General features: G+C 71.3%; 57 protein-coding genes (1 of these 57 running past the window's edge). 36 read left to right on the top strand and 21 right to left on the bottom strand.

The features are described from left to right. Nucleotides 1–2075: the 3' portion of a HAMP domain-containing protein gene (locus tag AB0B57_RS13655; protein ID WP_357068747.1), read on the top strand. The gene continues 2293 nt to the left of window position 1, outside the view; the window shows 2075 of its 4368 coding nt (coding positions 2294–4368); its start codon lies beyond the left edge, outside the window; its stop codon occupies nt 2073–2075. Continuing rightward, a complete protein-coding gene (locus tag AB0B57_RS13650) occupies nt 2072–2626 on the top strand; it encodes a response regulator (protein WP_357068745.1) in 555 nt (184 codons plus the stop codon). Before AB0B57_RS13655 ends, AB0B57_RS13650 begins: the two co-directional genes overlap by 4 nt. 3 nt (nt 2627–2629) lie before the next feature. On the opposite strand, the gene AB0B57_RS13645 is transcribed toward AB0B57_RS13650, so the two are convergent. Beyond that, nucleotides 2630–3127: a helix-turn-helix domain-containing protein gene (locus AB0B57_RS13645; protein WP_357068743.1), complete on the bottom strand. Its 498-nt coding sequence runs from the start codon at nt 3125–3127 to the stop codon at nt 2630–2632. Between the two features lie 93 nt (nt 3128–3220). Between AB0B57_RS13645 and AB0B57_RS13640 the strand changes: the two genes are divergently transcribed. Together AB0B57_RS13640 and AB0B57_RS13635 are read left to right on the top strand one after the other, a co-directional pair. Continuing rightward, nucleotides 3221–4117 (top strand): ABC transporter ATP-binding protein, encoded by an 897-nt coding sequence (locus tag AB0B57_RS13640; protein WP_357068741.1) that lies wholly within the window; start codon nt 3221–3223, stop codon nt 4115–4117. After that, on the top strand, nt 4114–5727 hold the full coding sequence (locus tag AB0B57_RS13635; protein WP_357068739.1) for an ABC transporter permease: 1614 nt from the start codon (nt 4114–4116) through the stop codon (nt 5725–5727). Before AB0B57_RS13640 ends, AB0B57_RS13635 begins: the two co-directional genes overlap by 4 nt. A gap of 127 nt (nt 5728–5854) precedes the next feature. Here AB0B57_RS13635 and AB0B57_RS13630 read toward each other — a convergent pair whose 3' ends face one another. After that, nucleotides 5855–6190: an STAS domain-containing protein gene (locus tag AB0B57_RS13630; protein WP_007454492.1), complete on the bottom strand. Its 336-nt coding sequence runs from the start codon at nt 6188–6190 to the stop codon at nt 5855–5857. Between the two features lie 178 nt (nt 6191–6368). Between AB0B57_RS13630 and hemL the strand changes: the two genes are divergently transcribed. The 6 genes from hemL to ccsB are packed head-to-tail and all read left to right on the top strand — an operon-like array spanning nt 6369 to nt 12381. Beyond that, complete coding sequence (gene hemL, locus AB0B57_RS13625) at nt 6369–7721, top strand: glutamate-1-semialdehyde 2,1-aminomutase (protein WP_357068737.1); 1353 nt, start codon at nt 6369–6371, stop codon at nt 7719–7721. Beyond that, entirely contained in the window at nt 7718–8365 is a 648-nt protein-coding gene (locus AB0B57_RS13620) for a histidine phosphatase family protein (protein WP_357068734.1), read from the top strand. Before hemL ends, AB0B57_RS13620 begins: the two co-directional genes overlap by 4 nt. Further along, the gene (locus tag AB0B57_RS13615; RefSeq protein WP_357068732.1) at nt 8365–8931 is read left to right on the top strand and encodes a TlpA disulfide reductase family protein; all 567 of its coding nucleotides are present in this window, start codon (nt 8365–8367) and stop codon (nt 8929–8931) included. The genes AB0B57_RS13620 and AB0B57_RS13615 overlap by 1 nt, the downstream gene beginning before the upstream one ends. Further along, nucleotides 8931–9749, top strand: a complete 819-nt coding sequence (locus AB0B57_RS13610) for a cytochrome c biogenesis protein CcdA (protein WP_357068730.1) — start codon at nt 8931–8933, stop codon at nt 9747–9749. Before AB0B57_RS13615 ends, AB0B57_RS13610 begins: the two co-directional genes overlap by 1 nt. Then, the gene (locus AB0B57_RS13605; RefSeq protein WP_357068728.1) at nt 9749–11404 is read left to right on the top strand and encodes a cytochrome c biogenesis protein ResB; all 1656 of its coding nucleotides are present in this window, start codon (nt 9749–9751) and stop codon (nt 11402–11404) included. Before AB0B57_RS13610 ends, AB0B57_RS13605 begins: the two co-directional genes overlap by 1 nt. After that, on the top strand, nt 11404–12381 hold the full coding sequence (ccsB, locus tag AB0B57_RS13600; protein WP_357068726.1) for a c-type cytochrome biogenesis protein CcsB: 978 nt from the start codon (nt 11404–11406) through the stop codon (nt 12379–12381). The genes AB0B57_RS13605 and ccsB overlap by 1 nt, the downstream gene beginning before the upstream one ends. 43 nt (nt 12382–12424) lie before the next feature. On the opposite strand, the gene AB0B57_RS13595 is transcribed toward ccsB, so the two are convergent. After that, nucleotides 12425–12631 (bottom strand): hypothetical protein, encoded by a 207-nt coding sequence (locus AB0B57_RS13595; protein ID WP_357068724.1) that lies wholly within the window; start codon nt 12629–12631, stop codon nt 12425–12427. A 214-nt stretch (nt 12632–12845) separates the two neighbouring features. Beyond that, entirely contained in the window at nt 12846–13322 is a 477-nt protein-coding gene (locus tag AB0B57_RS13590; protein ID WP_357068722.1) for a MarR family winged helix-turn-helix transcriptional regulator, read from the bottom strand. 83 nt (nt 13323–13405) lie between these two features. Between AB0B57_RS13590 and AB0B57_RS13585 the strand changes: the two genes are divergently transcribed. Beyond that, nucleotides 13406–13960, top strand: a complete 555-nt coding sequence (locus tag AB0B57_RS13585) for a carboxymuconolactone decarboxylase family protein (RefSeq protein ID WP_357068720.1) — start codon at nt 13406–13408, stop codon at nt 13958–13960. A 23-nt stretch (nt 13961–13983) separates the two neighbouring features. On the opposite strand, the gene AB0B57_RS13580 is transcribed toward AB0B57_RS13585, so the two are convergent. Further along, complete coding sequence (locus AB0B57_RS13580; protein WP_357068717.1) at nt 13984–14859, bottom strand: alpha/beta hydrolase; 876 nt, start codon at nt 14857–14859, stop codon at nt 13984–13986. A 557-nt stretch (nt 14860–15416) separates the two neighbouring features. On the opposite strand from AB0B57_RS13580, the gene AB0B57_RS13575 reads away from it, so the two are divergent. The 3 genes from AB0B57_RS13575 (at nt 15417) to AB0B57_RS13565 (ending at nt 18589) form a co-directional block, all read left to right on the top strand. Further along, complete coding sequence (locus tag AB0B57_RS13575) at nt 15417–16877, top strand: menaquinone biosynthesis decarboxylase (RefSeq protein WP_357068715.1); 1461 nt, start codon at nt 15417–15419, stop codon at nt 16875–16877. Further along, on the top strand, nt 16877–17869 hold the full coding sequence (gene mqnP / locus AB0B57_RS13570; RefSeq protein WP_357068713.1) for a menaquinone biosynthesis prenyltransferase MqnP: 993 nt from the start codon (nt 16877–16879) through the stop codon (nt 17867–17869). The genes AB0B57_RS13575 and mqnP overlap by 1 nt, the downstream gene beginning before the upstream one ends. Nucleotides 17870–17959: 90 nt before the next feature. Continuing rightward, complete coding sequence (locus AB0B57_RS13565) at nt 17960–18589, top strand: UbiX family flavin prenyltransferase (RefSeq protein WP_357068711.1); 630 nt, start codon at nt 17960–17962, stop codon at nt 18587–18589. Between the two features lie 96 nt (nt 18590–18685). Here AB0B57_RS13565 and AB0B57_RS13560 read toward each other — a convergent pair whose 3' ends face one another. Beyond that, on the bottom strand, nt 18686–18952 hold the full coding sequence (locus AB0B57_RS13560; RefSeq protein ID WP_007454516.1) for a BldC family transcriptional regulator: 267 nt from the start codon (nt 18950–18952) through the stop codon (nt 18686–18688). A 269-nt stretch (nt 18953–19221) separates the two neighbouring features. Between AB0B57_RS13560 and AB0B57_RS13555 the strand changes: the two genes are divergently transcribed. Both AB0B57_RS13555 and AB0B57_RS13550 read left to right on the top strand, forming a co-directional pair. Beyond that, nucleotides 19222–19680, top strand: coding sequence for an Lrp/AsnC family transcriptional regulator (locus AB0B57_RS13555; RefSeq protein ID WP_357068708.1), 459 nt, complete (start codon nt 19222–19224; stop codon nt 19678–19680). Nucleotides 19681–19769: 89 nt separating this feature from the next. Further along, entirely contained in the window at nt 19770–20861 is a 1092-nt protein-coding gene (locus tag AB0B57_RS13550) for a PLP-dependent cysteine synthase family protein (protein ID WP_357068706.1), read from the top strand. A gap of 7 nt (nt 20862–20868) precedes the next feature. Here the strand turns inward: AB0B57_RS13550 and AB0B57_RS13545 are convergent, their stop codons facing one another. The 3 genes from AB0B57_RS13545 to AB0B57_RS13535 all read right to left on the bottom strand — a co-directional run bounded on the left by AB0B57_RS13545 (nt 20869) and on the right by AB0B57_RS13535 (nt 24308). Beyond that, on the bottom strand, nt 20869–21489 hold the full coding sequence (locus AB0B57_RS13545) for a putative glycolipid-binding domain-containing protein (RefSeq protein ID WP_210821509.1): 621 nt from the start codon (nt 21487–21489) through the stop codon (nt 20869–20871). Nucleotides 21490–21591: 102 nt separating this feature from the next. Further along, nucleotides 21592–23448 (bottom strand): DEAD/DEAH box helicase, encoded by a 1857-nt coding sequence (locus AB0B57_RS13540; RefSeq protein WP_357068959.1) that lies wholly within the window; start codon nt 23446–23448, stop codon nt 21592–21594. A 365-nt stretch (nt 23449–23813) separates the two neighbouring features. Beyond that, nucleotides 23814–24308, bottom strand: coding sequence for a hypothetical protein (locus AB0B57_RS13535; RefSeq protein ID WP_357068704.1), 495 nt, complete (start codon nt 24306–24308; stop codon nt 23814–23816). Nucleotides 24309–24840: 532 nt separating this feature from the next. On the opposite strand from AB0B57_RS13535, the gene AB0B57_RS13530 reads away from it, so the two are divergent. Next, complete coding sequence (locus AB0B57_RS13530; protein ID WP_357068702.1) at nt 24841–25146, top strand: hypothetical protein; 306 nt, start codon at nt 24841–24843, stop codon at nt 25144–25146. A 668-nt stretch (nt 25147–25814) separates the two neighbouring features. On the opposite strand, the gene AB0B57_RS13525 is transcribed toward AB0B57_RS13530, so the two are convergent. Then, nucleotides 25815–27359, bottom strand: coding sequence for a C40 family peptidase (locus AB0B57_RS13525; protein ID WP_357068700.1), 1545 nt, complete (start codon nt 27357–27359; stop codon nt 25815–25817). 239 nt (nt 27360–27598) lie between these two features. Here AB0B57_RS13525 and mqnE point away from each other — a divergent pair, with 239 nt between their 5' ends. From mqnE to AB0B57_RS13510, 3 genes are all read left to right on the top strand, one after another. Further along, nucleotides 27599–28768, top strand: coding sequence for an aminofutalosine synthase MqnE (mqnE, locus tag AB0B57_RS13520; protein WP_124815231.1), 1170 nt, complete (start codon nt 27599–27601; stop codon nt 28766–28768). Nucleotides 28769–28791: 23 nt separating this feature from the next. Beyond that, nucleotides 28792–29247 (top strand): hypothetical protein, encoded by a 456-nt coding sequence (locus tag AB0B57_RS13515; RefSeq protein ID WP_357068697.1) that lies wholly within the window; start codon nt 28792–28794, stop codon nt 29245–29247. Nucleotides 29248–29320: 73 nt separating this feature from the next. Further along, nucleotides 29321–29620 (top strand): DUF4229 domain-containing protein, encoded by a 300-nt coding sequence (locus AB0B57_RS13510; protein ID WP_357068695.1) that lies wholly within the window; start codon nt 29321–29323, stop codon nt 29618–29620. Between the two features lie 149 nt (nt 29621–29769). Here AB0B57_RS13510 and AB0B57_RS13505 read toward each other — a convergent pair whose 3' ends face one another. Then, nucleotides 29770–31107 (bottom strand): C39 family peptidase, encoded by a 1338-nt coding sequence (locus tag AB0B57_RS13505; RefSeq protein ID WP_357068693.1) that lies wholly within the window; start codon nt 31105–31107, stop codon nt 29770–29772. Nucleotides 31108–31319: 212 nt separating this feature from the next. On the opposite strand from AB0B57_RS13505, the gene AB0B57_RS13500 reads away from it, so the two are divergent. The 4 genes from AB0B57_RS13500 to AB0B57_RS13485 all read left to right on the top strand — a co-directional run bounded on the left by AB0B57_RS13500 (nt 31320) and on the right by AB0B57_RS13485 (nt 36416). Beyond that, complete coding sequence (locus AB0B57_RS13500) at nt 31320–33197, top strand: M14 family zinc carboxypeptidase (RefSeq protein ID WP_357068691.1); 1878 nt, start codon at nt 31320–31322, stop codon at nt 33195–33197. Nucleotides 33198–33551: 354 nt separating this feature from the next. Continuing rightward, complete coding sequence (locus tag AB0B57_RS13495) at nt 33552–34481, top strand: ABC transporter substrate-binding protein (protein WP_357068689.1); 930 nt, start codon at nt 33552–33554, stop codon at nt 34479–34481. A 55-nt stretch (nt 34482–34536) separates the two neighbouring features. After that, nucleotides 34537–35565, top strand: coding sequence for an iron ABC transporter permease (locus tag AB0B57_RS13490; protein WP_357068957.1), 1029 nt, complete (start codon nt 34537–34539; stop codon nt 35563–35565). Continuing rightward, nucleotides 35562–36416, top strand: coding sequence for an ABC transporter ATP-binding protein (locus AB0B57_RS13485; RefSeq protein ID WP_357068687.1), 855 nt, complete (start codon nt 35562–35564; stop codon nt 36414–36416). Before AB0B57_RS13490 ends, AB0B57_RS13485 begins: the two co-directional genes overlap by 4 nt. Nucleotides 36417–36432: 16 nt before the next feature. Here AB0B57_RS13485 and AB0B57_RS13480 read toward each other — a convergent pair whose 3' ends face one another. The 5 genes from AB0B57_RS13480 to AB0B57_RS13460 all read right to left on the bottom strand — a co-directional run bounded on the left by AB0B57_RS13480 (nt 36433) and on the right by AB0B57_RS13460 (nt 39956). Beyond that, the gene (locus AB0B57_RS13480) at nt 36433–37197 is read right to left on the bottom strand and encodes a VOC family protein (protein ID WP_357068685.1); all 765 of its coding nucleotides are present in this window, start codon (nt 37195–37197) and stop codon (nt 36433–36435) included. Nucleotides 37198–37293: 96 nt separating this feature from the next. Continuing rightward, the gene (locus AB0B57_RS13475) at nt 37294–38031 is read right to left on the bottom strand and encodes an ABC transporter permease (protein ID WP_357068683.1); all 738 of its coding nucleotides are present in this window, start codon (nt 38029–38031) and stop codon (nt 37294–37296) included. A gap of 10 nt (nt 38032–38041) precedes the next feature. Then, nucleotides 38042–39013, bottom strand: a complete 972-nt coding sequence (locus AB0B57_RS13470) for an ABC transporter ATP-binding protein (protein WP_357068681.1) — start codon at nt 39011–39013, stop codon at nt 38042–38044. Continuing rightward, nucleotides 39010–39321, bottom strand: coding sequence for a transcriptional regulator (locus tag AB0B57_RS13465; RefSeq protein ID WP_357068679.1), 312 nt, complete (start codon nt 39319–39321; stop codon nt 39010–39012). The genes AB0B57_RS13470 and AB0B57_RS13465 overlap by 4 nt, the downstream gene beginning before the upstream one ends. Beyond that, the gene (locus AB0B57_RS13460; protein WP_357068677.1) at nt 39318–39956 is read right to left on the bottom strand and encodes a transporter; all 639 of its coding nucleotides are present in this window, start codon (nt 39954–39956) and stop codon (nt 39318–39320) included. The genes AB0B57_RS13465 and AB0B57_RS13460 overlap by 4 nt, the downstream gene beginning before the upstream one ends. 281 nt (nt 39957–40237) lie before the next feature. Here AB0B57_RS13460 and AB0B57_RS13455 point away from each other — a divergent pair, with 281 nt between their 5' ends. After that, the gene (locus AB0B57_RS13455; RefSeq protein ID WP_357068675.1) at nt 40238–40849 is read left to right on the top strand and encodes a hypothetical protein; all 612 of its coding nucleotides are present in this window, start codon (nt 40238–40240) and stop codon (nt 40847–40849) included. Here AB0B57_RS13455 and AB0B57_RS13450 read toward each other — a convergent pair. After that, a complete protein-coding gene (locus tag AB0B57_RS13450; RefSeq protein ID WP_357068673.1) occupies nt 40838–43051 on the bottom strand; it encodes an AAA family ATPase in 2214 nt (737 codons plus the stop codon). The two genes, AB0B57_RS13455 and AB0B57_RS13450, sit on opposite strands and share 12 nt — an antisense overlap. Nucleotides 43052–43596: 545 nt before the next feature. Beyond that, nucleotides 43597–44847 (bottom strand): DUF222 domain-containing protein, encoded by a 1251-nt coding sequence (locus AB0B57_RS13445; RefSeq protein ID WP_357068671.1) that lies wholly within the window; start codon nt 44845–44847, stop codon nt 43597–43599. A 190-nt stretch (nt 44848–45037) separates the two neighbouring features. On the opposite strand from AB0B57_RS13445, the gene AB0B57_RS13440 reads away from it, so the two are divergent. Continuing rightward, nucleotides 45038–45889, top strand: a complete 852-nt coding sequence (locus tag AB0B57_RS13440) for a menaquinone biosynthesis protein (RefSeq protein ID WP_357068669.1) — start codon at nt 45038–45040, stop codon at nt 45887–45889. A gap of 77 nt (nt 45890–45966) precedes the next feature. On the opposite strand, the gene AB0B57_RS13435 is transcribed toward AB0B57_RS13440, so the two are convergent. Next, complete coding sequence (locus AB0B57_RS13435) at nt 45967–46926, bottom strand: hypothetical protein (RefSeq protein WP_357068667.1); 960 nt, start codon at nt 46924–46926, stop codon at nt 45967–45969. Then, nucleotides 46926–47906 carry a hypothetical protein gene (locus AB0B57_RS13430; protein WP_357068664.1) on the bottom strand — a complete coding sequence of 327 codons (981 nt, stop codon included), beginning with the start codon at nt 47904–47906 and terminating at the stop codon, nt 46926–46928. The genes AB0B57_RS13435 and AB0B57_RS13430 overlap by 1 nt, the downstream gene beginning before the upstream one ends. A gap of 371 nt (nt 47907–48277) precedes the next feature. On the opposite strand from AB0B57_RS13430, the gene paaA reads away from it, so the two are divergent. From paaA to AB0B57_RS13395, 7 genes are all read left to right on the top strand, one after another. Next, nucleotides 48278–49378: a 1,2-phenylacetyl-CoA epoxidase subunit PaaA gene (gene paaA / locus AB0B57_RS13425; RefSeq protein ID WP_357068662.1), complete on the top strand. Its 1101-nt coding sequence runs from the start codon at nt 48278–48280 to the stop codon at nt 49376–49378. Then, nucleotides 49375–49662, top strand: coding sequence for a 1,2-phenylacetyl-CoA epoxidase subunit PaaB (gene paaB, locus AB0B57_RS13420; protein WP_355027413.1), 288 nt, complete (start codon nt 49375–49377; stop codon nt 49660–49662). Before paaA ends, paaB begins: the two co-directional genes overlap by 4 nt. Further along, complete coding sequence (locus tag AB0B57_RS13415) at nt 49659–49823, top strand: hypothetical protein (RefSeq protein ID WP_357068659.1); 165 nt, start codon at nt 49659–49661, stop codon at nt 49821–49823. The genes paaB and AB0B57_RS13415 overlap by 4 nt, the downstream gene beginning before the upstream one ends. Continuing rightward, a complete protein-coding gene (gene paaC / locus AB0B57_RS13410; protein WP_357068657.1) occupies nt 49820–50545 on the top strand; it encodes a 1,2-phenylacetyl-CoA epoxidase subunit PaaC in 726 nt (241 codons plus the stop codon). Before AB0B57_RS13415 ends, paaC begins: the two co-directional genes overlap by 4 nt. A gap of 89 nt (nt 50546–50634) precedes the next feature. After that, the gene (paaD, locus tag AB0B57_RS13405) at nt 50635–51108 is read left to right on the top strand and encodes a 1,2-phenylacetyl-CoA epoxidase subunit PaaD (RefSeq protein ID WP_357068955.1); all 474 of its coding nucleotides are present in this window, start codon (nt 50635–50637) and stop codon (nt 51106–51108) included. Beyond that, nucleotides 51105–52241 carry a 1,2-phenylacetyl-CoA epoxidase subunit PaaE gene (paaE, locus tag AB0B57_RS13400; protein ID WP_357068655.1) on the top strand — a complete coding sequence of 379 codons (1137 nt, stop codon included), beginning with the start codon at nt 51105–51107 and terminating at the stop codon, nt 52239–52241. Before paaD ends, paaE begins: the two co-directional genes overlap by 4 nt. After that, entirely contained in the window at nt 52238–52639 is a 402-nt protein-coding gene (locus AB0B57_RS13395) for a hypothetical protein (protein WP_357068653.1), read from the top strand. Before paaE ends, AB0B57_RS13395 begins: the two co-directional genes overlap by 4 nt. Before the next feature lie 34 nt (nt 52640–52673). Here the strand turns inward: AB0B57_RS13395 and AB0B57_RS13390 are convergent, their stop codons facing one another. Continuing rightward, the gene (locus AB0B57_RS13390) at nt 52674–53045 is read right to left on the bottom strand and encodes a hypothetical protein (RefSeq protein WP_357068651.1); all 372 of its coding nucleotides are present in this window, start codon (nt 53043–53045) and stop codon (nt 52674–52676) included. Between the two features lie 142 nt (nt 53046–53187). Between AB0B57_RS13390 and AB0B57_RS13385 the strand changes: the two genes are divergently transcribed. From AB0B57_RS13385 to mqnC, 3 genes are all read left to right on the top strand, one after another. Next, entirely contained in the window at nt 53188–54036 is an 849-nt protein-coding gene (locus tag AB0B57_RS13385) for a helix-turn-helix transcriptional regulator (protein ID WP_357068649.1), read from the top strand. A gap of 7 nt (nt 54037–54043) precedes the next feature. Continuing rightward, nucleotides 54044–54250, top strand: coding sequence for a DUF397 domain-containing protein (locus AB0B57_RS13380; RefSeq protein ID WP_357068647.1), 207 nt, complete (start codon nt 54044–54046; stop codon nt 54248–54250). 209 nt (nt 54251–54459) lie between these two features. Beyond that, nucleotides 54460–55650: a cyclic dehypoxanthinyl futalosine synthase gene (gene mqnC, locus AB0B57_RS13375; protein WP_357068645.1), complete on the top strand. Its 1191-nt coding sequence runs from the start codon at nt 54460–54462 to the stop codon at nt 55648–55650. Nucleotides 55651–55748 lie beyond the last annotated feature (98 nt).

The following is a 55748-nucleotide window of genomic DNA, read 5'->3' as shown; positions in this document are numbered from 1 at the left end:
AGGTGTCCACCTCGGTGACCCGGGGCGACCTGACCCAGCGGATCGCCGTCAAGGCGCAGGGCGAGGTCGCCGAGCTGAAGGACAACATCAACCAGATGATCGTCACCCTCCGGGAGACGACCAAGAAGAACGCCGAGCAGGGCTGGCTGGACTCGAACCTGGCCCGCATCGGCGGCCTGTTGCAGGGCCAGCGCGACCTCGGCGAGGTCTGCCGCATGATCATGACCGAGGTGACCCCGCTCGTCGACGCCCAGCTCGGTGCCTTCTTCCTGGCCGACGACACCGACGGCAGTATGCGGCTGCGGCTGACCTCCTCCTACGGGTACGTGGCGCGGGGCAACGACGTCACCTTCGGGCCGGGTGAGGGGCTGGTCGGGCAGACCGCGCTCTCCCGCCGCACGATCCGGGTCAGCGCCTCCCCGGACAGCCGGCTCACGCTGCGGTCCGGTCTGGCCGAGACACCTCCGTCGGACCTGGTGGTGCTCCCCGTGCTCTTCGAGGGCGAACTGCTCGGGGTGATCGAGTTCGCGAGTGTGTCGGCCTTCTCCGAGCTGCACCTCGCGTTCCTGGAGCGGCTGGTGCTCACCATCGGCATCGCGGTCAACACCATCCAGGCCAACCGGCGTACGGAGGAGTTGCTGGCCCAGTCGCAGCGGCTGGCGCACGAGATGCAGGAGCAGTCGGCGGAGTTGCAGCGCACCAACGCCGAGTTGGAGGAGAAGGCCACCCTGCTCTCCGAGCAGAAGGGCAACATCGAGACGAAGAACCGGGAGATCGAGCTGGCCCGGTTGGGCCTGGAGGAGAAGGCGCAGCAGCTGACCAGGGCCTCGGCCTACAAGTCGGAGTTCCTGGCCAACATGAGCCACGAGCTGCGTACGCCGCTGAACTCGTTGCTGCTGCTGGCCCGCCTGTTGGCGGAGAACTCGGAGCAGAACCTCAGCCCGAAGCAGATCGAGTTCGCCCGGACCATCCACGGTTCCGGCTCCGACCTGCTGCGGCTGATCGACGACATCCTCGACCTGTCCAAGATCGAGGCGGGCCGGATGGACGTCGAGCCGACCGAGATCCGCTTCGCCGAGCTGCGCGGCTACGTCGAGCAGGCGTTCGCACCGCAGGCCGAGGAGAAGAACCTGGACTTCCAGGTACGGGTGAGCAAGGATCTGCCGCCGGCGTTGGTGACCGACGCGCAGCGGTTGCAGCAGATCCTGCGCAACCTGCTCTCCAACGCGGTGAAGTTCACCGACAACGGCGCGGTGACGCTGCGGATCGCCCCGGCGGCGGAGAACGCGGTCTTCGACGTGCCGGCGTTGACGAATGCCCAGCAGGTGATCGCGTTCACCGTGATCGACACCGGGATCGGCATCTCCGACGACAAGTTGTCGATCATCTTCGAGGCGTTCCAGCAGGCGGACGGCACGACCAGTCGCCGCTACGGCGGCACCGGACTGGGCCTGTCGATCAGCCGCGACCTGGCCCGACTGATCGGCGGCACGATCACCGTGTCGTCCGCTCCCGGACAGGGTTCGACCTTCACGCTGTTCGTGCCGCAGGTGCTGGCCCCGGATGCCGTGGTGGCGCCCCAACTCCCGTCGCCGCAGCGCGCCGGCCTGCCGTCGTCGCTGCTGATGCCGCCGCTGGAGTTGCTGCCGGAGCGGCCGGAGGCACCGGCCACCCGTCAACTGGATGGCGCCACGGTGCTGATCGTGGACGACGACGTCCGCAACGTCTTCGCCTTGACCAGCGCGTTGGAGCTGCACGGGATGACCGTGCTGTACTCGGACAACGGGGCGGACGGTGTCCGCCTGCTGGCCGAGCATCCGGAGGTGGACATCGTGCTGATGGATGCCATGATGCCGGACCAGGACGGTTACGAGACCACCCGCCAGATCCGCCGCAACCACCGGTTCGCCGATCTTCCGGTGGTCTTCCTGACCGCGAAGGCCATGCCGGGCGACCGCGAGTCGGCGCTCGCGGCCGGCGGCAGCGACTACATCACCAAGCCAGTCGACCTGGACGACTTGATCGAGTTGATGTCGTCCTGGATCAACGGCAGCCGGACCGAGGAGACTTCGTGACCCAGATCGCCAAGGCGCTGCTCGTGGACGACCGGCGGCAGAATCTGACGGCCCTGGAGGCGATCCTCCAGGGCCTGCCGGTCCAGTCCGTGGCGGTGGAGAGCGGTGAGGCGGCGCTCAAGCAGCTCCTCGTGGACGACTTCGCGGTGATCCTGCTGGACGCGCAGATGCCGGACATGGACGGCTTCGAGACGGCGAGCCACATCAAGCGCCGGGAGCGGACCCGGCACGTGCCCATCATCTTCCTCACCGCCGCCGACCGGGACGCCCAGCTCGCCCTGCGGGGCTACCAGGTGGGCGCGGTGGACTACCTGACCAAGCCGTTCGACCCGTGGGTGTTGCGGGCCAAGGTGTCGGTCTTCGTCGAGCTGTGGGTGAAGACCCGGCAGTTGGCCACCCAGTCGGACCTGGTGCGCGAGCGCGACACGCAGTGGCGGCGGCTCACCGACGCGGTCGACGAGGCGACCACGCTGCTCCGTTCCGACAACGTGGAGGCCCACGACCGGGCGGTCCGCATGCTGGAGCAGGCTCGCTGGGGCAACACGGCCTGACCCTCAGGCCTCGCCGGGTCGGGTGTGGCCGGTGGCGGCCCGCCGGGCCCGCCAGCGCTCACCCAACGATTCGATCTCCTCCTGGACGAAGATGAAGAAGTCGCGCATCTCGGCCACTCGTTCGCCGGCCGGTGTCTCCGGACCGTTCAGGGCGAGCAGGCCGCCCTCGGCCACGTCGATGAAGGTCTTGTAGATCCCGGTCTTGGTGATGGTGCCCTCGTACCAGGGGTTGTCCGGCATTCGGTAGCGGTCCCGGCGGGACCGGGGGACCGGCTCGCGGATCAGCATGCCGAACTGGGTGAGGTAGCGGACCGCGCCGCTGACCGCCGCCGCACTCACCCCGAGTCGGTCGCCGATCTCGGCGGCGGTCAGTGGGTCGTCCGCGCTCATCACGGTGAACAACACCCGGGCGGCCATTCGCGGGAAACCGACCTCGGCGAAGGTCAGGGCCATCCGCTCGACGAAGAGGTGCACCGGGTCGTGGGTGTCGCCGGCTGCCATGGTGGTTCCCCTCCCGCGTCCTGATGTGACAGTCGATGCTGCCGAGTTCGCACAGTCTTCACAACTTTGTGAAACGAGTGTAGCTTCCGAGATATGGAAACTCCCATTTCGGTGTCCGGTCTGGTCAAGACCTTCGGCCGAACCCGGGCGCTCGACGGTCTGGACCTGACCGTCCGCACCGGCGAGGTGCACGGCTTCCTCGGCCCGAACGGCGCCGGCAAGTCGACGGCCATCCGGGCACTGCTCGGCCTGCTGCGGACGGACGCGGGGGTCGTCCGCCTGCTCGACGGTGACCCGTGGCGCGACGCGGTGGCCCTGCACCGCCGACTGGCGTACGTGCCGGGCGATGTGACGCTCTGGCCCAACCTCTCCGGCGGCGAGGTCATCGACCTGCTCGGCCGGATGCGCGGCGGGCTGGACCCGGCCCGCCGGGCCGAGCTGCTGGACGCCTTCGAGCTGGACCCGCGCAAGAAGGGGCGGGCCTACTCCAAGGGCAACCGACAGAAGGTCGGCCTGGTGGCGGCCCTCGCCTCGGACGCCGAACTGCTCATCCTGGACGAGCCGACCTCCGGGCTCGATCCGCTGATGGAGGAGGTGTTCCAACACTGGGTCCGCCGGGCGAAGGCCGACGGTCGCACCGTGCTGCTCTCCAGCCACATCCTGGCCGAGGTGGAGGCGCTCTGCGACCGGGTGACGATCATCCGCAACGGGCGGGACGTGGAGACCGGCACCCTGACCGAGCTGCGCCACCTGCGCCGCACCTCGATCGAGGCCGAGCTGACCGGCCCGGCGGACGGGTTGGGCCAGCTCGCCGGCGTCCACGGACTGCGGGTGGACGGGCACCGGGTGCGCTTCGACGTGGAGAGCGCCGCACTGGACTCCGCGCTGCGCCGGCTCACCGAGATCGGCGTACGGAGCCTGGTCAGCCAGCCACCGACACTGGAGGAGCTGTTCCTGCGGCACTACCAGACCGAGCAGGTGCGGTCATGACGGCGTTCACCGGGACCCGGCACCTGGTCCGCCTCATCCTGCGCCGGGACCGGGTGTTGCTGCCGATCTGGGTTCTGCTGCTGGCGGTGCTGCCGGCCAGCTACGCCAGCGCGTACGAGGGGCTGTACCCGACCGCCGCCGAGCGGGCCGAGTACCTCACCGGCACGGCGAGCAACCCGTCGATCGTCGCCCTGCTCGGCCCGGTGTACGGCGACAGCATCGGTGCGCTCACCGTCCAACGCGCCGGTCTGCTGGCGTTGATCGCCGCGCTGGTCAGCGTGCTCACCGTCGTGCGGCACACCCGCACCGAGGAGGAGGCCGGTCGGCGGGAGTTGCTCGGCGCCACCGTGCTGGGCCGGTACGCCGGACTGACCGCCGCGCTGTTGGTGACGTACGCCGCGAACGTGTTGCTCGGCCTGCTCATCGCCGGCGGCCTGGTCGCGGCCGGCCTGCCCGGCGGGGGTTCGGTGCTCTTCGGTGCTGGTGTGGCGCTCACCGGCGTCGTCTTCGCCACGGTCGGTGGGCTGGCCGCGCAGCTCACCGAGAGCGCGGGTGGGGCCCGTGGGATCGGCCTGGGCGCGCTCGGGCTGGCCTTCGTGCTGCGGTTGGCCGGCGACGCCGGTGGTTCCGGCGGCACCGGCGGGAGTGCCGAGTGGCTGAGCTGGCTCTCGCCGCTGGGCTGGGCGGCGCGGAGCCGCGCCTTTGCCGACGAGCGACTGTGGGTGCTGCTGCTGCCGGTGCTGTTCAGTGCGGCGGTCGTGCTCGTCGCGTACCCGGTCTCGGTCCGCCGTGACCTCGGCGCCGGGGTGTTTCCGGCTCGGCTCGGCCCGGCCACCGCCGGTGCGGGGCTGGCCGGCCCGTTCGGCCTGGCCTGGCGGTTGCACCGCGGCCCGCTGTTCGGTTGGACCGTCGGTTTCGGGTCGCTCGGCCTGGTGCTCGGCGGGGCGGCGGACGCGGCCGGCGAGGCGGTGCGGGGCAACCAGCAGGTTTCCGAGATCGTGTCCCGGCTCGGCGGCAGCTCGGCGCTCGCCGAGGCGTACCTCGGTGCGACGTTGAGTCTGACCGCGCTGGCCGCCGCCGGGTACGGCATCCAGGCCGCGCTGCGCGCGCGGGCGGAGGAGACCGCCGGCCGGGCCGAGCCGTTGCTCGCGACGGCGGTGAGCCGGACCCGCTGGCTGGCCTCGCATCTGGTCTTCGCGCTGCTCGGCCCCGCGGTGGTGCTGACCGTCGCCGGGCTGGCCGTCGGGCTGGCCTACGGGCTCAGCGTCTCCGACGTCCGCGGCGAGCTGCCGCGACTGCTCGGTGCCGGGCTGGCCCAGGTGCCGGCGGCCTGGGTGTTGGCCGGGCTGGCGGCGTTGCTGGTCGGCTGGCTGCCCCGTTTCTCCGGGGGCGCCTGGGCGGTGCTCGCCGGCTGTCTGCTGCTAGGTCAGCTCGGCGCGGTGCTCAAACTGAACCAGTGGGCGCTAGATGTCTCCCCGTTCACCCACACCCCCCAGGTCCTCAGCCAAGGCTGGCAGACAACCCCGCTAGCCGCGCTGACGGCAACAACAGCAGCCCTCCTGACAGCAGCGCTCCTAACCTTCCGCACCAGAGACATCCCCACCCCCTAACCCCACCCCCACCTACCCCTTGACCTCGTTGATCATGGGGTTATAGCTGCGACACGCCGAGGCGGATGGCAATAACCCCATGATCAACGGGGTCACTGGAGGGGGGAGGGGAGGGGAGGGGGTGGGGTTAGCCGGTGGGTTGGTCGTTGCGGATCATCAGGGCGCTGCGGAGGCCAGTGATGTCCAGGACGCGGATCAGGAAGTCGCCCACGTGGGTCAGCATCAGCAGGCTCTGCGCGTGGCTGGCCTTGCGGCTGAGCACGACCAGGGTGCCCAGGCCCTGCGAGTCGCAGAAGGTGACCCCACCCAGGTCGAGCACGATCCGCGGGGGTGGGTCGGCCAGCACCTCGTTGACGACCGTGGAGAGCTGGGCGGCCGTGAGCATGTCGATCTCACCGGCCAGGCGCAGCACTGCTTCGTCGCCCGTCCGGTGTAGCGTGATGGACAGTTCGGCACGATCCACCCGGTCAGCCTAGCGCGATCTGCCCGGCCCGGCCTGTTGAGGCCGTCAGCCGCCGCCCACCGAGGTCACGGGCCCCGCGCTGCCGCCGCCGACGCGACGCCGGCCCGGGGTGAGCCCGGTAACCCCACCGCGGGGTGGCTGCTGGTTGGCCGTGTGGCGCTGACACAATGGCGGCATCGTGACCGACATCTTTCCCGCCGGTTCCGGCCGTTACCCGGCCGACGCACCGGCCTCCGAGGCCCTGTTCGACCGCGCCCGCGCCATCGTGCCGGGCGGGGTGAACTCCCCCGTGCGCGCCTTCCAGGCGGTCGGCGGCACCCCGCGTTTCATGGTCCGTGGCGAGGGCCCGTGGCTGTACGACGCCGACGGTCGCCGCTACGTCGACCTGGTCTGCTCGTGGGGTCCGCTGATCCTCGGGCACGCGCATCCCGAGGTGGTGGCCGCCGTGCAGGCCGCCGCCGCCAGGGGCACCAGCTTCGGCACCCCCACCCCGGGTGAGGTGGAGCTGGCCGCCGAGTTGGTCGACCGGACCCCGATGGAGCAGGTCCGGCTGGTCAACTCCGGCACCGAGGCCACCATGTCGGCGATTCGGCTGGCCCGTGGCTTCACCGGCCGCTCCAAGATCGTCAAGTTCGCGGGCTGCTACCACGGCCACGTCGACGCGCTGCTCGCCGCCGCCGGGTCCGGCGTGGCCACCCTGGGCCTGCCCGACTCGCCCGGCGTCACCGGCGCGGCGGCCAGCGAGACGATCGTCCTGCCGTACAACGACATCCGGGCCGTCGAGGAGGCATTCGCCGCCGAGGGCCCGCACATCGCCGCGGTGATCACCGAGGCCGCCGCCGGCAACATGGGCGTGGTCGCCCCCCGGGACGGCTTCAACCAGCAACTCGCCCGGATCGCGCACGCGCACGGGGCCCTGCTCGTGGTGGACGAGGTGATGACCGGGTTCCGGGTCTCCCGCGCCGGGTGGCACGGCCTCGACGCCTCCGACGCCGACCTGTGGACGTACGGCAAGGTCATGGGTGGTGGCCTGCCCGCCGCCGCCTTCGGCGGGCGTGCGGACATCATGGCGCGACTCGCCCCGGCCGGCCCGGTCTACCAGGCCGGCACCCTCTCCGGTAACCCGCTGGCCTGCGCCGCCGGCCTGGCCACGCTGCGGCTCGCCGACGACGCGCTCTACCGCAAGCTCGACGACACGGCCGCCGTCGTGGGCAAGCTGGCGTCCGACGCGCTGGCCACCGCCGGGGTCCCGCACCGACTGTCGTACGCGGGCAGCATGTTCTCGATCTTCTTCACCGACGCCGACGTGGTCGACTACGACAGCGCCCGCACCCAGCAGGTGCCGGCGTTCAAGGCGTTCTTCCACGCGATGCTCGCCGCCGGCGTCTACCTGCCGCCGAGCGCGTTCGAGTCGTGGTTCGTGTCGGCGGCGATCGACGACGCCGCTCTGGAGCACATCGCCGCGGCGCTGCCCACGGCGGCCAACGCGGCGGCAGCGGCTGGGCTGGTCACGGGGGGTAAGAAACCTTGAGCAAGACAGTGGTCCACGTGCTCCGGCACGGTGAGGTGCACAACCCCGACCAGATCCTCTACGGCCGGCTGCCCGGTTTCCGCCTCTCCGAGCTGGGCGTGCAGATGGCCAAGGCCGCCGCGCAGGGCCTGGCCGAGCGGGAGATCGTGCACGTGGTGGCCAGTCCACTGGAGCGCGCCCAGCAGACCGCCGAGCCGATCGCCGCCCAGTTCGGGCTGCCGGTCGGGGTGGACGAGCGGCTGATCGAGAGCGCCAACTGGTTCGAGGGCAAGAAGGTGTCCCCGGGTGACGGTTCGTTCCGCGACCCGCGTAACTGGTGGGTGCTGCGCGACCCGGTCACCCCGTCCTGGGGCGAGGCGTACCGGGTGATCGCCGAGCGGATGTTCGCCGCCGTGCACGCCGCGCGGGTCGCCGCCGAGGGGCGCGAGGCGGTGCTGGTGTCGCACCAGCTCCCGATCTGGACGCTGCGCCGCCACGTCGAGCGCAAGCGGCTCTGGCACGACCCGCGCAAGCGGCAGTGCGGGCTGGCGAGCCTCACCTCGTTCCACTTCGACGGCGCGAAGGTGGTGGGCATCGGCTACAGCGAGCCGGCCGCACACCTGATCGCCCTCTCCGCGACAGCCCGGACGGCCAAGGGGGCCTGATGAACGCCCGGAGGTGGACCGCCGGCCTGCTCGCCACCGTCGCCGCGGTGGCGTTGGTCGGCTGCACGTCGAAGGGGCAGGAGAAGACCTGCGCGACGACCACCGACGGGATCATCGAGTGCGCACCCGACCAGCGCTCGGCACCTCCGAAACTCGCCGGTGAGCTGCTCGCCGGCGGCACCTACGACGTGAGTCAGGCACGCGGCCAGGTGATGGTGATCAACTTCTGGGGCTCCTGGTGCGCGCCGTGCCGTGCCGAGGCGGACGATCTGGAAGCCGTCTACCAGGCCACCAAGGGCTCCGGGGTGACCTTCCTCGGCGCCAACGTGCAGGACGAACGGGACAAGGCCAAGGCCTTCGAGGAGGGCCGGGTCACCTATCCGAGCCTGTTCGACCCGTCCAGCCGGACCGCGCTCGCCCTGGACATCCCACCGAACTTCGTCCCGGCGACAGTGGTGCTGGACCGCGAGGGCCGGATCGCGGTGGTGATCCGTCGTGCCGTGACAAAGGACGAGCTGATGCCTTTCGTCGAACGGATCGCCGCCGAGAAGCCGGCGTCGGGCTGATGGGCGAGACCTTCCGGGAGTTGGCCCTGACCGGGCCGCTGCTGCTCGCCATCGGCGCGGCGGCGCTCGCCGGCCTGGTCAGCTTCCTGTCCCCGTGCGTGCTCCCGCTCGTCCCCGGTTACCTCTCGTACGTCACCGGGCTGGCCGGCGCCGACCTGGACGGCCGACGACCGGCGGCCGACCCCCCACCGCCCACCGGCGGTGTCGCGGTCAAGGAGCGGGTCGCGCGGGTCGGCGCGGTCAAGGGCCGGGTGCTCGCCGGCACGCTGCTCTTCATCGGCGGGTTCACCGTCGTCTTCGTGGCCACCGCGATCCTCTTCGCCAGCATCGGCCGGGTGTTCTTCGACTACAAGCGCGAGTTGCAGATCGGCGTCGGCGTGCTGATCATCGTGGCCGGGTTGAGCTACCTCGGGATGATCCCCGCACTGCAACGCGAGTTCCGGATCTCCCGACTGCCGTCGGCCGGGCTGCTCGGCGCGCCGGTCTTCGGCGCGGTCTTCGCCCTCAGTTGGGTGCCCTGCACCGGCCCGACGCTCGGCGCGGTGATGGGCATGGCCACCGCCAGCGGGCAGAGCGACCGCGCGGTGGTGCTCGCCGTGGCGTACTGCCTCGGGTTGGGGATACCGTTCATCGTCTTCGGGCTGGGCTTCGAGCGTCTGCTCGGGGTCTTCCGCGCCGTCCGGCGCAACAGCCGCTGGGTCACCCGGGTCGGCGGCGCCCTGCTCATCCTGATCGGCCTGGCGCTGGTCACCGGCGGATGGCAGAGCTTCGTGATCTGGTTGCAGACCACCGTCGGGGTGGGCGAGGTGAGCATCTGATGACTGTCGTCGACGACCGACCGGAGACCGTGGCCCCGGCGCCCCGGCGCCGGCCCAACCGGCTGCTGGCCCTGCTGCGCAACTCGTGGCGGCAGCTCACCAGCATGCGTACGGCGCTGATCCTGCTCTTCCTGCTCGCGGTCGCCGCGATCCCCGGCTCGGTGCTGCCGCAGCGGGGGATCAGCCCGGAGAAGGTCAACCAGTACTTCGTCGACCACCCGGACTGGGCCCCCCGACTGGACCGGATCGGCGCGTTCGAGGTCTTCGGCTCGGTCTGGTTCTCCGCGATCTACCTGCTGCTGTTCACCTCCCTGATCGGCTGTATCACGCCCCGCCTGCGCGACCACTTCCGGGCGTTGCGGGCCCGGCCGCCGGCCGCGCCGAAGCGGATGGCCCGGCTGCCGCAGCACACCGTGCTGCCCGCGCCGCCGGGTGGCACCGCGGCGATCGCCGAGGTGCTGCGCAAGCGCCGCTGGCGCGTCGAGGTACGCGGCGACGAGGTTTCGGCCGAGAAGGGCTACCTGAAAGAGACCGGCAACCTGCTGTTCCACCTCTCGCTGATCGCGGTGCTGATCGGCGTCGGGCTCGGCTCCTGGTACGGCTGGAGCGGCAACCGGCTGCTGGTGGCGGGCAAGGACAACACCTTCTGCAACACCCGCCAGCAGTACGCCGAGGCGAAGCTCGGCCCCCGGGTGGACAGCGCCGACCTGCCCCGCTTCTGCCTGCGGTTGGACGACTTCCAGGCCCGGTTCCTGCCGTCCGGCCAGCCGGAGTCCTTCAACGCCACGGTCACCGTCGACGGCCCGGACGAGCCGACCCGCCGCGCGGACTTCTCGGTCAACTCGCCGCTGCGGTTGACGGACGCGAGCGTCTACCTGCTCGGCCACGGGTACGCCCCGGTGATCCGCTACACCGACCGGTTCGGCAACAGCCAACTCAGTGACGACCCGTTCCTCACCACCGGCGACATGGGTCTGACCAGCGAGGGGCTGGCGGCCTTCGCGGACGCGAACGTCGACCCGGCCACCGGTCAGCGCGCACCCGATCAGCAGATGGCGTTCACCGGCATCTACCTGCCCACGGCACCCGAGCAGGCACCGTTCGTGCGCTCGCAGTACCCGGCCGAGCGCAACCCGGTGCTGAACCTGGTCGCCTACCGGGGCAACCTCGGCCGGGACGCCGGTATCCCCGGCTCGATCTACCAACTCGACCAGCGGCAGGTGCGGACCGGCAAGGTCAAGGAGGTCGGCACCAAACTGCTCCGCAAGGGCGAGACCTGGACGTTGGACGACGGCTCCACCGTCGAGTTCCTGGGCACCGAGCGGTACGTCACCCTCTCCATCCGGCACGATCCCGGAGCGACCCCGCTGCTGTTCAGCTGCGCTGTCCTGCTGGTCGGACTGATGGGCTCGCTGTTCGGGCGACGTCGCCGGGTCTTCTTCCGGGTGGTGCCGGGCGACCCCGCGAACGGATCTCCGACGGACGGTAGTAGCTTGGTGGAGGCCGGTGGGTTGCCGCGCACCGACTATCCAGGGTTCGCCGACGAGTTCGCCCAGCTCGTCACCGCTGTCAGCGGTGCCGACCGGGCTGCCGAGCGGGCTGGCACCGACGCTGACTCCAGCGACCGGGCCGGTGTGCGAGAAGGGACCGAGTGATGTCCGCGCTCTCCGACAATCTGGTGACCTTCGCGATCCTGACGTACCTGATCGCGATGATCAGCCACGCCGTCGAGTACGCGCTGGGCAACGCGCGTACCCGCGCCGCCGTGGCGTCGCCCGCCCGCGAGCTGGTGGGTGCGGGCGTCGGCGGTGGCGGCGGCGTCACCCCGAAGTCGCCCGCGCCGGTCCCGCCCTCGGCCGACGCTTCGGCCCGGCGGGCGCGAATCGCCGGCCTGGTCGCGGTGGGAGCCACCGCGCTCGCCGCCGTGCTGCACCTCGCGGCGCTTGTCACCCGCGGTCTCGCGGCGGACCGGATGCCCTGGGGCAACATGTACGAGTTCGTGCTCACGGTGACGTTCATCGGGGTCGCGGCCTGGCTCGTGGTGCTCTGGAAGCGGCCGTCGCTGCGTAAGCTCGGGCTGTTCCTCACCCTGGTGATGGTGCTGCTGGTGGCCACCGCCGAGCTGGTCCTGTACGTGCCGATCGTGCCGCTGGTGCCAGCCCTGAACTCGTACTGGTTCGTCATCCACGTCTCGACAATCGTCTTCGCGTCCGGCATCTTCCTGCTCGGCGCGGTGCCGGCGGTCGGCTTCCTGATGCGCAACGGGTACGAGCAGGGCAAGCGGAGCTTCCCGTACACCCTGGCGAAGCGGCTGCCCGGCGCGGTCGGCCTGGAGCGGCTGACCTTCGCGCTGCACGCGTTCGCGTTCCCGGTCTTCACCTTCGCGGTCATCGCCGGCGCGATCTGGGCCGAGGCGGCCTGGGGTCGGCCGTGGGGCTGGGACCCGAAGGAGACCTGGGCGTTCATCTCCTGGGTGGTCTACGCCGGCTACCTGCACGCCCGCGCCACGCCAAGCGTCAAGCGCAACGTGGCCACCTGGCTCGCGGTGCTCGGCTTCCTCACCATGCTGATGAACCTGTTCGGCGTGAACATCTTCTTCACCGGCCTGCACTCGTACGGCGGGCTGGACTGATCCGGTAGGCGGCGCGCGGGCCGGTGGGCGGTGTGCGGGCCGGTCACGGCTCGCGATCCGGTTGCCAGGCGCGCAGGGCCCGCTCGACCTGGATGGTGACCTGGTAGGACACCCCGGGCACGTCGGCCAGCTCGATCCGTTCGCCGCGCAGGGCCAGTTGGGCGTGCAGCTCCCGGGCGACGGTGTCGCGCAGTTCGACCAGCAGGGGCGACAACCCGTCCGGGTCACCGACAACGTAGGCGTCCGACATGCACTCACCCTGCTCTGACGCCCCGTCGATGCGCCAGGATCGGTGAGATGTGTCCGCCGCGCTTGACTCAGGCCCAGGTCTGCGCGGTGGGGGTGTCCCGCGCCCGACTGTCCGCCGTTGATCGACTCGGGTTTCAGGAAGTCGCGGTGTCCGGCGGGCTGGATGCAACCGACTTCATGGAACCCGAGTGGATCTTGCGGTGGCGTGGTCGCGATCAGCCTCCGAACCAGCCTGGCACGTCGAGCCGGAACCAGTTGGCGGCGGCCATCGTGCGGAGGTCGTCCTCCATGGCGGTGACCCGTGCTGGGCCGAGGGTCTCGGCCCACTGTGCGCGCAGCCGGTCGAAGATCTCGGCCGAGCGGCGTAACCCGTCGGCACCGCGCGGGGTCACCCGGACCAGTCGGCGTCGGGCATCGGTGGGGTCGTCGACCCGCTCCAGGTAGCCGACGGCGACCAGCCGATCGACGGTCTTGCCTGCGGCCTGTTTGGAGATACCCAGCCGCTGGCCCAGCTCGGTGGCGGTGGTGCCGTCCGCGCCGACGGCCTGGAGCACGAATCCGTGCAGCGGTCGCAGCTCCGGATGCCCCTCCCGGGCCAGCTCGGCGTGCAGGTCGTCGATAAGCGTCCGGAAGCCGGCCAGCAGCAGCAGCGGCAGCGCGAAGCCAGGACGCGCGGGATCAGCGGTTGCCATCTTCGACAACCACGTTTACTATTTCGTCAACCACGTTGACTATCGTAACGTGCCCCGATCCAGGCTCTGGAAAGCAGGTAACCATGTCCGTCTTCACCGCCCACACCGCTGAGACCGCACCCGCCGCCGCCCGTCGGCCCATCGAGGGAGTACGCGGCCGGTTCGGCTGGCTGCCCACCGCGGTGGCGCTGATAGCCAACTCGCCACAGTTGCTCACCGGCTTCCTCGCCGCCAGCGCGGGCTTTGAGCAGACCGACCTCGCCCCGCTGGAGCAGGAGGTGGTCATCCTGGCGGTCTCCACCAGTCACGAATGCCATTTCTGCGTCGCCCTGCACACCGGCAAGCTCACCCAACTCGGCGCGACCCCCGAGCTGATCACGGCGCTGCGTGCCGGCTCGGTACTGCCCGACCCGCGCCTGGAGGCGCTGCGCCGCTTCACGCTGGCCGTGCTCGACCACCGGGGCGGCGTGCCCGACGACGAGATGGACGACTTCCTGGCCGCCGGCTACCAGCCCCGGCACGCGCTGGACGTGGTGTTCGGCGTCGGCGCGTACACCATGTCCACCTTTGCCAACCGGCTCACCCGGGCACCGCTCGACCCGCCACTGGCCCCCTACGCCTGGACGCCGGCTGCCTGACCGAGGACACCCGCGGACCCTGCTCAGGTCGCCCGAAGGAAGTCGCGCAGCAGAGCGAGCATCTCGTCCGGGCGCTCCTCGTACAGCCAGTGCCCGCAGTCCTCGATCACCTCACCGCGCACGTCGTCGGCGTACCGGCGGACCTGCTCGGCGATCTGCCCGCCGAGGCTGGCCGCCGCGCCGACGGCCAGCACCGGCATCGTGAGCTTCGTGCCCCGGTACGCCGCGTTGTCAGCGATGTCCTGCTCGAACGCCCGGAAGTAGGCGAAGCTGGCCCGCAGATGTGCCGGGTCGCGCAGGTGACTCGCGAACTCCTCGATGTCCGGCGCGGCGATGCTGCCCTTGCGCACCATGAGGGCGTCGGTGAACCTGTCCACCCAGAGCGACTCCCGCCCCTTGACCAGCTCCTCCGGGAGCCCGTTGCCGAGAGAGAAGTAGCCGAAGTTCCACACCCCCGGCCCGGCCGAGGTGAGCGCGGGGAACGTGTAGATGCTCTCGTCGGGGATCGGCGCCTCGGTGAGCACCAGCCGACTCACCCGCTGCGGATGGGCGGCGGTATACGCGTACGCCACCATGGTCCCCAGGTCGTGCCCGACCAGCCGGAGGTCGCCGACCAGGCCAAGTTGGTCAAGTAGTCCGTGCAGGTCGGCTGCGGCGGTCTTCTTGTCGTAGCCGTCGGCCGGGGCGTCGCTGCCCCCGAAGCCACGCAGGTCGGGTGCGACCACGTCGAAGGAACGCCCCAACTCGGGCAGCAGGTGCCGCCACATGTACCAGCACTGGGGGTACCCGTGCAGGAGCACCAGTGGCGGGCCGCTGCCGCCCCGAACGTAGTTCATGGCGATCTGGCCGACCCGCGCCCGCTGCTCGCTGAACCCCGCCGGAACCCGCTCACCGCTCATCGCCGCCCCCGTCCGCCCGTCCGCGTTCCTGCCCGTCCGCGTCCTTGCCCGTCCGCGTCGGCTTCCCGCGGCGCGCGGTCCGCCCGCCGCCGTCCGCGTCCTGCCGGTCCGCCGCCGCTTCCCGCCGCGCCCATCCGCCGGGCTGCCGCCGTCCGCCGGGCTGCCGCCGTCCGCCGGGCTGCCGCCGTCCGCAGGGCTGCCGCCGTCCGCCGGGCTGCCGCCGTCCGCCGGGCTGCCCGGCTACCCGTTCGACCGCCTGCCATGCCTGCGAGTTCTCGGCCCTGGCCCTTGATCCACTCGGGTTTCAGGAAGTCGGGCCATCCCAGGCCATTGGACACCCCGATTTCCTGAAACCCGAGTGAATCTTGCGGCGCGGAGGGTGCGGAGGGCGCGGAAGGTGCGTGCGGCGCGGAGGGCGCGGAAGGTGCGTGCGGCGCGGAGGGTGCGTGCGGTGTCGCCCGCGCTGGCGACCGGCTGGCCGCTGGGTCCCTGGTCATCGCGAGCGTCACAGCACCCGGCTTGGGTCGCTCGGGAGTCGGTGCGGGAGACTGGGCGGTATGGCGGCTCGTGGCTTCCCGTACACCGATCTCAAGGACTTCCTCGCGGCGCTGGAGCGCGCGGGGGAGTTGCGCCGGGTCGACGTCCCGGTCGACCCCACCCTGGAGATCAGCGAGGTGGTCACCCGCACGGTGCGGGCCGGCGGGCCGGCGTTGCTCTTCGAGCGTCCGACCCGGGGCGAGATGCCGGTGGCGATCAACCTGTTCGGCACCGAGAAGCGGATGGCGATGGCCCTTGGCGTCGACTCGCTGGACGAGATCGGTGCCCGGATCGGCGCGCTGATCAAGCCTGAGCTGCCGGTCGGCTGGTCCGGCATCCGGGAGGGCCTCGGCAAGGTCATGCAGCTCAAGTCGGTGCCGCCGCGCAAGGTGAAGACCGCACCCTGCCAGGAGGTCGTCTACCGGGGTGACGACGTCGACCTGAACCGGCTGCCGGGGTTGCAGGTCTGGCCCGACGACGGCGGGATCTTCCACAACTACGGGTTGACCCACACCAAGCACCCGGAGACCGGCAAGCGCAACCTGGGCCTCTACCGCCTCCAGCAGCACGGCCGCAACACCCTGGGCATGCACTGGCAGATCCACAAGGACTCGACGGCCCACCACGCGGTCGCCGAGCGACTCGGGCAGCGTCTGCCGGTCGCGATCGCGATCGGCTGCGACCCGGTCGTCTCGTACGCGGCCAGTGCCCCACTGCCCGGCGATATCGACGAGTACCTGTTCGCCGGGTTCCTGCGCGGCGAGCGGGTGGAGATGGTCGACTGCCTCACCGTGCCGTTGCAGGTGCCGGCGCACGCGCAGATCGTGCTGGAGGGTTATCTGGAGCCCGGTGAGCGGCTGCCCGAGGGGCCGTTCGGCGACCACACCGGCTTCTACACCCCGGTCGAGCCGTTCCCCGTGCTGCACATCGAGGCGATGACCATGCAGCGCCAGCCGGTCTACCACTCGATCGTCACCTCGAAGCCGCCGCAGGAGGACCACGGGCTCGGCAAGGCCACCGAGCGGATCTTCCAGCCTCTGCTCAAGTTGATGATCCCGGACATCGTCGACTACGACCTGCCGGCCGCCGGTGTCTTCCACAACTGCGCGATCGTCTCGATCCGCAAGCGCTACCCGAAGCACGCGCAGAAGGTCATGAACGCGATCTGGGGCGCGCACCTGATGTCGCTGACCAAGCTGATCGTGATCGTCGACGAGGACTGCGACGTGCACGACTACAACGAGGTCGCCTTCCGGGCCTTCGGCAACGTCGACTACGCCCGCGACCTGCTGCTCACCGAGGGCCCGGTGGACCACCTCGACCACTCGTCGTACCAGCAGTTCTGGGGCGGCAAGGCGGGCGTCGACGCGACCCGCAAGCTGCCCACCGAGGGCTACACCCGCGGTTGGCCGGAGGAGATGAGCATGGCCCCCGAGGTCACGGCCCTGGTCGACAAGCGCTGGAAGGAGTACGGGATCTGATGGCCGCCGCAGACAACCCCCGCGATCTCGCACTTTCGGTCCCTGATTCGCCCCCTTCCGCCCCTTCTGCCCCGACGGAAAGTGCAAGAAGGCGGGAGCCGGAGCCGGAGCGGGGGCGGGTTCGGGCTTTTCTGGAGCTTGTCAAGATCGAGCACTCGGTGTTCGCGCTGCCGTTCGCGTTTCTCTCCGCGTTGACCGCGATGCAGGTCAACGGCGGGCACGTGCGTTGGTGGGACCTGCTGCTGATCACTGTGGCGATGGTCGGCGCGCGGACGTTCGCGATGGCCGCCAACCGGATCCTCGACCGGCGGATCGACGCGCGGAACCCGCGTACCGCCAACCGGGAACTGGTGACCGGCGCGGTGAGCGTGCGGACGGCCTGGACCGGCGCGGCCGTCGCGGTGGTGGTCTTCCTCGCCGCCGCCGCCCTGCTCAACCCGCTCTGCCTGGTGCTCGCGCCGCTCGCCGTGGTGCCGTTGGTCGTCTACCCCTACGCCAAGCGGTTCACCAACTGGCCGCACGCCATCCTCGGGATCGCCCAGGCGGTCGGCCCGGTAGGCGCGTGGTTGGCGGTCACCGGCACCCTGGACGGCTCCTGGCCGGCGTGGCTGCTCGGTGCCGCGGTCGGGCTGTGGATCGGCGGGTTCGACCTGATCTACGCCTGCCAGGATTCCGAGGTCGACCGGGAGATCGGCGTGCACAGCGTGCCCGCGCGCTACGGTCGCCGCTTCGCGCTGCACGCCTCCACTGTCGCGCACGTGGTGACCTTCGCGCTGTTCATCTGGTTCGGCGGGCTGATCGGCCTGGGTTGGCTCTGGTGGATCGGGCTCGCACTGACCGCTGTGGCGTTCGGCTACCAGCACCTGGTGGTCACCCCGACCGATCTCAGCAAGGTCAACCGGGCGTTCTTCACCGCCAACGGGTTCGTCGGCATCGCGCTGTTCGTCTTCGCCCTGCTCGACCTGGTGATCCGGCTCGACCTGCGGGCCTGATCCGGCTCGGCCTGCGGCTCTGAGGCGGTCCGGACGGAGGATCCCGGGGGTGCGCACCAGCGGACCGGCCGGACCAGGCAGGCTGGGGGCATGCGGGAACCATGGGTGGTCGGGGTCTCCGGGGCCTCCGGCACGCCGTACGCGGCGGCCGTCATCGCGGGCCTGCTCGACGCGGGCGAGTCGGTGGACCTGATCGTGTCCCGGGCGGCACGACTCACCGTGCTCGACGAGACCGGCCGACCGTTTCGCGACGGACACTGGGCCGAGGATCTCGCCGGCTGGCTCGACCGGGACCTGACCGGAGCGGACGTACGGCACTGGCCGGCCGGCGACCTGGCCGCCGGGCCGAGCAGCGGCTCCTACCGGGTACGCGGGATGGCCGTGGTCCCGGCCAGCACGGCAGCCTGCGCGGGAATCGCGATCGGCCTCTCCAAGGACCTGTTGCAGCGCGCCGCCGAGGTCAACCTCAAGGAACGGCGGCCGGTGGTGGTGGTCCCCCGGGAGACACCGGTGACCCGCAGTCACCTGGAGCACCTGATCGCGCTGCACGACGCCGGCGCGGTGGTGCTACCGGCCAGCCCCGGCTTCTACGGGGCGGGCGCGGCGGCCAGCGCCCAGCAGTTGGTCGACTTCGTGGCCGGCAAGGTGCTGGACGCGCTCGGCGTCCCGCACACCCTGTTCCGAAGGTGGGCCGGCCAACTCGGCGCGGCCCGGAGCTGAGCTGTCGCGCTCAACGCGCGTCATGCCACCCGGCCGGCCGAAGTGGGACGCGGACCGGACTGGTGTCCGGTCCGCGTGGTCGTTGTCCGCACCAGTTCAGTACATGCCGGCGTTGGCCGGACCCGGCCCGGTGGATGCGGCCGGCCCCACATTGCGTGGCTTTCCGACCTCGTCCACCTCGTCCAGCATGCCCTCCCCCTCAAGCAGGGCTCGCACCTCGGATTCCCGAAACCGGCGATGCCCGCCTGGAGTCCGGATGCTTCCTATCCGGCCGGCCGCCGCCCATCTCGTCACAGTCTTCGGGTCCACCCGAAACAGCGCGGCGACCTCACCCGGTGTCAGCAGGCGATCTCCAGTGTCCACAGCCCCCTCCTCGCGTCGACGAAGCCCCTGGCTGAACACACTGCCCCCGGCTGGTGCGAGCCCAGAGCCGTCATGAGGGACGTATGGCAATTACAGCACCAGGAGACTGGCCTGTCCGCCAAACGCGAAAAATGCACTGACTGGGAAGTTAGTAAATGGTACGGGCGGAACCCCTGCCTTGACTGTCGGTTTGTGAACAGTTACCCACTGCTCCGTCCAACGGATGCCGAAGGCGTCGCGTTACGCGTAACCGGTTAAGGTCACTCTCCGTGGACGCCATCGACCTGAGCCTCGTCGACCTGCTGCGCGGCAACGCCCGCCTGTCGTACGCCGAGTTGGCCCGACAGGTGGGCCTCTCGGCTCCGGCCGTACACGAGCGGGTCGGCAAGCTGGAGAGCAGCGGCGCGATCCGGGGTTACCGCGCGGACGTGGCCCCGGAGGCGATCGGGCTGGGCGTCACCGCGCTGATCGGGATCGTCGAAGACTCCGGCGCCGACAGCGACGACATGCTCGAGTCGCTGCGGGTGCTGCCCGAGATCGAGTCCTGCTACTTCATGGCCGGCGTGGAGTCGTTCCTGCTCAAGGCGCGGGTTGGCACGATCGCCGAGTTGGAGCAGCTGATCGTGCGGCTCAACCGGACCCCGGGGGTCGCCTCCACCCGCACCGCCATCGCGCTCTCCACCAAATGGGAGAACCGCCCACAGCCGGTCGGTCCACCGGCGGACTGACCGCCGCGTACCCCTGGGGTGGCCGGCCCGCGTCACAGGCGGTCCGGACCGGCGCCGACCCCCGCTGGCCTGCTTGCTACGTTTCCGGCGTGACACATCACGACCGGTGCGACGCGGCCAGCCGGACCTGGGTGACGGAGGCCATCGCCGCCGTCGAGGCGGACGCGAACCGCTCGGCCGACACCCACCTGCTGCCGTTCCCGCTGCCCCGGGAATGGGGGATCGACCTCTACCTCAAGGACGAGTCCTCCCACCCCACCGGCTCGCTGAAGCACCGGCTGGCCCGCTCGCTGTTCCTCTACGGGCTGTGCAACGGCTGGATCGGGCCACGCACCACGATCGTCGAAGCGTCGTCGGGCTCAACGGCGGTCTCCGAGGCGTACTTCGCCCGGATGCTCGGTCTGCCGTTCATCGCGGTGATGCCCGCCTCCACCTCGCCCGAGAAGATCGCGCAGATCGAGTTCCAGGGCGGCCGGTGCCACCTGGTGGACGACCCCGCGACAGTGGTGGTCGAGGCGCGCTGGCTCGCGGAGGACTCCGGCGGGCACTTCATGGACCAGTTCACCTACGCCGAGCGGGCGACCGACTGGCGGGGCAACAACAACATCGCCGAGTCGATCTACGCGCAGTTGGAGCTGGAGCGGCACCCCATCCCGGCCTGGGTCGTGGTGGGCGCCGGCACCGGGGGCACCAGCGCGACAATCGGCCGGTACGCCAGGTACCGCCGGCTCGCCACCAAGCTCTGCGTCGTCGACCCGGAGAACTCGGCGTTCTATCCGGCCTGGTTGGCCGCCGACTGGTCGGTGCGTACCGGAAAGGGGTCCCGGATCGAGGGGATCGGCCGGCCCAGCGTGGAGGCGTCCTTCCTGCCCTCGGTGGTGGACCGGATGGTCCAGGTGCCGGACGCGGCGTCACTGGCCGCGATGCGCGCCGGGTCGGCGGTGCTCGGGCGTCGCGTGGGCGGCTCCACCGGCACCAACCTGTGGGGCGCGTTCGGCCTGATCGCCGGGATGCTCGCCGAGGGCCGGACCGGCTCGGTGGTCACCCTGATCTGCGATCCCGGTGACCGGTACGCCGACACCTACTACTCCGACGACTGGGTGACCGCCCAGGGCCTCGACCTGACGCCACACCTGGCCACTGTCGGACGCTTCCTGAGCAGCGGCACCTGGCCCGCCTGAGCGCCGGTCAGCGCGGGTCGATCCGTTCGGCCAGCCCGGGGTAACGCACCACGTAGCCGCTGTCGTCCAGGTCGATGTCGGCGGTGAAGGTGCCGCTGGCGAACCGCACCCGACCCGGCCCGAGCCCGGTGTAGATCTGCTCGGCCGGCACCACCTCCAGGCCGGGCAGCAGCACCCAGGCGACGGTGATCCGATGCGCCACGTCGGCCGGCTCGGCCGCCATCCGGAGCCGGTGGACCGGCAGCGTGTTGAACAGCGGCGAGCCGCTCAGGTCGACGTCGAGCGCGTCGGCCAGCCGGTCCGGATCATCGGTGCCCGGCAGACCGGCCCGGGGATGACCGGCCGCGACCAGCGCGGCGTCGAGGTCGCCCTGCTCGGCGGTCGTCACCCGCCACCGGCCCGCGGCACGCTCCAGCGTCACCCGGCGCAGCCAGCCGAGCCCTTCGGCCTCGACCTCGACCCGGGTGGTGGCCCAGTCCGGCGTGGTGGTCAGCTGGTAGCGGGCGGTCCAGGGGATCGGGTCCACGGCGAGCAGGGTGCCCCGGGCCGCCAACCCGTGGCCGTCGTCGAGCAGCACCTGCTCGCTGCCGGCGGTGTCCGTCCGGGACCAGAAGATCGACTTCGGCATGGTCGGCATGAGCCGGACGTTACGCGACCGGGCCGACATCGGCAGGGCATGCGCGAACGCCGCCGCGAAGCATGGGCTTCGCGACGGCGTTCGGTGGATCAATCAGTGGGTACGCGCTGGCGGCCGCCCGCCGAAACCGCGCCGGTCGTCACGCGGGCGCTCGTCCCGCGGCCGGTCGTCCCGACCACGGCTCTCCGGGCGGAAACCACCGCGTGTGTCCCGGTCACCGAAGCGCCGCTCACCGGTTGGCCGGTCACCCCGGCCGTCCCGGTCACCGAACTGCGGCCGGTCACCGAACCGGCGCTCGCCCTGCGGACGGTCACCGTAGCCCCGGGTGTCCCGGTCGGCGAAGCGCCGCTCACCGGTCGGCCGGTCACCGTAGCGGCGCTCGCCCTGCGGCCGGTCACCGTACTGGCGGTCGCCCTGCGGACGGTCGCCGTAGCCCCGGGTGTCCCGGTCGGCGTAGCGGCGCTCGCCGGTCGGGCGGTCGCTGTGGCCTCGGTCGCCGGTCGGGCGGTCGCTGTGGCCCCGGTCGCCGGTCGGCCGGTCGGCGTAGCGCCGCTCGCCGGTCGGCCGGTCGCCGTAGCCCCGGTCGCCGGTCGGGCGGTCGCCGTAGCGGCGCTCGCCCTGGGGACGGTCGCTGTAACGCCGCTCGCCGGTGGGTCGGTCGCCGTAGCGGCGCTCGCCGCCCGTGCGGTCGCCAAACCGGCGCGGGCCTCCGGACCGGTCGTCGAATCGACGCGAACCGCCAGAGCGGTCACCAAAGCCCCGCGACTCCGCCTCGACGCGAACCGGGACGCCGCTGGGCTCACGGGCGCCGACCAGCTCGGCCAGTGCCGCGTCGCCGACCCGCACCCGGGTCTCGGCCGGCGCGACGCCGGCCTTCTCCATCATCGCCAGGGTGGTGCGGCGCTGCTTGGGCAGCACCAGCGTGGCGACCGCGCCGGACTCGCCCGCACGGGCCGTGCGCCCCGCGCGGTGCAGGTAGTCCTTCGGGTCCTTCGGCGGGTCGACGTGCAGCACCAGGGTGACCCCGTCGACGTGGATGCCCCGAGCCGCCACGTCCGTGGCGACAAGCACGTTCATCCGGCCCTCACGGAACTCGGCCAACGTCTTGGTACGCATCCGCTGGGTCTTGCCGCCGTGCAGCCCGCCGGCGCGGACGCCGACCGCCGCGAGTTGCTCGACCAGCCGGTCCACCCCGAGCTGGGTACGGGCGAAGACCATTGTCCGGCCGTCCCGGGCGGCGATCGAGGCCGCCACCGGGAACTTCTCGTGCGGCGGAATCAACAGCATGTGGTGGTCCATGGTGGACACCGACGCGGTGGACGGTGCCGTGGAGTGGGTCACCGGGTCGGTCATGAACCGCTTGACCAACGCGTCGACGTCACCGTCCAGGGTGGCCGAGAAGAGCAGCCGCTGGCCGTTCGCGGGAGTCTTCGCCAGCAGGTCGGTCACCTCGGGCAGGAAGCCCATGTCGGCCATCTGGTCGGCCTCGTCGAGCACCGTGACCTCGACATCGTCGAGCTGGCAGATGCCCCGCTCGATCAGGTCGCCGAGCCGGCCCGGGGTGGCCACGATGATCTCCACGCCGCGGCGCAGAGCGTCGATCTGACGGTCGTACGGAACACCACCGACGGCGGTCTTCAGGAAGATGCCGACGGACTTGCCCAGCGGCACCAGTGCGTCGTTGACCTGCATGGCCAGCTCGCGGGTGGGGACCAGGACCAGGGCGCGCGGACGCATCGGCCGGGCCCGGTTGCGGGTGGCCAGCCGGGCGATCATCGGCAGACCGAAGGCGAGCGTCTTGCCCGAACCGGTCTGCCCGCGGCCCAGCACGTCGCGGCCGGCCAGCGCGTCCGGCACGGTGGCCCGCTGAATCTCGAACGGGCTGGTGATGCCCTGCTGCGCCAGCGCGCGGACCAGCGGCTCGGGCAGGCCGAGGGACGCGAAGCTGATCGGATCGGCGGTCGCCGTCGGGGCCGGCTCAGCCGGCTCGGCGGCGGTGTCGACCGGCGCGGTGCCGGTCTCGCTCGGGGAGGTGTCGAGCTGCTCCCGGGCGATGTCGGTCGTCGGGGCCGGGTGGGAAACGGACGGAACAGTGCTGGGGTCAGCAGAGGTGGTCAACAAAAGCCTTTCGAGCGGGGCGCATCTTCGCGATGGCCTGCCGCGGCTGTGCCGCCGGATCGCCCGCAAGACCGCCCAGGGGCGCGCACCACGCGCGCCGGGTCAGTGATCTCCACCAGTGTACGGCGAACCGGCGAAGCCGCCAGCCGGTTGCCGGACGGTAGTGGGCGGACTCACCATCGTTCCCACCCGGCGACTCACCCCTTGAGCACGCTGCCCACCAGACCGTCCAGGGCGTCACCGGCGAGCAGTACGACCATGACGCTGATCGCCACCAGCAGCCCCAGAGCGGCGGCGAGGACGATCATCACCCGGGTGTTTCGGGACCGTTCGGCCGGAGTGTCCGCCCAGCCCTGGGCCAGGATGTGCCCGGTCAGCGACCCGGAATTCTCCACCGCGTTGGCGGGCATCGCGATCGTGGTGAAGCCCGGCCCGTCGCCGCTGCCGTAGACGGTGCCGGCCAGGTCGGAGCCGCCGTCGTGCCGCCCTGCGCCGGCATTGCCCGCGCCCCGTGCGACGAAGCCGCCGTCGTGCCGTCCTCCGTCGGTGCTGCCCGCCCGTTGTCCGGCCGAGCCCGCCGAAGGGCTGCCCGTGGACCCGGTCCCTCGCGAGTTTCCGTTGCCACTCCCGCCCGACTGGGGAGCGCCGGTGGTGGACGGCGGCCAGGTCGGCAGGGCCGGTGCCGGTACCACCGGCGGCGCGGAGACGGGTGCGCCGGCCCACCCGTCCCGGGATGTCGGGTGTGTCGTAGAGGCGGTGGACGGCCATCCGGCTGGCGTTGCGGAAACCGACGCGCTGGGTCGTACGCCGGGCGTGTCGATCATGGCCGGCGGTGGCGGAAACGGCGGTGCCGGCATCGGGCCGGGCGGACCCGGTGGCGCGGGCACGGGCGGACCGGGCGGCGGCAGGGGCGGGCTCGGGATGGGCGGTGCCGGCGGGCCCGGGATGGGTGGCATCGGCGGGGGCGGCGGGGTCGGGGGACCCGGAACGGGCGGAACCGGACCGGGTGACGGCGTGGGTCGGGGCCCAGGCGTCGGCATCGGCTCGGGCGGGAACGGGCCCGGGGCTGGCGCGGGCTCCGGCTCGGGAGGCGACGGCTGGGTTGGCCCGGGGCCGGGTGGCGTGGGTGTCGGCTCCGGAGCCGACGGTGCCGACGGCCGGGCCGGCTCGGGTTCCGGGTCGGATGATTCGGGACGCACCGGCGCGGCTCGGTATACGGCCGGCGTGCTGCGGGCTTCCGGGGCACCCATGGCACCGGGCGTGGCCCGGCTGCTGTCGGGAACCGTGGCGCTGGCCCGGCTGCTGCCGGGAACCGTGGCGCTGGCCCGGGCGGTCTTGGTCGAGTCGTTGCGTTGCCCAGGCACCGAGACCCCGGCGGAACCGGCCGAGCCGCCGGAGCTGGCCGAGCTGACAGAGTTGGCCGAGCCGGCGGAGTTGGCCGAGCCGGCGGAGCTGGCGGCACCGGCCGGGCTGGCGGCACCGGCCGGGCTGGCGGCACCGGCCGAGCTGGCGGCACCGGCCGCACGGTAGGTGGTTGCGGTGACCGGGGCGCTGGCCGGCAGGTCACTGCGGAGAGCCCCGGCGGTCGCGACGCTGGCCCGGGCCCGGACGGGTTTGGCAGCCTGGTTCGGGAGATCCCCGGCGGGTGCCGACTGGCCGGCGCTCGGGCCGGTGACCGCGGCCTGTCCGGCACCCAAGTTGGTGACTGCTGGCTGCCCGGAGGGCGGGTCTGTGGCGTCCGGCTGCCCGGAGTGCGGGCCGGGGACGTCCGCGGCGACGCTGCCGCTGTCGAGAGCAGCGTCGCCGGTGGAGGAGTCGCCACCAGCGGCGGCGGAGACGCCGCCGGAGACCGGGCCGGCGTGAGCAGTGGCCGGGCCGGCGTTACGAGTGGCCAGGTCAGCGTCAGGGGTAGCCGGACTGGCGTCAGTGCTGCCCGGGGCGGCGTGAGCAGTGGCCAGGCCGGCGTCACGAGTGGCTGCGGGGGCGTCGGTGCTGGACGCCGGGTCGGCGGTGCCCGGCCCTGCCGGGTCGGGTTGGTCGACCACGGGGTCGACAGTCTCCGCCGGATCACTCTGCTCGGCCATCTCCGCCCTCCGTGCCATGCTCGCACCCGAACCCGTGACGTCGAGTCGGATGTGCCTGGTTGTCACGGTGCCACAGATCTTCCCGAGCGGACAGCCGGAGCCGGTCGTGGCGGATCAACCGGTGGCGCTGGGGCTGCCCGGCGAGCTGCCGCTGCCCGTCACGCTCGTGCTGGCCTTCGGTGTGGTCGTCGGGCTGGTGCCCGGCGCGCTGGTCGGCGCCGAGGGCAGGGTCGTCGGCGTGTTGTCGGGGGTCGGAGGCGGCGACGCGCTCTGGGTCGGCGTCGGCGACGGCGTGGGCGTCGCGCTGCCGGTGGGCGTCGGGGTGGCCGACTCCGTCGGCTTCGTGGTCGGCTTGGTGGTGGGCGTCGGCTTGGTGCTCGGCGTCGGCTTGGGCGTCGGCTTCGTGGTGGGCGGCGTGACCGGCGGGGGCGGAACGGTCACGACCGGTGCCGGCACCGCGCCGATCACCCGGGTCGCGGCATACAGCCGAGACCAGCTGACCACGGAGATCTTGACGACATCGCCGGTGGTGGGCGCCTGCACCATCTTGCCGTTGCCGATGTACATGGCGACGTGGTGGATCGTCGTCCAGCTGCTGCCGGAAGCGAAGAAGAGCAGGTCGCCGGGGAGCAGCGCGCTCTGCGGCACGGTCCGGCCGCGGGTGGCGGCGTACTGGTCGCGGGAGACCCGCGGCAGGTCGAAGTAGTCGGCGCCCGGGGACCGGTACGCCGCCCACATCAGACCGGAGCAGTCGAACTGGTTCGGACCCTCCTCGGACCACTTGTACGGGTCGCCGAGCTGGGCCAGCGCGTAGCGGACCGCGGCCATCGCCCGGGGGTGCGCGGCCATCCCGCTGACGTTCTGGTTGGTGACGTAGCCGGCACCGTACTGCTGCTCGGTGGCCTCCTGCTGGCGTTCGATCTCGATCAGCTGGGCGGAGTTGTCCCGGCGCAGCTTGAGCAGACCCGCCTCGGCCGTGCGGAGTGCCGTCTCGCCCGTGGTGAACTCCGCCTCGGCGGCGGTGAGCAGCTCCTTGGCCTCGGTGTGTTTCTGGTAGGCGGCCTGCTCGGCGGCACGGGCGCGGGCCAACTCTCCGGCCACCCCGGTGGTGCCGCCGTCGACCTTCTCGCCGCGGGTGATCTGCTGCAGGCGGCTCAGCCCGCGAAGATCCTGGGCGAAATCGCCGGGCGGCAGTGCGGCGTCCGCCTTGACGGCGTCCGCGGCGGCCGCGTCGGCGGCCTGCTGGGCTTGGAGCAGGGCGTCCTGCGTGGTCGCGAGCGCCTTGCCGGCGGTGTCGAGCTGGGCCTGCGCGTCTGTGCGTTTCTGGCGGCTCTTCAGCAGCGTCTCGCCGAGCGTGCCGACCTGGGTCTGGGCGGCGTAGATCTGGGCGGCCAGCGGGCCGGTGCCGATGGCGCCCAGCGGAGGCGACGGCACACCGCCGAGGGGCGGGCCGCCGGGCAGTTGGGGTGCGCCGACGGCCGGCGGGCGGGCGCCGGTGTCCGGGATCGTCGTGGGTATTGCCGGATCGGCGTACGCGGGGGTGGCCATTACGGCGGCGGCGATCGCGCCGAGCAGGGCGGCCCAGAGCTTCGGACGCAGCACTGGCGAGATCACCGGGCTCCGTCGTCGCTGCCGTCGCCCGCGCCCGCTGTAGACCATTCCGCTCCCCGTCCGACTGCTCGTCGCCGCGCTCGGTGGGCGCGGCCGTCGGGACGGTACCAGTGTGTGTGTCCCGCCCCACCTTTGTTACTACCCCACCCTGGGACCGATGTCGATGCGTGGCCGGGTTACGGGAGGCTGAGAGTTCGGTGAAGTGGGTCGCTGTCGCCGACCGTGCCGCCGCGGTGCTCGGCCCTCCGACGTACGCTCGATCCGACCGCAGGTGGAAGGGACGTGCCATGGACGCCGGACTCAAGCGTGAGCTCGAAGCGAAGGTGTACGCCGGTGAGCGGCTGACCCGCGAGGACGGGGTCGCCCTCTACGAGAGCGACGACCTGACCTGGTTGGGGCGGCTCGCCCACCACAAGCGCACCGAGCTCAACGGCGACCGGGTGATGTTCAACGTCAACCGGCACCTCAACCTGACGAACGTCTGCTCGGCGTCCTGTGCGTACTGCTCGTTCCAGCGCAAGCCGGGCGAGAAGGACGCGTACACGATGCGCATCGACGAGGCGGTCCGCAAGGCCAAGGAGATGGAGGACGAGCAGCTCACCGAGTTGCACATCGTCAACGGCCTGCACCCCACGCTGCCCTGGCGCTACTACCCGAAGGTGCTGCGCGAGCTGAAGGCGGCGCTGCCCAACGTCAAGCTCAAGTGCTTCACGGCGACCGAGGTGCAGTGGTTCGAGAAGATCAGCGGCCTGAGCGCCGACGAGATCCTCGACGAACTGATGGACGCCGGCCTGGAGTCGCTGACCGGCGGTGGCGCGGAGATCTTCGACTGGGAGGTCCGGCAGCACATCGTGGACCACGCCTGCCACTGGGAGGACTGGTCGCGCATCCACGCCCTGGCGCACAGCAAGGGCATGAAGACCCCGGCGACCATGCTGTACGGCCACATCGAGGAGCCCCGGCACCGGGTCGACCACGTGTTGCGGCTGCGTGAGTTGCAGGACGAGACCGGCGGCTTCGCGGTCTTCATCCCGCTGCGCTACCAGCACGACTTCGTGGACTCGGCGGACGGCAAGATCCGTAACCGGATCCAGGCGCGCACCACGATGGCCTCGCCGGCCGAGTCGCTGAAGACGTTCGCCGTGTCCCGGCTGCTCTTCGACAACGTGCCGCACCTGAAGAACTTCTGGGTGATGCACGGTCTCTCGGTGGCCCAGCTCTCGCTGAACTTCGGCGTGGACGACCTGGACGGCTCGGTCGTCGAATACAAGATCACGCACGACGCCGACTCGTACGGCACCCCGAACACCATGCACCGCGACGACCTGCTGCACCTGATCTGGGACGCCGGCTTCCAGCCGGTCGAGCGGGACACCCGTTACAACGTGGTCCGGGAGTACGACAAGGCCCCGTCGCTGGCCGAGCGCCGCGCCGAGCCGCAGCAGGTCTGGGCCTGAGCCGCCACGTACCCTCGCAGTCGATGACCGAGAAGACTGGTTCCCCGCAGCAGGGCGGGTCCGAGCAGCAGGGCGGGTTTCCCCGCCGGGACGCCGAGGGGCGCATCCGTACCCTGGGTGATCTGCTCGGGGTGTGCCTGGCCGGCCTGGTCATCGGTGCGTTGGCGTTGGTGTTGTTCGACTGGGGGTTCGCCTCGATCGGCGCCGGCGACTTCGGCCACACCAACGGCTGGCTGGCCGTGATCCTGCCGGCCTGGCTGTTCTGGGACGACTTCCGGGCCTGGGAGTTCGGCGCGGCCCGGGTGGTGTCGGCGGTGGTCGCCGCCGCCGTGGGAGTGATCGTCGGGCTGCTGGTCGCCGGTCTGGCCGCCGGCCTGCCGCCGCTGCTGTCCGGGACGTTGGCGGCGGTGGCGTTCACGGTGGTGTACGCGACTGTCTGGTTCCCGGGTGTGCGCTGGCTGACCCGCCGGACCGGCTGACCGCGACCGCCCGCTGGGCGGATCGACCTTCCCGCCGGCACCGGCGGGCGACGGAGAGAACGGAGTGGTGCAGGTGAGCGCCGCGCTGAAGTACACGCTGGCCCGGATCGGGCTGTTCGTCGCCGTGCTGGCGGCACTCTGGTTCGTCGACATGAACGTGTTCCTGAAGCTGATGTTGGCGCTGGCCTTCTCCGCGGCGCTCTCCTTCTTCCTGCTGCGCGGTTGGCGGGACGAGTTGGCGGGTGAGATGGCCACCGCCACCGAGCGCCGCCGCGCCGAAAAGGAACGCCTCCGCACGGCCCTGGCCGGCGAAGACCAAACCCCCACCCCAGACCCCCCCACCCCCACCCAAACCCCCGACTCCCAGCGTTGATCATGGAGTTATAGCCACGACACGCCGAGTGGTCGGGCTATAACTCCATGATCAACTGCGCCGGGCCGGGCGGGGGCGGGGCCGGCGGGGCCGGGCGGGGGGGCGGGGCCTGGGGGTGTGGGGGTGTGGGGGTGTGGGGGTGGGGTGGGTTACCAGTTGGTGGAGTTGGGGGCCTTGGGCCAGGGCTTTGCGAGTGGCTTGATCAGGTACGCGATGCCGCCGGAGCCGCCGGAGACGCCGCCGCTGGCATTGGTGCGCTTGGTCCGCAGCCAGATCTGCTCGAACTGCGCACGCTTGTAGACGTTGCGCACCACGTCGTTGCTGGACGAGGCGGGATCGTTGACGATCACGTCGCCGTCGGCGGTGAAGCCGACCACCACGAACAGGTGCCCGGAGGTGCCGTAGTTCGCCCCGTCCAGCTCGCTGGCGAGGAAGGACTGGCTGGTCACGACGGGGATGCCGGCGGCGATGAAACGCTCCAGTTCGTCCAGTGAGTGCAGGCGGGTCACCCGACCCTCCAGCCCGGGGAAGCTGGCCGCGTACGCGGTGTTGAACGGCCAGTTGCCGGCCCCGTCGTACGCGTAGTCGAAGGTCATCCGAGCCGCGTGGTTGACCGTCGGGTCGGGGTAGGTCGGGTCCACCCAGGAGGTGTCGGCCGGCGACGGCTTGCGCCCCCAGTACTCGACGACCATCTCGGTGGAGGTGGGCGAGCACCACGCCTCGCCGCCGCCGTCGTACTCGGGGTAGTGCCCGGCGTGCACGTTCTGCGAGTAGCGCGGCACCGGCAACTCGACGCCCCAGGCGATGTGCCCGGCGCTCGGCGGAACGGTGAAGCGGTCCGGCACGGTGGAGCTCATCGCGCCGAGCATCCGGACCACCGGCGCGGCGGTCTGCCCGGGTGCCCGGTAGAGGGTCAGCCGCAGTTGGTACGACCGCAGCAGCACCCCGGCGGCGGCGTCGTCGATGCTGAAGGTGTCGGTCCAGATCGTCGACCAGGGGTCGCCCTGTGGCTCGACGCTTGTCCGTTTGATGTCGGTGTCGCCGGACGCCCAGCGACCCATCACGTACCACGGGGTCTGGTCGCCGCTGGTGTAGCTGCCCTGCATCTCCACCTGGATCCAGGTGCCGGCGGGGGTCTCCGCGTTCCACGAGGCGATCAGTTCGGTGGCGTCGAACCCGATCCGGGTCACCGGCGAGGTCCAGGTGCCGTACTCCCAGGTGCGGGTGCTGCCGGTGTGGGGGTCGGTGTACTCGGTGGTGCCGGCGGGGCGGGCCAGGGTGAGGCCCGCTCGGGCGCCGGGCACCACGCGGGTGCCGGCCCGGCTGCCCCGGTGCCAGTCGGCGGGCCCGGACCAGTCCTGGAAGGTGATCTGCTCGTCGTGACCGGTGGCCGGCGGGCGGCCGGCCAGCGCGGGTGCTGTGGTGGCGAGCAGGGTGAGCGCGGTGATGCCGGCGAGGGCGCCCGCGCGCAAGCGGGATCTGGCCATGAGTGCTCCGTCGGTGTCGAGAGGGGCATCGTCGACTGTCAGCTTTCCGCCTGGAAGGAAGTTTCGCCAGATGTTCATGGATGGAAAATCATTGCCGCCGCGATGATCCGCCTGGGATGGCCAAGGTAACGATCAATATTGATATGACCATGTGACAGGTGGTGAAGTGTCCTTCACCGAGCGGGATCTCCCGCCCATCGAGGAGGTAGTCCATGGCCCTCCGCACGCCCACCCCTCTCCGCCGCGTCCTGGTGCTCGCCGTCGTCACCGGGCTGGGCATCGTCACCGTCGCCGCGGGCCCGGTCGCGGCCCGCCCGGCACCGGACCGCACCGCCGAGCCGGCCGCCGCCGGCTACCGGGTGCTCGGACCTCGTACCCTCGCTGACCGCAACGCGGTGGCCCGCACCGGAGCCGCCATCGACTACTCCGAGCACGGTGTCCTGCACATCTCGGCGACCGCTGGTGAGGCCGCCGCGATCGGCAAGCTCGGCTTCCGGCTCGAACCGCTCGCCCCGCCGCCCAACGCCGAGCGCGGCGCCGGTGAGATCGGCACGACGGCCTTCCCGCCCGCCGACTCCAACTACCACGACTACGCGGAACTGACCGCCGTCGTGAACCAGGTCGTCGCCGACCATCCGGCGATCGCCCGCAAGATCAGCATCGGTTCGTCGTACGAGGGCCGCGACCTGATGGCGGTGAAGATCTCCGACAACGTCGGCACCGACGAGAGTGAACCGGAGATCCTGTTCAACTCCCAGCAGCACGCCCGTGAGCACCTGACCGTCGAGATGGCGATCTACCTGCTCAACCTCTTCACCGACAACTACGGCGGCGACTCCCGGATCACCAACATCGTCAACAGCCGGGAGATCTGGATCGTGCCGACGGTCAACCCGGACGGCAGCGAGTACGACATCGCCACCGGGTCGTACCGGTCCTGGCGCAAGAACCGGCAGCCCAACAGCGGTTCGTCGAACGTCGGCACCGACCTGAACCGCAACTGGGGCTACAACTGGGGTTGCTGCGGCGGCTCGTCCGGCAGCACCTCGTCGGAGACCTACCGGGGGCCCTCGGCGTTCTCCGCACCCGAGACGCAGGCGCTGCGCAACTTCGTCAACGGCCGGGTGGTCGGCGGCGTGCAGCAGATCAAGGCCAACATCGACTTCCACACGTACTCGCAGCTGGTGCTCTGGCCGTACGGCTACACCACCGCGAACACCGCGACCGGGATGAGCGCGGACCAGTACAACACCTTCGCCACCATCGGTCAGCAGATGGCGGCCACCAACAGCTACACCCCGGAGCAGTCCAGCGACCTCTACATCACCGACGGGGACAGCCTCGACTGGATGTGGGCCACCCACAACATCTGGGCGTACACCTTCGAGATGTACCCCGGCTCGGCCGGCGGCGGCGGCTTCTACCCGCCCGACGAGGTCATCACCGCCCAGACCACCCGCAACCGCGAGGCGGTGCTGCTGCTCAGCGAGTACGCCGACTGCCCGTACCGGGCCATCGGCAAGCAGTCGCAGTACTGCGGCGGCGGTGGCGGCACCACGGTCTGGTCGGACACCTTCGAGACCGCCACCGGCTGGACGATCAACCCGTCCGGCACCGACACCGCCACCCTCGGCGCGTTCGAGCAGGGTGCCGCCCAGGCGACCACGTCCTCCGGCGCCAAGCAGCTCACCCCGTACGCCGGGTCCAACGACCTGGTCACCGGCCGGCTGGCCGGCTCGGCGGCCGGTGACTACGACGTCGACGGCGGCGTGACGAGCGCCAGGTCCCCGGCGGTGACCCTGCCGTCGTCCGGCACGCTGACGCTCTCGCTGGCCTGGTACCTGGCGCACGGGTCGAACGCCTCGTCGGCGGACTACCTGCGGGTGAGCGTGGTGCACAACGGCGGCACCACCGCGCTGCTCACCCAGGCCGGCGCGGCCAGTAACCGCAACGGCAGTTGGGCGGTGGCCAACCTCAACCTCTCGCCGTACGCCGGCCAGTCGGTCCGCATCCTCGTCGAGGCGGCGGACGCCTCCGGAGCCAGTCTGGTGGAGGCGGCTGTGGACAACGTCACCATCACGTCCTCCTGATCGGGTGGGGCCCCGTCCCGCCCGACGGGGCCCCACCACCCGCTCCCGAGCCTCCAGATCCGGGACATATGCCTCCCCGCGGCGGCCAGACCCATCGGCCAGTGGCGATCCGCCCTTGATCGATCCGGCACGTCCCGGCGGTGCGCTACCGTCTTAGCGACCAGTCCGCAGCGAAGCCGGTGCGAAACCCGGCGCTGTCCCGCAACTGTGATGCCCCACCCGGTCGGTGGGGACGAGCCAGGTCGCCTACGGATCGGTCGCGATACGCGCTCTCGAGGAAGGGCGCCTCGTGGGCGGGCGTACGAAAGTCCCTGTCGGCGAAGCACCACACTCCTCGACCGACAGGAGGCCCCCATGTTCAGACGTACCCCTCGGCTCTTCGCCGCGACCCTCGCGGTCGCCGCGCTCGCCCTCGGCGCCTGCGCCGAGAAGGCCGACGACAAGCCCAGTGCCGGCACCGCGGCCGCCAGCTACCCGGTCACGGTCGGCGCGCTCACTCTCGACAAGCGCCCGGAGAAGATCGTCGCGCTGTCGCCCACCGCCACCGAGATGCTCTTCGCGATCGGTGCCGGCCCGCAGGTGACAGCCGTCGACGACCAGTCGAACTACCCGGCCGGCGCGCCCAAGACCGACCTCTCCGCCTTCCAGCCGAACGCCGAGGCGATCGCCGGTAAGAACCCGGACCTCGTGGTGCTCTCCGACGACCGCAACAAGATCGTCGACCAGCTCGCCAAGCTGAAGATCCCGGTCTACCTGACGCCGGCGGCGACCAAGCTCGACGACTCGTACCGGCAGATCACCGAGCTGGGCACGCTGACCGGGCACGCCGACCAGGCCGCCGACGTCGCCACCCGGATGAAGGACGACATCGCCAAGCTGGTCAAGGACCTGCCGCAGCGTGCCGAGAAGCTCACCTACTTCCACGAGCTGGGCCCGGAGCTGTACAGCGCGACGAGCAACACCTTCATCGGCTCGATCTACAGCCAGGTCGGTCTGACCAACATCGCCGACCCGGCCGACGCGGACGGCAAGAACGCCGGCTACCCGCAGCTGTCCCAGGAGTTCATCGTCAAGGCCGACCCGGACTTCGTCTTCCTGGCCGACTCCAAGTGCTGCCAGCAGAACGCCGACACGGTCAAGGCTCGCAGCGGCTGGGCCGGGCTCACCGCGGTCAAGAACAACCGGGTGATCGCACTGGACGACGACATCGCCTCCCGCTGGGGGCCGCGCGTCGTGGACCTGCTCCGGATCATCATCGACGCGGTCGCCAAGGTGCCCGCGTGACAGTCGTCCGTCGGTGACCGGGCCGCTGCCCGCGGCTCGGCCTGCCGGGCTGCGGATGCGTTGGCTGGTCACCGGGGTGTTCGCGGTGCTCGTCGCGCTCGTCGTCGGGGTGTCGCTCGGCCCGGTGAGCCTGCCCCCGGGCAGCGTCGCCGCCGAGCTGCTCAACCTGATCCCGGGGGTGCACCTCGACAGTGGGCTGACCGAGCGGGAGATCGCGATCGTCACCGAGCTGCGGCTGCCCCGGGTGGTGCTGGGCCTGGTCGTCGGCGGGCTGCTCGCCATGGCCGGCGGGTGCTACCAGGGCGTGTTCCGCAACCCGCTGGCCGACCCGTACCTGCTGGGTGTGGCCGCGGGCGCCGGCCTCGCGGTCACCGCGGCGATCGCCCTCGGCGGCGCCGGCCGGCAGGGTGCGATCTCCGGGCTGCCGATGACCATCCCGCTGGCCGCGTTCGCCGGGTCGCTGCTGGCCGTCACGATGACCTACGTGCTCGGCGCGGCCGGCGGGCGGGGCGGCTCACCCGCGATGCTGATCCTGGCCGGGGTGGCGGTCTCCGCGTTCCTCTCCGCCGGGCAGACGTACCTGCTGCAACGACACTCCGACAGCATCCAGCCGGTCTACTCGTGGCTGCTCGGTCGGCTTGCCACCGCCGGGTGGCACGACGTGTTGCTGGTGTTGCCGTACGCCGCGCTGACCACTGTGGTGGTGCTGCTGCACCGCCGTGAGCTGGACGTCCTCGCCGTCGGCGACGACGAGGCGAGGAGTCTGGGCCTGCACCCGCAGCGCACCCGGTACCTGCTGATCGCCGCCGCCTCCCTGGGCACCGCGGCGGCGGTCTCCGCGACCGGGCTGATCGGCTTCGTCGGCATCATCGTGCCGCACACCGTCCGGCTGCTCGCCGGATCGAGCTACCGGGTGATCCTGCCGATGTCGCTGCTGTTCGGTGGCGCGTTCCTGGCGCTGACCGACGTGGTGGCCCGCACCGCCGCCGCGCCCTCCGAGGTGCCGATCGGAGTGGTGACCGCGCTGCTGGGCGGCCCGTTCTTCGTGCTCGTGCTGCGAACCGCCCGGCGGGCGCTCACATGAGCCCCGACCCCACCGCTGGCCCGTCCGCCGCCGCCCGTTCGGTCGACGGCGTTCGGTCGGTCGGCGGCGACGTGCCGGCCGTCGAGGTGCGCGGGCTGCACGTGAGCCTGGACGGCACGCCGATCCTGATCGGCGTCGACCTCACCGTCGCCGTCGGCGAGTGGGTCACCGTGATCGGCCCGAACGGCGCCGGCAAGTCGACCCTGTTGCGCGCCGTCGGCGGCCTGCTGCCCGCGCCGGGGGCGATCACCCTGTTCGGTACGGCGAGCGCCGCGCTGCGCCGCCGGGACCGCGCCCGGGTGGTGGCCACTGTGGCGCAGTCCCCGGTGGTGCCGCCCGGCATGTCGGTGCTGGACTACGTGCTGCTCGGGCGCACCCCGTACATCCCGGCGCTGGGCCGGGAGTCGACAGCCGACGTCGACGCCGCGTACGACGTGCTGCGGCGGTTGCACCTCACCGGCTTCCAGCGCCGCGAACTGGCCACCCTCTCCGGGGGCGAACGGCAGCGGGTGTTCCTCGCCCGCGCGCTCGCCCAGGGCGCGACTTTGCTGCTGCTCGACGAGCCGACCAGCGCGCTCGACATCGGTCACCAGCAGGAGGTGCTCGAACTCGTCGACCAGTTGCGCCGCGAGCACGGCCTGACCGTCCTCGCCACGATGCACGACCTCTCCCTGGCCGGCGAGTACGCCGACCGGATGGTCATGCTCGCCGGCGGTCAGGTGGTGGCCGCCGGAACCCCACCCGAGGTGCTGACCGAGCACCTGCTCGCCACCCACTACCGGGCCAGCGTCCGGGTCGTCCCCGGCACCCACGGACCCCTGGTGGTCCCCGTCCGCCCCGCCCGCCCCTGAGCAGGCAGGCGCTGGGTCAGGGGCCCAGGTCGATGACGGAGAAGAGGGCGCCCTGTGGGTCGCGGAGTGCCGCGAAGCGGCCCGCTGGGATATCGCGGGGTGGGACCAGGATCGTTCCGCCCAGCTCGGCGGCGCGGGCCGCGGCGGCGTCCGCGTCGGTGACCGCGAAGTACACGGTCCAGTACGCCGGCAGGTCGGCCGGGAAGTCGTCGGCCAACGGCGGCATCATCCCGGCCACGATCTGCGTCCCGAGCCGCCACCCGGTGTACGTCATCGGGCCCACCGCCTGGTCGTCGGGCTGCCAGCCGAACACCAGCTCGTAGAAGACCTTCGCGCCCTCGGGGTCGGGGGTGACCAGCTCGTTCCAGCTCATCGCGCCCGGCACGTTGTACGCCTCGGCACCGGCCATCGCCAGCGGCTGCCACACGCTGAACGTGGCGCCCGCCGGGTCGGCGAAGACCGCCATCCAGCCTCGGTCGAAGACCTCGAACGGCGGCACGACCACCTGCCCACCGGCTCGTTCGACCCGGCCGGCGACCAGTTCGGCGTCGTCGGTGGCGACGTACGTGGACCAGATGGGCACCTGGTCCGGGATCGCTGGCGGCCCGGCCCCGGCCACCGGCCTGCCGTCGAGCAGGAAGACCGTGTAGCCGCCCGCCTCGGGCTCCGGTGTGATCCGGCCGGTCCACCCGAACAGCTCGGGGTAGAAGCGCCGCGCGTCGGTCAGGTCCGGGGTGGCCAGGTCGGCCCAGCAGGGTGTGCCCGGCGGGACGGTGCTCACGGTCGAAGACCCCTCTCGGCCCGGGCGGCCACGGCGACCCCCTGCCGGAATCCTGGCACCGTCCCGCCGCGGCGCGGGGCGGAAACGGACGAATCGTCAGCTGAACCGGCGACCCTCGTCCCGTCGGTACGCCCAGGCGGCGAGCGCGGCGAGCAGCACCACCCAGACGCCGAGCATGATCATTGCCAGCGGGTCGACGGTGTAGTCACCGACCGCCGACCACATCAGTTCGGCCGCGCCCCGGGTGGGCAGGAACGGCGCGATCGTCTCGATGAACCCGGGCGCGTCGCCCGGCGCGGAGAGCAGCCCGCCGCCGAAGGCGAGCGGGAGGAACACCACCTGGGCCACCACGATCGCGGCCTTGCTCGGCAGCGAGTAGCCGATGGCGAGCCCCAGCAGCGTGAACGGCACCGAGATGACGGCCACCGTGACGGCGGTCAGCAGGAACGCCGCCGGGGTGATCGTGGCCGCGGTCAACGTCGCGCCGATCACCACGACCGGGAGCAGCGAGAGGTAGGTGAGCGCCAGGCCGGCCAGCACCCGGCCCGCGAAGCGGGGTGCCGGCCCGGCCGGCAAGGTCCGGGTGTACGGGTTCCACGGCTGGTCGCGGTCCTCGGCGACGCCGACCCCGTACTGGAAGACGTTGGCGCTCATCACCGAGAAGGTGATCATCGACGCGGTGGCGAAGGTGGCGCCGACCGCGTCGTCGCGCGCGAACGGCACCACGAAGAAGATCATGGCGGCGGCCGGGAAGAAGGCGCTGCCGACGACGGCCACCGGGATCCGGATGATCTCCAGGAGTTGGTAGCGGGCGTGGACCAGGGCGAGCTGCACGGTGGCCTCCTCAGACAGTGGTGGGTTGGCCGGCGGCAGCGGCGGCGGCGGTGGGTTGGCCGCCAGTGGCGGTGGTGGCGGGTTGGCCTGCGCTGGCGGGTTGGTCCCCGCCGGGCGCGCCCCCGCTGGTGATGGCGAGGAACGCCTCCTCCAGCGAGGTCGGCCGTACCTCCAGGTCGCTGAACGGGGTCCGGGCCGTGACCAACGCGCGGACCAGTTCGTCGGCATCGGTGGTGAGCAGGTGCAGCCGCCCGTCGATCCGTTCGCTGCGGACGACCCCGGGCAGGTCGGGCAGGTGGTCGGCGACCAGGCTGACCCGGCGTACGCCGACGATGCCGCGCACCGCGTCCACGGTGTCGTCGGCGAGCACCCGGCCCTGCCCGATGACGACCACCCGGTGGGCCAGCGCCTCCACCTCCTCCAGGTAGTGGCTGCTCAACAGCACGGTGCCGCCGTCGCTGTGGAACGCGCGGATCGCGTCCCACAGGGTGTGCCGGGCGGCCACGTCCAGGCCGGTGGTCGGTTCGTCGAGCAGCACCAGCCGGGGCCGGCCGACGAATGCCAGCGCCACCGCCAACCGGCGGCGCTGCCCACCGGAGAGCCCACCGGTCTGCCGTCGGGCGAGATCACCCAGACCGAACTGGTCGAGCAGTTCGCCACGGGGAACCGGGTCCGCGTAGTGCGCCGAGACGAAGTCGACGACCTCACCGACGCGCAGCGTGCCCGGCAGGCCGGTCTCCTGCGGGGTGACCCCGACCTGGCGACGGCTCGCCGGGTCGCGGGGGTCGCCGCCGTTCAGCTCGACCCGCCCCGAGGTGGGGCGGCGCAGACCCACCAGCAGGTTCATCAGGGTGCTCTTGCCGGCGCCGTTCGGCCCGAGGAGGCCGACCAGTTCACCGGCCCGGACTTCCAGGTCGACGCGGTCGAGGGCGAGGACGTCGCCGTACCGGCGGCTGGCCTGGTCGGCGCGAGCGAGGATCATGACTGCTCCTTCGACGGGGTGGGGTCGAGCAGGGCGCGAATTGTCTCGGTGTACTCCTCGAACGCCCGCCGCCCCCGCCGGCTGAGCCGGACCAGGGTTGCCGGGGTGCGTCCACGGTGGGTCTTGCTGATCTCCACGTAGCCGGCGTCCTCGAGTTTGCGCAGGTGCACGGAGAGGTTGCCGGCGGTCATGGCGAGCAGTTCCTGCAAGCGGGGGAACGCGATCCGGTCGCCGTCGCCGAGGGTGGAGAGGCTGGCGACCACCCGCAGCCGGGCCTGCGCGTGGATGACCGGGTCCAGTTCCGTCATGCCCGGTGCCGCTGCCGCCGTCGGGCGATCGCGCCTGCGACAAGCATTCCGCCACCGCCGGCCACCGCCACGATCAGCGCGTGCCAGCCCGGCCCGGCAAGGACACCGACCAGGTTGATCACGCTGACCCAGACGCCCAGCCGGAACAGGTCCCGGTCCAGCCAGATCGCTCCGCCGGCCATGTGCAGCGCGCCGGTCAGCCCGACGGCGGTCGCCGACCAGAGCAGCGCGGCCAGGTCGTGCGGCAGGTGCTCGGAGATCCGGCCGAGCGCCGCGTAGACGCTCACCGGCCCCAGACCCCAGGCCCAGAGGTACCAGTGTCCGCGCCGGGCGGAGTCGCCGGTCACCTGCCCGTAGGCGCGAGCGCTGGCCATCGCCTGGATCGCCGCCGCGACCAGGAGCAGGGCGAAGAGGGCGATCAGTGGCAGCCAGCTCGGCAGGTGGACAAGCGACCGCTCGCCGGGGGAGAACCGCAGGAAGAACAGCCCGAAGCCGACCAGCCAGGCGACTCCCCAGGGCCAGTAGAGCAGACGGGCATCGGGATCGAGTCCGCGTACGGTCGCGGACCGCTGCTCCTCGATCAGCCGGAGCGCCGCCGCGGCATCGGCGGGCGGCAGATCGTCGTCGTGGTTCACGCAAAGAACTTTACGACACAAAGTCGAGGCGTGGTGTCCCCCGACGTCGCGCACGGGGTCACCGGCGGCATTGGGGAGTGCCTATGGTGGGGGCCGTGGCGGCTGACCTGTCGCACCGGGCACAGGGGAGGGTCCGTGTCGAGCCCGAACAGCGAGCCGAAGGTCCGGACGGCGTTCGCCGCGGCGCCCCGAGGCCGGCGGGCGAGCTTTCACCGCTCCTTCGACGACGGGCACGCGCCCCGGCACGACCCGCACCGACCAGGCGGCCACGAGGGGCACCGATGACGCTCGACGGGCGTCACGCACGCCACGTCGAGGGGATCACCCGACTACTACCGGCCGGAGAACGGGTGCGCGCGGTGGCCCGGGTCCGAGCCGGCGCAGGCCTGACCCCGGCGGCACCTCCGCAGCCGGCGGCGCCACCTGCGCCCGGTGGTCCGGGCATCCTGGGCATCCTGCTCAACGTGCTCTCACCCACCATCACCTTCGGCCGGGCCGACAACGCCGTCGACTGGCTCTTCTTCGGTGTCGGAGGTCGAGGCGCACCGGGTTCGCAGGCATCTCTGCTGCACCACGCCCTGACCGTGGCGACGACGGGGGCCGGCCTCCGGGACATCGTGCTCGGGGTCACCGACGGGCGGTTGCTGCTCGGCGCGACAGCACCGGTCGGGCTGCTGTCCAGCTCGGCGGCGGACGAACGAGCGCAGGCCGACGTCGAGCTGCTCGGGTCGGTGCCGCGCACGACCGTCGCCGCCCGGGTCGGCCGGTACCGGTTGAACTGGAAACGGCTGCGGATCGACTTCGCCGACGGTTCGTGGCTGTCGTTCCATGTGCCGCTGGCTGATTCCGCCCGCCCCCTGCGGGACGTCGCGACAGCCCTGTCAGCCGGCTGAGCCGTCGCCGGGCGTGCGGGCCGTGGCGGGTGCCAGCCCGGCTGAGCCGCCGCCGAGCGGGGCGGGCAGCGGCTCGCGGTGCAGCACCGTCAGCCGGGACACCGCCCGGGTGAGCACCACGTACAGCCGGTGCAGCCCGCGCGGCTCGGCCGCGACGATCGCGGCCGGCTCGACCACCACCACATGGTCGTACTCCAGGCCCTTGACCAGCGTCGCGGGCACCACGGTGACCCGCTCCGCGGCGGTCACGTCGTCGGCGGTCGCGGTCTCGACACCGGCGGCGGCCAGCGCCGCGCGCAGCTCGTCGACCGCGTCGTCCGCGGCGATCACGCCGACCGAGCCGTCGTAGTCGAGCGCCGCGCGCACCTCGGCCACCGTCTCCGCGACCAGATCGGTCACGGTACGCACATCCAGCCCGCCGTCGTGGCGCAGCGACTCGGCCGGCGGTACGTCCACCGCGAGTGCCGGGAGCAGCAGGTTCGCGAACGCCACCACCGCCGCGGGCACCCGGAAACCAACAGTCAACGGGACCACCACGGCGTCCGGCTTACCCAGGTGGGCGAGGGACTCCCGCCAGTCCGTCGCCGCCCACGGCGAGGTGCCCTGCGCGAGGTCACCGAGGAGGGTGATCGAGCCGTGTTCGCTGCGCCGGGCAATGGCCCGACACTGCATCGGGGACAGGTCCTGTGCCTCGTCCACGACCACGTGCCCGAACCCGGACGGTCGTTCCAGCAGGCCGGCCGCCTCGTCGATCAACACCACGTCGGCGGCGGTCCAACGGGTCGCCTTCGCGGTGCGAGCCGGCTTCACCCAGCTGAGCAGCGCCTGCTCGGTGTCGCTGAGCAGCCCGTCCGCCGCTGCGGCGAGCCGGACCGGGTCGGCGAGCAGGCCGTAGACCAGCCCTTCCGGGGTGAGCGCCGGCCAGACCGCGTCCAGAAAATCGAGCACCGGACGGCAGCGGCCCATCCGACGTAACCAGGCATCGCTTGGCGACTCCGCCCGACGCGCCTCGGCCTGTCGTTGCAGCAGGCTCACCACCCGAGCCCGGACCCGTTCCCGGCCCGTGCCGTACGGCAGCCCCTCCCGGCGGGTTTCCTCGACGATCCGGTGCAACGGCTCCAGCCCGATCCGCCACCGGAACGACCCGTCCGACACGGTGATCGAGTCGGTAGGTGTGCCGATCTGTGCCTGCACCGCGCGCTGCAACACCCGCGCCATCCGTACGTCGTGCTTGAGCACCGCGGCCGCCGGTGCGTCGACCGCCCGAACCGGCACCCCGGAGATCAACTCCTCCACCGTGGCCTGCTCGACCTCCACCTCACCGAGCGCCGGCAACACCGCCGCGATGTACGACAGGAACGCCCGGTTCGGTCCGACGATCAACACACCCGCCCGGCGCAGCCGCTCCCGGTGCAGATAGAGCAGGTACGCGGCCCGATGCAGGCCGACCGCCGTCTTCCCGGTGCCCGGCGCTCCCTGCACACAGATCGAGTCGGCAAGGTCGGCTCTGACCAACTCGTCCTGCTCCGGCTGAATCGTGGCGACGATGTCCCGCATCGGCCCGACGCGCGGTCGCTCGATCTCGGCGGTGAGGATCCGGCTCGTCGTGCCAAGCTCCTCGCCCCGATCGAGACGCTCATCCTCGAAACTGGTCAGCACCCCGTTGCTGAACCCGAACCGTCGCCGGACCGCCACTCCCTGCGGATCCCGTGCACTGGCCTGGTAGAACGACCGGGAGACGGGCGCCCGCCAGTCCAGCACCAACGGCTCGCCGCGCTCGTCGGCGACGTGCCGCCGCCCCACGTGATACCGCCGACCGTCATGGCCAAAGGTGCTCGCACCCGCGCCGGGATCCCCGCCGGACCTGCCCTCGCTGCCGCCGGTGTCGGTGCTGTCGGTGTCGGTGCCGCCGGTGTCGGTGCTGCCTGGGGCCGCGGCGTCAGGGTCTGTGGATTCGGCGAAGTCGAGGCGGCCGAAGAAGAGTGGTGTGGTCGGGTCGTCGGCCAACTCGGTCACCCGCCGGGCCAGGGTGCGGCCAAGCGTCTCCGCCGCGTACGCGTCGCCGGCCACCTGGTCACCGGTGGCGAAGAGGGCTTCGGCGCGCTCCCGCATCCTTCGCAGTGCGGCCCGTGAAGCTGCCAGGTGTGCGCGTTCGGCGGACAGATCCGTGTCGAGGTGGGTGTCGATATCGAGTGCGGGCATGCTGACGTCCCATCGTTCACATCTGCTGCGCGCTCGCGTGTCCGGGGGCGGATGGCCGGCCGCCCGGCGCGAAGACGTCCGTGCCGGTGCAGGTCACCTCGGCCGTCAAGCGGGCTGCAACCTTACGCTCTTCTCTCAGTCGCCACTACCGAATTACCCAGGGGACCACCTGCCGGAGACGGCGTGTTGCCGGGCGGGGCGGCTCGCCCGAGGGGCGAGCCGCGAGACGCGACAGAACGACCTGCCCTTCTGGAGGGCGCCACCTGACGGCCCGGCGGGCTGGCGACGTGATCGCCACGCGGTCACCAAGCAACTCGGTGGCCTCGGTGGCCTCGGTGGTCTCGTGGTCCGGCGGTCCCGGTGGCCTGGTAATCCGGTGGCCTGGTCACATGGTCGCCTGGTGACCCGCCGCCTAGTCACTTGGCGACGTGGTGGTCTGGCGACGTGGTGGTCTGGCGAACCGGTGGACTGGGGCCTGGTGGGCGGCAGGGCGTTGCCCGCCTGCCTGCTCGCGGCCTCGGGCGGTGTCGGCGTGCTCGGCGGCATCAGCATCGCCGGTGGTATTGGTTGCGGCGTGGTGTGCGTAGTGGGTCGAGCCAGCGGGGCGGAAGGAACTCGGGCCGGCCGTCCGCCGCGATGCGGACTGTCCAGTCGCCGCGGTGGACGAACCGGTGGTGGTAGCCGCAGAGCAGCACGGCATTGCCCAGCGCTGTCGCTCCACCGTCGGCCCAGTGTCGGACATGGTGACCGTCGCACCATCTCGGCGGTCGATCACAGCCAGGGAAGGCGCACCCGCCGTCTCGCAGCACCAGCGCACGCCTCAGCGGGCCGGTGAAGAGCCTCCGCTGGCGGCCGACGTCCAGGACCTGGCTGTTGCCGCCCAGCACGGCCGGCAACAGGCTGGCGTCGCAGGCGAGCCGGCGGACCGCGCCCGGCGTGAGGCGTGCACCGGTCTCCAATGTGCCGGCGCGTACGCCGTTGACCAGGTCGTCGAGTGACACGGTCACCACGAGCTGAGGTCGGTCTCCGCCGCTGTCGGGCAGCTGACCTGTGCGCAGCGCCAACCGGCAGACCTCGGCCAGCGCGTCGGCACGGCGTTGACCAGGACTGCGATCATCGTGCTCGCCGGCCGGAGCGCAGAGCGGGTCGATCGCCTCACGGAGCAGGCTCGCGGTTTCGGTGTCGAGGTTGCCGCTGAGGCGTACCTGACCGTCTTGCTGGTCGGAGAGCGTGACGTGCCGGCGAGCCTCGGCCCGCTCGGTGGCCCGTTGAAGAGCCTTCAGCTCAGCCTGGTCGGCCAGATCCGGTGCGACGTGCGTGAGGACGCGCTCCCCGAGCCGGCTCAGGATGGTCGGGTCGAACCGGTCGGCCCAGGCGACAAGCAGTTGGGTGGCTTTGTCGGCCACCTCGGGACCGGCCTCCACGGGGAGGGCGGCGATCGTCTCGGCCACGACTCGGCCCTGCTCCACGGTGATGGCGCCGCTGAGCAGTGCGTCACACACCGTTGCTGGCGCGGCGTCGACGGTGGCGGCGAGCTGGACCAGTTGGCGTGCGGAGCGACCGGAGAGCCGGAGCCGTTCCCGCAGCCAGACGGCGGTGGACGAAGCGCCCTGGGCGACTGCCAGGCCGCGGCTGTCCAGCTCGCGGACCAGCCCGAGCTGAACGGTGGCCAGCCGCTGCGTCAGCACCTGTGTCGCGTCGAGGGAGGCGAGCAACTGGTCGTCGGAGAGCCCCCACAGCGCGGCCTCGGCACAGTCGTCGACCGCACCGCCTGCCTGCGTCAACGCTTCCAACATGACAACAAATTAGAACAGGAGTACGACACTTTCGGTCGGCGTTGATCAACGGATGAGAGCCGTTTTCATCGCCGTATGTTCCGCTGCCGTCGAGTCGCGCTGCGGGGTACGTCGACCTGGCGGATGCGGGTTTGGCCACTCCGGGTCGACCCGCCGAGCAGGGTCGGAAAGCCGGGGATACGGTCGGGTCATGGCTGAGCGCATCGCACGCCCGCGGGTCGGGCACATCCAGTTCCTGAACTGCCTGCCGATCTACTGGGGTTTGATGCGCTCCGGTGCCCTGCTCGACGTCGACCTGCAGAAGGACTCGCCGGACCGGTTGAGCGCGGCACTGGTTGCCGGCGATCTCGACATCGGCCCGATCACCCTGTTGGAGTACCTGAAGCACGCCGACGAACTGCTCCTCCTGCCGGACCTGGCGGTGGGCAGCGACGGACCGGTGCTCTCGGTCAACATGGTCTCCACCCGGCCCCTCGCCGAGTTGGACGGTGCCCGGGTGGCGCTTGGCTCGACGTCGCGGACCGGGGTGATGCTGGCCCAGTTGCTGCTCGCCGAGCGGTACAACGTGCGGCCCGAGTACTTCCGCTGCCCACCGGACCTGACGCAGATGCTGCTCGAAGCCGACGCCGGGGTGCTGATCGGCGACGTGGCGCTGCGGGCGTACTACGAGGCGCCGCAGCGGGGTCTCATCGTCACCGACCTCGGGCAGGCATGGCGGGAGTGGACCGGTCTGCCGATGGTCTTCGCCGTCTGGGCGGTGCGCCGCGACTTTGCCGCCGCCCACCCGGGGCTGGTCAAGGAGGTGCACGAGGCGTTCCTGCGCTCGCGGGACCTCTGCCTGGCCGAGCTGGACCAGGTCGCCGAGGCTGCGGCTCGCTGGGAGACCTTCGACGCGGAGACGCTGGCCACGTACTTCCGGACCCTGGACTTTTCGCTCGGCGACCGGCAGGTCGCCGGGCTGCGTGAGTGGGCCCGGCGAGCGGCCGCGATCGGCGCGGCCCCGGAGCTGCCGGACGGCGGCCCCGAGTTCTTCGCCGGCTGACCGGCGAGCCCCGGCCGCGGCGACAGAGAGGCAGCCCGGCCGCTGCGCCCTACCTGCGGCCGAGCCGGAGCTGCGGCTCAGACGCCGGGGCGCAGGAGTGCCTTGGTGACCTTCTCGCAGTTGTCCATGCCGTAGTCGTAGCCCAGGTTGATCGGGTACTTGAGCATGACGCCCATCGTCCAGGTGTCACCGATGGCCATGCAGTTGATGTGCATCTCCTGCACCTCGATCCGGTCGATCCACCCGTTCTTGATGGCGATCTGCTTCCGCTGGGCGGCCGGGAAGGCCTTGCGGATACCGAAGTCACCGGCGCCGCGAACCAGCTTCATCTCGTTGAGCAGCCACTTGGTCCATTTCGGCCCGGCGGCCGTGCCAGTGGCGATGCAGTTGCCCATGCGGGCGGCGTCTCGGGGGGAGAGCGCCGTCTCGCTCCAGCCGCGGTCGGGGGCAACCTTGCTGTCGGTCAGTTTGCACATGGAGATCAGGCGCTTGATCGAGGCGGCCCCGCCGACCTGGTTGAAGAACTGTTGGGCCCGGGTGTTGTCGCTGTCTCGGATGATCAGCGTCGCGTCGGCGAGCTTCGCGTTGCTCGGGGTCTGGCCGGCGTCGGCCGCGCGACGCAGGTAGTCGGCGACGACCCAAGCTTTGATCATCGATGCGGTCGTGCTGGTCTCGCCCATGTTCTTGGAACCGATGATCTGCCCGGTGCGGCGATCCAACACGCTCCAGGAATACCAGCCCTCGATGTTCAGGTCGAGGTCCTTGGCGACGAACGGCAGCGGCTCCAGCGTCGGCGTGGGGCTCGGCGACGGCGAGGCCGGCTCGCGGGCGCTGCGGTTGGTGGCCGCACCCGTGGACCGGTCGTTGCCTCCCGTGGCGTCACCCCACTTGGCGGCGGCAGCCGACTCGAACGGTGACCCGGGCAGCAGCCGCAGCGACACCAGCACCAACCCGATCAGGATGACGGCGATGGCGACCAGCCGCAGCGGGGACGCCTCACCGCCGCCACGTCGGTCGGCCCGGCGACTGCCGGCCATCAGAGCTTCCCCACCGGCTGCTGCGGCACCTTGAGTGCGGCGCCGGGCTGCGGGGTGACCAACTGGGTGGCCACACTGGCGCAGACCTTCGCGCCGTAGTCCAAACCGCTCTTGACTGGATAGCGCAGCATCACCGCGAGACTCCATTTGCCGGTGACGGCGAGGCAGTTAACGTGCCAGCTGCCGTCGTAACTGATCCTGGTCCACCCGTTCTTCATGCTGACCGGGCCCTGCTCGGTGATCGACTTCGGTAGGCCGTCGATGATCCCCCACCGGCCACCGCCGGACGTGGGCCGCTGGTCCTTGGCTGCGGTGCTGCCCGTGACGTTGCTCATCTGGTCCAACACCCACTTGGTCCATTTCGGGCCGGCGGCCTTACCGTCGGCGATGCAGTCGCCGACCCGGACGGCGTCCCGGGGAGACATCTGGGTGTAGCTCCACCAACCCTCGCGCTTCGGCACGATGCCGGGCTTGGTGTCGGTCAGCCCGCAGATCTTGATGGCCCGCTGGATGACCGGCCCGACCACCCCCTTTGCCGGCGACCGGTACGAGCCGCCCGCGGCGAAGTAGACCTTGTCGGTAGCCCCGTCGTTGCTGTCGACGATGGCGACCCGAGCCAACTCCTTCAACGCTGCCGGCGGCTCCTTGTTGCCGAACTGTCGGAGGTAGTCGGAGACGATCCAGGCCTTGATCATCGACTCGGTGGAGCTGGTCGCGGCCATGTTCGGCGACCCCGAGATCTTGCCGGTCTGTCGATCCATCAGCGCCCAGGAGAAGAAGTCACCCTGGAAGTCCACCGACACCGGACCGGCCGCCAGGGTGGGCGGCGGTGGTGGGGTGGGTGCGGGCGTGGCGACGCCGGAGGCACCGCCTGCGCCGCTGTCGTCACTGGCGAGCCGTGCGTACGCGGCGGAGCCCAGTAGGACGCCGCTCAGCAGGACCGTCGTGACGACGAGCACCAGGGTCACGCGGGATCGCATGAGTGGGTGAGCTCCAGGTGTCAGGGCCGGGGGGCCGGCTTCTTGTCCGGACGGATCGGCGGATCGCCAGGGCCGGGGGAGATGGCCGCTGTCTCGGTTGGCAATCATCTGAAGCCGATCGGTGTGCCGGCGAAAGTCTACGTCCGGTTGGCTGACCTGCCAGGTTTCGACACTAGGCAAACTGCGATAAAGGCGGGGTATGGGACCGCTATGAGGTTTTTGCAGTGTTTCAACTTTGTTTCGTGGCCTAGGTCACGGCGTTGCGGGGCCCCGCCAGGTAGCGCAAAGCGCTCATTCGATTACAGAACGGCTATCCGGATTCTTATTACACCCCCTGGTGCAACGCATCGCAAGCTGTAACACTTGACAGCATGTATGGCAACGACTTCTCCGCCGCTGACGGCGCCTCCGACGGCGCACCCGACGGCGCCCCGGACGAGGCGCCCGGCGGCCTGCTGGGCGAGGTCGAGGCCGCCGAGGCGGAGCTACGCGCGGCGGCGGCGCGCGGTCGGCGTGGCGGTCCCGCGCCCGACGAGGACCTTGCGGCGTACTTCGCCGAGGTGGTCGACGCCGAGCAGAAGATCGAGCCGCGCGACTGGATGCCCGACGCGTACCGCCGGACGCTGATCCGGCAGATCGCCCAGCACGCCCACTCCGAGATCATCGGCATGCAGCCGGAGGGCAACTGGATCAGTCGGGCGCCCTCGCTCAAGCGCAAGGCGATCCTGCTGGCCAAGGTGCAGGACGAGGCGGGCCACGGCCTCTATCTCTACGCCGCCGCCGAGACCCTCGGCATCAGCCGCGACGAGCTGGTCCGGCTGCTGCTCGACGGCCGCCAGAAGTACAGCTCGATCTTCAACTACCCCACCCTGAGCTGGGCCGACGTGGGTGCGATCGGTTGGCTGGTGGACGGCGCGGCGATCGTCAACCAGGTGCCGCTGTGCCGCTGCTCGTACGGCCCGTACGCCCGAGCGATGATCCGGGTCTGCAAGGAGGAGTCGTTCCACCAGCGGCAGGGCTACGAGATCCTGCACACCCTGGCGCACGGCACCCCGGAGCAGCAGGCGATGGCCCAGGACTCGGTGGACCGCTGGTGGTACCCGTCGCTGGCGATGTTCGGCCCGCCGGACGGCGACTCCACGCACTCCGCCCAGTCGATGTCCTGGAAGATCAAGCGTTTCTCGAACGACGATCTGCGGCAGCGTTTCGTCGACATGTGCGTCCAGCAGGCCGAGATCCTCGGGCTGCGCATCCCCGACGCCGACCTGCGCTGGAACGAGGAGCGGCAGGCGTACGACTACACCCAGCCGGACTACGACGAGCTGATGCAGGTCATCAAGGGCAACGGCCCGTGCAACCGGGAGCGGATGGCCCACCGGCGGGCCGCGCACGCCGACGGCGCATGGGTACGCGAGGCCGCCGCGGCGTATGCCGCGAAGCGGGCGCAACAGAAGGAGAAGGTGGCCGCGTGACGACCGAACACTCGCCGCTCTGGGAGGTCTTCGTGCGGGCGCGACGGGGGCTGTCGCACACCCACGTCGGCAGCCTGCACGCCCCCGATGCCGAGCTGGCCCTGCGCAACGCCCGGGACCTGTACACCCGCCGCCAGGAGGGCGTGTCGATCTGGGTGGTGCCGGCCGGCGCGATCACCGCGTCCAGCCCGGACGAGAAGGACGCCTTCTTCGACCCGGCGGCCGACAAGGTCTACCGCCACCCCACCTTCTACGAGGTGCCGGACGGGGTGGCCCACCTGTGAGCGAGCGGAGCGAGCGAACCAGCCGACTCAGCAGCGGGGCGCTTCGCGTCGCCGCCGAGCGCAGCGAGGTGGTGGCGGGAAGCGAGCGGAGCGAGCGAACCAGCCGACTCAGCAGCGGGGCGCTTCGCGTCGCCGCCGAGCGCAGCGAGGTGGTGGCGTGAACGGGCCCTTCGACTTCGCCCTCGCCCTCGGCGACGACGCGCTGATCGCGGCGCAACGACTGGCCGAGTGGACGACCCGTGCGCCCGAGATGGAAGAGGACATCGCGCTCGCCAACATCGCCCTCGACCAGCTCGGCGCGGCGCGCCTGCTGCTGTCGTACGCGGGTGAGCTGGAGGGCGCGGGCCGCGACGAGGACGCGTTGGCGTACCTGCGTGACGACCGCGAGTTCCGCAACGCGCTCCTGGTCGAGCTGCCCAACGGCGACTTCGCGGTGACCATGGCGAAGCTGTTCTTCCTGGCGGCGTACCAGCTGCCGCTGTACTCGGCGCTGGCCGGCTGTGCGGACGAACGGTTGGCCGCGATCGGTGCGAAGGCGCGCAAGGAGTCGGCGTACCACCTGGACCACGGCGCGCTGTGGGTGAAGCGGCTCGGCGACGGCACCGAGGAGTCGCACCGTCGCATGCAGGCGGCAGTCGACCAGGTGTGGCCGTACACCCACGAGTTGTTCGCCGCGGACCCGGCGGCGCCGGTCGACCCGGCGGCCCTGCGGCCGGCGTTCGACGCGACCGTCGGCGCGGTGGTGGCCGAGGCGACGCTCACCCTGCCGGAGCGTGGTTGGGCCCCGGGCGGTGGGCGGGACGGCGTGCACACCGAGCACCTGGCCTACCTGCTCGCCGAGATGCAGGTGCTGCACCGCGCCCATCCCGGAGCGCAGTGGTGACCGCGCGGACCGCGGGCCCGGCCGTCGCGACCGGCGGCACGGTGAGCGCCGCGCGGACCGCGGGCCCGGCCGTCGCGACCGGCGGCACGGTGAGCGCGCGGGAGGCCGCGGCGAGCGTCGTGGACCCGGAGATCCGGGTGATCACCATTGACGAGCTGGGCATCCTGCGGGCGGTCGAGGAGGACCCGGCCAGCGGTCGGGTCACCGTCACCATCACGCCGACCTACACCGGTTGCCCGGCGATGGACGTGATCCGCACCGACATCCGCCGCGCGCTGGCGGTCGCCGGTCACGCCGACGCTGAGGTCCGTACCGTCTACAGCCCGCCGTGGAGCACCGACTGGATCTCCGCGGGTGGGCGGGCCAAGCTCGCCGCCGCCGGGATCGCCCCGCCGGCCCCGGTGCCCGCCACCGGCGTCGTCCCGTTGACCCTCGCGGTCCGTTGCCCGCAGTGCGGCTCGCCGGAGACCGAGCAGGTCAGCCGGTTCGGCTCCACCGCGTGCAAGGCGCTGTGGCGGTGCCGGTCCTGCTCCGAACCCTTCGACCACCTGAAGGCGCTGTGACTGTCACCATCACCCGCCCGGTCCGCCGGCGGCCGGTCTTCCACCAGTTGTCGGTCGCCGCCGTCGACCGGCTCACCGACGATGCTGTCGCGGTGACCTTCGCCGTACCCGAGGATCTGCGGGAGACGTTTGCGTTCCGCGCGGGCCAGCACCTCACCGTGCGTCTTCCCGGCGGAGCCGGGGCCACCAGCTCCGCTGGTGCGGACGGCACGGACGTGCGCCGGTCGTACTCGATCTGCTCGACCCCCGACGACCTGGCCCGGCACGGCCGGTTGCGGATCGGGGTGCGGGAGATCCCGGGCGGCGCGTTCTCGTCGTTCGCGTGCGGGGCGCTGCGTGGTGGCGACACGGTCGAGGTGCTGCCGCCGTTGGGCACCTTCACCACGGGGTTCGCGCCGGACCGGGTGCGGCACTACGGCGCGGTCGTCGCCGGCTCCGGCATCACGCCGGTGCTCGCGCTTGTCGCGACCGCCCTGGCCGTCGAGCCGGCCAGCACCTTCACCCTGGTGTACGGCAACCGCACGGCCAACACGGTGATGTTCGCCGAGGAGTTGGCCGATCTGAAGGACCGCTATCCCACCCGGCTGCACCTGGTGCACGTGCTCTCCCGCGAGCAGGGCGAGTCGGCGCTGCTCTCCGGGCGGATCGACGCCGAGCGGCTGGGCCGGTTGCTGGGCACCATCGTGCCGGGCGACGTGATCGAGGAGTGGTTCCTCTGCGGCCCGTACGCGATGGTGGTCGACGTCCGGGACGTGCTGACCGCACGCGGCCTGCCCGAGTCGGCGGTGCACACCGAGCTGTTCCACGTCGACGCACCACCCGAGCCGGTGCGCCGCCCCGTCGATCAGGCGGGTGCCGGGGCCGAGGTCACCATCGTGCTGGACGGCCGGTCGTCGAACTTCACGATGGGTCGCGAGGAGCGGGTGCTGGACGCCGCGCTCAAGGTGCGTGGCGAGCTGCCGTACGCCTGCAAGGGCGGTGTCTGCTCGACCTGTAAGGCGAAGGTCGTCGACGGGGCGGTCACGATGGCCCGCAACTACGCCCTGGAGCCCGACGAACTGGCCGCCGGTTACGTGCTGACCTGCCAGTCCAGCCCGACCACCGACCGGCTCACTGTCGACTACGACGCGTGAGCGCGCCGAACGACAGGGAGTTCGTCGAGCGGTTCGCCGAGGTCACCGGCGGGCGGCGGCCGACCGGCTATGTGGAGGGGTGGGAGCAGTTCGTCGGGTTCTGCGAGGACGGCTACGACGACGTCCTCGACGAGTACTGGAACGATCTGAGCGTCCGGCACGCGATCGAGACCGTGCTGACCGACGAGCGGTTGCGCGGCTTTCCGCAGATGGGCTGGGTCCGGGAGCGGGTCGAGGCGGCGGACGAGCGGTTCCGCGCGGTGTTGTCCGAGCAACCGATGCCGGGGCTGGCCGATCGGCCGTGGTGGGAGGCGCACGTGCCGGCGTTCGTGGGGCCGGTGCTCGCGGCGGAGCTGTGGGACAGCTACGGCATCAGTGTCGAGGTACGCGAGAGCTGAGGTCGAGGTGCGCGGGAGCTGAGTCAGCCCGACGTCAGTCGTTGGGGCGGACGTGGGCGGTCCAGTAGGTCAGGTCGGAGCGGTGCTCGACCAGGGCTACCCGTTCGCCGCACGCCTCCTCGATCAGCTTGACCGCCTCGTCGAGGTGGGCTGGGTAATGGTCCCAGTCGGTGTCGCGGAAGAGTTGCAGGCCGACCTCGCCCCGGTCGTCGCCGAGCGCCACGGCGGCTTCGGGCGGTACCAGCACCACTGTGTATCGGCTCGCCTCTCGCTCCGCCTCCGATGGTGTCGGCTCTTCGGCGCGCCCGCGCCGCCGAAAGTGGGCGATCACTGACGGGATCGGCCCGGGTGAATCGGCGGGATCGTACGGTCGCAGCCAGGTGGGCTGTTGGGTCCAGATGGGCATCGCAACCTCCTGCTGCGGGGAACGAGACTCAGCAATGTTGCTTGCGATGGTTGCGGGTTACTGAGATCAAGTCAATACTCAACGCGACGAGTCCATGCCGTCAGCGTGACGGTGCGACGCGAGTCGACGCGGAGGACCAACGATGCCCAAGGCCAGTCAACCCACAGTCGTCGGTCGTGGACTCGGCGGCGAGCTACGCGACCTGCGGGAGTCGCGCAAACTGCCGCTGCGTCGGGTGGCTATCCGGCTGGGCTGGCAACCGTCCAAATTATCCCGGATGGAGACCGGCATCCAGGGCATCCTGGCCGCGGATGTCGCCTCGCTGCTGGTGATCTACGGCATCACGGGGGACGAGCGGAAGCGGCTGCTCGGGATGGCCGAGCGGTCGGCCGAAACCGGTTGGTGGGAGGCGATCGGTGGGCTGTCCGACGAGTCCCGGACGCTGATCCGGCTGGAGGCCGAGGCGACCAGCGTCGTGAACTGGGAGCCGCTGCTGGTGCCCGGCCTGTTGCAGATCCCGGATTACACCCAGGCGGTGATGGTCGGCTGCGGAGTGCCGGCGGACGAGGCGGAGGGGCGTGTTGCCGCCCGGCTGGGTCGGCAGGCGATCCTGAGCCGGGCCACGCCGCCGACGCTGCACGCGCTGCTGGACGAGATGGTGTTGCGCCGGGTGCTCGGTGGCCACCGGGTCATGGCCCGTCAGCTTCGGCACCTGATCGAGGCCGCGGAGCGGCCGAACGTGACGTTGCAGGTGGTGCCGCTGGCGGTGGGCGGGCACACCGGGCTGGACGGGTCGTTCGCGCTGTTCGACTTTCCCCGCAACCGGTCGGTGGTCTATCTGGACCACAAGCTGGCTGGGCTGTTCCTGGAGGAGGCGCCGCAGGTGGCGCACTTCCGACGGGAGGCCGATAGGCTGGCCGAGGTGGCGCTGAGCCCCGTCGATTCGGTGGAGTTCGTTGCGCGGGTCGCAACGGAGCACGAGCGAGAGTGAGCCCCCGATGATCACTGCGGAGCTGTCCGGCGCGACCTGGCGCAAGTCCAGCCGCAGCGGCTCGAACGCCAACTGCGTCGAGGTCGCCGAGCTGTCCCACGTGATCGCCGTCCGCGACTCGAAGGACCCGGCCGGCCCGGTGCTGGCCTTTGACCGGGCGGGTTGGTCCCGTTTCGTTGGGGCGGTGCCGGGTTCGGGGCGCCAGTCTCGGTGAGCGGGGCGCAACCGCCTCGCCCGCGCCAGTCTCGGTGAGCGGGGCGGAACCGCCTCGCCCGCGCCGATCTTGCACTTTCAGTGGCCTGTGTGCGTGGAATGCCTCTTATGCGGCGACAGAAAGTGCAAGATCGCGGAAACGGTGCGGCGAAATCACAGCCTTGAACCACCCCTCAAGGCAACGCGCGTGACCGGCGTACGCTCGGGGACGTGACGGTGAGCCGGGAGATCGACGACATCCTGCAGCGGGGCGCGGACGGCGGGCGGATCACGCCCGAGGAGGCACTGCTGCTCTACACCGAGGCACCCTTCCACGCGTTGGGTGAGGCGGCGGACGCGGTGCGTCGGCGGCGCTACCCGGACAACGTCGTCACGTACCTGATCGACCGCAACATCAACTACACGAACGTCTGTGTGACGGCGTGCAAGTTCTGCGCGTTCTACCGGGCGCCCAAGCACGCGGAAGGGTGGACCCACCCGACCGAGGAGATCCTGCGCCGCTGCGGCGAGGCGGTCGAGCTGGGCGCCACCCAGGTGATGCTCCAGGGTGGCCACCACCCGGACTACGGCGTCGAGTACTACGAGGAGCTCTTCTCCTCGGTCAAGCAGGCGTACCCGCAGCTGGTCATCCACTCGATCGGCCCCAGCGAGATCCTGCACATGGCGAAGGTCTCCGGCGTGAGCCTGGACGAGGCCATCGCCCGGATCAAGATCGCCGGTCTGGACTCGATCGCGGGCGCCGGCGCGGAGATGCTGCCGGAGCGGCCGCGGAAGGCCATCGCGCCCCTCAAGGAGTCGGGCGAGCGCTGGCTGGAGGTCATGGAGCTGGCGCACCGGCAGGGCATCGAGTCGACCGCCACCATGATGATGGGCACCGGCGAGACGCACGCCGAGCGGATCGAGCACCTGCGCATGATCCGGGACGTGCAGGACCGCACCCGTGGGTTCCGGTCCTTCATCCCGTGGACGTACCAGCCGGAGAACAACCACCTCAAGGGCCGCACCCAGGCGACCACGCTGGAATACCTGCGCCTCGTCGCGGTGGCCCGGCTCTTCTTCGAGACCGTGCCGCACCTGCAGGCGTCCTGGCTGACGACCGGCAAGGATGTCGGGCAGCTCTCGCTGCACATGGGCGTGGACGACCTCGGCTCGATCATGCTGGAGGAGAACGTGATCTCCTCGGCCGGTGCGCGGCACCGCTCCAACCTGCACGAGCTGATCGGCATGATCCGCTCGGCGGACCGGATTCCCGCGCAGCGTGACACCCTCTACAACCGGCTCGCCGTGCACCACACGCCGGCCGACGACCCGACCGACGAGCGGGTGGTCTCGCACTTCTCCTCGATCGCGCTCCCCGGCGGTGGCGCGGGCCGGTCGCTGCCACTCGTCGACGTCAGCTGACGCGGCTCGACGCCCGGCCGTTCGGCTGATCGAGGCTCATGCTCCCGCCGGCCGACCCCGGCGGTACGGGTGGTCCCGTGCGCCGCGGCGTCAGGCTG

It is taken from the genome of Micromonospora sp. NPDC049101, from assembly GCF_040648675.1.
GTDB lineage: Bacteria > Actinomycetota > Actinomycetes > Mycobacteriales > Micromonosporaceae > Micromonospora.
Note: the sequence above shows the minus strand (reverse complement) of the source record. Positions and strands in the feature narration are given on the sequence as shown.

Excerpts from the sequence above, each read along its gene's own strand:
- AB0B57_RS13645 (WP_357068743.1), bottom strand. The coding sequence starts at position 3,127 with ATGGCAGCCGGCGACACCCACGACCCGGTGCACCTCTTCGTCGAGCGG.
- AB0B57_RS13640 (WP_357068741.1), top strand. The coding sequence starts at position 3,221 with ATGGAAACTCCCATTTCGGTGTCCGGTCTGGTCAAGACCTTCGGCCGA.
- AB0B57_RS13635 (WP_357068739.1), top strand. The coding sequence starts at position 4,114 with ATGACGGCGTTCACCGGGACCCGGCACCTGGTCCGCCTCATCCTGCGC.
- AB0B57_RS13615 (WP_357068732.1), top strand. The coding sequence starts at position 8,365 with ATGAACGCCCGGAGGTGGACCGCCGGCCTGCTCGCCACCGTCGCCGCG.
- AB0B57_RS13610 (WP_357068730.1), top strand. The coding sequence starts at position 8,931 with ATGGGCGAGACCTTCCGGGAGTTGGCCCTGACCGGGCCGCTGCTGCTC.
- AB0B57_RS13605 (WP_357068728.1), top strand. The coding sequence starts at position 9,749 with ATGACTGTCGTCGACGACCGACCGGAGACCGTGGCCCCGGCGCCCCGG.
- ccsB (WP_357068726.1), top strand. The coding sequence starts at position 11,404 with ATGTCCGCGCTCTCCGACAATCTGGTGACCTTCGCGATCCTGACGTAC.
- AB0B57_RS13595 (WP_357068724.1), bottom strand. The coding sequence starts at position 12,631 with ATGTCGGACGCCTACGTTGTCGGTGACCCGGACGGGTTGTCGCCCCTG.
- AB0B57_RS13590 (WP_357068722.1), bottom strand. The coding sequence starts at position 13,322 with ATGGCAACCGCTGATCCCGCGCGTCCTGGCTTCGCGCTGCCGCTGCTG.
- AB0B57_RS13585 (WP_357068720.1), top strand. The coding sequence starts at position 13,406 with ATGTCCGTCTTCACCGCCCACACCGCTGAGACCGCACCCGCCGCCGCC.
- AB0B57_RS13580 (WP_357068717.1), bottom strand. The coding sequence starts at position 14,859 with ATGAGCGGTGAGCGGGTTCCGGCGGGGTTCAGCGAGCAGCGGGCGCGG.
- AB0B57_RS13575 (WP_357068715.1), top strand. The coding sequence starts at position 15,417 with ATGGCGGCTCGTGGCTTCCCGTACACCGATCTCAAGGACTTCCTCGCG.
- mqnP (WP_357068713.1), top strand. The coding sequence starts at position 16,877 with ATGGCCGCCGCAGACAACCCCCGCGATCTCGCACTTTCGGTCCCTGAT.
- AB0B57_RS13565 (WP_357068711.1), top strand. The coding sequence starts at position 17,960 with ATGCGGGAACCATGGGTGGTCGGGGTCTCCGGGGCCTCCGGCACGCCG.
- AB0B57_RS13545 (WP_210821509.1), bottom strand. The coding sequence starts at position 21,489 with ATGCCGAAGTCGATCTTCTGGTCCCGGACGGACACCGCCGGCAGCGAG.
- AB0B57_RS13525 (WP_357068700.1), bottom strand. The coding sequence starts at position 27,359 with ATGGTCTACAGCGGGCGCGGGCGACGGCAGCGACGACGGAGCCCGGTG.
- mqnE (WP_124815231.1), top strand. The coding sequence starts at position 27,599 with ATGGACGCCGGACTCAAGCGTGAGCTCGAAGCGAAGGTGTACGCCGGT.
- AB0B57_RS13515 (WP_357068697.1), top strand. The coding sequence starts at position 28,792 with ATGACCGAGAAGACTGGTTCCCCGCAGCAGGGCGGGTCCGAGCAGCAG.
- AB0B57_RS13505 (WP_357068693.1), bottom strand. The coding sequence starts at position 31,107 with ATGGCCAGATCCCGCTTGCGCGCGGGCGCCCTCGCCGGCATCACCGCG.
- AB0B57_RS13500 (WP_357068691.1), top strand. The coding sequence starts at position 31,320 with ATGGCCCTCCGCACGCCCACCCCTCTCCGCCGCGTCCTGGTGCTCGCC.
- AB0B57_RS13495 (WP_357068689.1), top strand. The coding sequence starts at position 33,552 with ATGTTCAGACGTACCCCTCGGCTCTTCGCCGCGACCCTCGCGGTCGCC.
- AB0B57_RS13490 (WP_357068957.1), top strand. The coding sequence starts at position 34,537 with ATGCGTTGGCTGGTCACCGGGGTGTTCGCGGTGCTCGTCGCGCTCGTC.
- AB0B57_RS13485 (WP_357068687.1), top strand. The coding sequence starts at position 35,562 with ATGAGCCCCGACCCCACCGCTGGCCCGTCCGCCGCCGCCCGTTCGGTC.
- AB0B57_RS13470 (WP_357068681.1), bottom strand. The coding sequence starts at position 39,013 with ATGATCCTCGCTCGCGCCGACCAGGCCAGCCGCCGGTACGGCGACGTC.
- AB0B57_RS13465 (WP_357068679.1), bottom strand. The coding sequence starts at position 39,321 with ATGACGGAACTGGACCCGGTCATCCACGCGCAGGCCCGGCTGCGGGTG.
- AB0B57_RS13455 (WP_357068675.1), top strand. The coding sequence starts at position 40,238 with ATGACGCTCGACGGGCGTCACGCACGCCACGTCGAGGGGATCACCCGA.
- AB0B57_RS13450 (WP_357068673.1), bottom strand. The coding sequence starts at position 43,051 with ATGCCCGCACTCGATATCGACACCCACCTCGACACGGATCTGTCCGCC.
- AB0B57_RS13445 (WP_357068671.1), bottom strand. The coding sequence starts at position 44,847 with ATGTTGGAAGCGTTGACGCAGGCAGGCGGTGCGGTCGACGACTGTGCC.
- AB0B57_RS13440 (WP_357068669.1), top strand. The coding sequence starts at position 45,038 with ATGGCTGAGCGCATCGCACGCCCGCGGGTCGGGCACATCCAGTTCCTG.
- AB0B57_RS13435 (WP_357068667.1), bottom strand. The coding sequence starts at position 46,926 with ATGGCCGGCAGTCGCCGGGCCGACCGACGTGGCGGCGGTGAGGCGTCC.
- AB0B57_RS13430 (WP_357068664.1), bottom strand. The coding sequence starts at position 47,906 with ATGCGATCCCGCGTGACCCTGGTGCTCGTCGTCACGACGGTCCTGCTG.
- paaA (WP_357068662.1), top strand. The coding sequence starts at position 48,278 with ATGTATGGCAACGACTTCTCCGCCGCTGACGGCGCCTCCGACGGCGCA.
- AB0B57_RS13390 (WP_357068651.1), bottom strand. The coding sequence starts at position 53,045 with ATGCCCATCTGGACCCAACAGCCCACCTGGCTGCGACCGTACGATCCC.
- AB0B57_RS13385 (WP_357068649.1), top strand. The coding sequence starts at position 53,188 with ATGCCCAAGGCCAGTCAACCCACAGTCGTCGGTCGTGGACTCGGCGGC.
- AB0B57_RS13380 (WP_357068647.1), top strand. The coding sequence starts at position 54,044 with ATGATCACTGCGGAGCTGTCCGGCGCGACCTGGCGCAAGTCCAGCCGC.